50 protein-coding genes, 1 tRNA gene and 1 pseudogene (1 of these 52 running past the window's edge) are annotated in these 57671 nt (G+C 56.2%); 33 read left to right on the forward strand and 19 right to left on the reverse strand.

Annotation, left to right across the window (positions count from 1 at the left end; genetic code table 11):
• Positions 1–163 precede the first annotated feature (163 nt).
• Positions 164–1366, reverse strand: a complete 1203-nt coding sequence (gene tyrS / locus FWJ25_RS18285) for a tyrosine--tRNA ligase (protein WP_149601712.1) — start codon at positions 1364–1366, stop codon at positions 164–166.
• Between the two features lie 308 nt (positions 1367–1674).
• Here tyrS and FWJ25_RS18290 point away from each other — a divergent pair, with 308 nt between their 5' ends.
• Positions 1675–3060 carry an OapA family protein gene (locus FWJ25_RS18290; protein ID WP_149601713.1) on the forward strand — a complete coding sequence of 462 codons (1386 nt, stop codon included), beginning with the start codon at positions 1675–1677 and terminating at the stop codon, positions 3058–3060.
• 5 nt (positions 3061–3065) lie between these two features.
• Positions 3066–4160: an anhydro-N-acetylmuramic acid kinase gene (locus tag FWJ25_RS18295; protein ID WP_149601714.1), complete on the forward strand. Its 1095-nt coding sequence runs from the start codon at positions 3066–3068 to the stop codon at positions 4158–4160.
• A gap of 30 nt (positions 4161–4190) precedes the next feature.
• Here the strand turns inward: FWJ25_RS18295 and erpA are convergent, their stop codons facing one another.
• The 4 genes from erpA to argC all read right to left on the reverse strand — a co-directional run bounded on the left by erpA (position 4191) and on the right by argC (position 6880).
• Positions 4191–4523, reverse strand: a complete 333-nt coding sequence (gene erpA, locus FWJ25_RS18300; protein WP_223163274.1) for an iron-sulfur cluster insertion protein ErpA — start codon at positions 4521–4523, stop codon at positions 4191–4193.
• Positions 4524–4608: 85 nt separating this feature from the next.
• On the reverse strand, positions 4609–5091 hold the full coding sequence (locus tag FWJ25_RS18305) for a bactofilin family protein (protein WP_149601716.1): 483 nt from the start codon (positions 5089–5091) through the stop codon (positions 4609–4611).
• Position 5092: 1 nt separating this feature from the next.
• Positions 5093–5833 (reverse strand): DUF6776 family protein, encoded by a 741-nt coding sequence (locus FWJ25_RS18310; RefSeq protein ID WP_149601717.1) that lies wholly within the window; start codon positions 5831–5833, stop codon positions 5093–5095.
• A gap of 9 nt (positions 5834–5842) precedes the next feature.
• On the reverse strand, positions 5843–6880 hold the full coding sequence (gene argC, locus FWJ25_RS18315; protein ID WP_149601718.1) for an N-acetyl-gamma-glutamyl-phosphate reductase: 1038 nt from the start codon (positions 6878–6880) through the stop codon (positions 5843–5845).
• 153 nt (positions 6881–7033) lie between these two features.
• Between argC and FWJ25_RS18320 the strand changes: the two genes are divergently transcribed.
• Together FWJ25_RS18320 and hemJ are read left to right on the forward strand one after the other, a co-directional pair.
• Positions 7034–8809 (forward strand): chloride channel protein, encoded by a 1776-nt coding sequence (locus FWJ25_RS18320; RefSeq protein ID WP_149601719.1) that lies wholly within the window; start codon positions 7034–7036, stop codon positions 8807–8809.
• Positions 8810–8812: 3 nt separating this feature from the next.
• Entirely contained in the window at positions 8813–9235 is a 423-nt protein-coding gene (gene hemJ / locus FWJ25_RS18325; RefSeq protein ID WP_149601720.1) for a protoporphyrinogen oxidase HemJ, read from the forward strand.
• Here hemJ and FWJ25_RS20030 read toward each other — a convergent pair.
• Positions 9232–9354, reverse strand: coding sequence for a hypothetical protein (locus FWJ25_RS20030; protein ID WP_281292565.1), 123 nt, complete (start codon positions 9352–9354; stop codon positions 9232–9234). The two genes, hemJ and FWJ25_RS20030, sit on opposite strands and share 4 nt — an antisense overlap.
• On the opposite strand from FWJ25_RS20030, the gene thiD reads away from it, so the two are divergent.
• The 4 genes from thiD (at position 9325) to FWJ25_RS18345 (ending at position 13229) form a co-directional block, all read left to right on the forward strand.
• Positions 9325–10035: a bifunctional hydroxymethylpyrimidine kinase/phosphomethylpyrimidine kinase gene (thiD, locus tag FWJ25_RS18330; protein ID WP_246166894.1), complete on the forward strand. Its 711-nt coding sequence runs from the start codon at positions 9325–9327 to the stop codon at positions 10033–10035. The genes FWJ25_RS20030 and thiD overlap by 30 nt on opposite strands.
• The gene (thiE, locus tag FWJ25_RS18335; protein WP_149601722.1) at positions 10023–10694 is read left to right on the forward strand and encodes a thiamine phosphate synthase; all 672 of its coding nucleotides are present in this window, start codon (positions 10023–10025) and stop codon (positions 10692–10694) included. Before thiD ends, thiE begins: the two co-directional genes overlap by 13 nt.
• A gap of 12 nt (positions 10695–10706) precedes the next feature.
• Positions 10707–11990: a glutamate-1-semialdehyde 2,1-aminomutase gene (gene hemL / locus FWJ25_RS18340; protein ID WP_149601723.1), complete on the forward strand. Its 1284-nt coding sequence runs from the start codon at positions 10707–10709 to the stop codon at positions 11988–11990.
• 321 nt (positions 11991–12311) lie between these two features.
• Entirely contained in the window at positions 12312–13229 is a 918-nt protein-coding gene (locus FWJ25_RS18345; protein WP_149601724.1) for a lipase family alpha/beta hydrolase, read from the forward strand.
• A gap of 40 nt (positions 13230–13269) precedes the next feature.
• On the opposite strand, the gene FWJ25_RS18350 is transcribed toward FWJ25_RS18345, so the two are convergent.
• From FWJ25_RS18350 to FWJ25_RS18365, 4 genes are all read right to left on the reverse strand, one after another.
• Positions 13270–14556: a tetratricopeptide repeat protein gene (locus tag FWJ25_RS18350; protein ID WP_188093669.1), complete on the reverse strand. Its 1287-nt coding sequence runs from the start codon at positions 14554–14556 to the stop codon at positions 13270–13272.
• Between the two features lie 133 nt (positions 14557–14689).
• The gene (locus FWJ25_RS18355; protein WP_149601726.1) at positions 14690–15163 is read right to left on the reverse strand and encodes a hypothetical protein; all 474 of its coding nucleotides are present in this window, start codon (positions 15161–15163) and stop codon (positions 14690–14692) included.
• Positions 15160–15825: an anti-sigma factor family protein gene (locus tag FWJ25_RS18360; protein ID WP_246166889.1), complete on the reverse strand. Its 666-nt coding sequence runs from the start codon at positions 15823–15825 to the stop codon at positions 15160–15162. The genes FWJ25_RS18355 and FWJ25_RS18360 overlap by 4 nt, the downstream gene beginning before the upstream one ends.
• 4 nt (positions 15826–15829) lie before the next feature.
• Positions 15830–16354: an RNA polymerase sigma factor gene (locus FWJ25_RS18365; RefSeq protein ID WP_246166890.1), complete on the reverse strand. Its 525-nt coding sequence runs from the start codon at positions 16352–16354 to the stop codon at positions 15830–15832.
• 301 nt (positions 16355–16655) lie between these two features.
• Between FWJ25_RS18365 and FWJ25_RS18370 the strand changes: the two genes are divergently transcribed.
• Complete coding sequence (locus FWJ25_RS18370) at positions 16656–17591, forward strand: DUF4382 domain-containing protein (protein ID WP_149601728.1); 936 nt, start codon at positions 16656–16658, stop codon at positions 17589–17591.
• 34 nt (positions 17592–17625) lie between these two features.
• Here the strand turns inward: FWJ25_RS18370 and FWJ25_RS18375 are convergent, their stop codons facing one another.
• Entirely contained in the window at positions 17626–18210 is a 585-nt protein-coding gene (locus FWJ25_RS18375) for a tetratricopeptide repeat protein (protein WP_149601729.1), read from the reverse strand.
• A complete protein-coding gene (gene mrcB, locus FWJ25_RS18380; protein ID WP_149601730.1) occupies positions 18207–20537 on the reverse strand; it encodes a penicillin-binding protein 1B in 2331 nt (776 codons plus the stop codon). Before mrcB ends, FWJ25_RS18375 begins: the two co-directional genes overlap by 4 nt.
• A 122-nt stretch (positions 20538–20659) precedes the next feature.
• Between mrcB and FWJ25_RS18385 the strand changes: the two genes are divergently transcribed.
• Entirely contained in the window at positions 20660–22237 is a 1578-nt protein-coding gene (locus FWJ25_RS18385) for a bifunctional aminoglycoside phosphotransferase/ATP-binding protein (protein WP_149601731.1), read from the forward strand.
• An 11-nt stretch (positions 22238–22248) separates the two neighbouring features.
• Positions 22249–22635 (forward strand): Rieske (2Fe-2S) protein, encoded by a 387-nt coding sequence (locus FWJ25_RS18390; RefSeq protein WP_149601732.1) that lies wholly within the window; start codon positions 22249–22251, stop codon positions 22633–22635.
• On the opposite strand, the gene sfsA is transcribed toward FWJ25_RS18390, so the two are convergent.
• The gene (gene sfsA, locus FWJ25_RS18395) at positions 22604–23350 is read right to left on the reverse strand and encodes a DNA/RNA nuclease SfsA (RefSeq protein WP_149601733.1); all 747 of its coding nucleotides are present in this window, start codon (positions 23348–23350) and stop codon (positions 22604–22606) included. The genes FWJ25_RS18390 and sfsA overlap by 32 nt on opposite strands.
• A gap of 178 nt (positions 23351–23528) precedes the next feature.
• Here sfsA and dksA point away from each other — a divergent pair, with 178 nt between their 5' ends.
• From dksA to pgi, 10 genes are all read left to right on the forward strand, one after another.
• Positions 23529–23969 (forward strand): RNA polymerase-binding protein DksA, encoded by a 441-nt coding sequence (dksA, locus tag FWJ25_RS18400; protein WP_149601734.1) that lies wholly within the window; start codon positions 23529–23531, stop codon positions 23967–23969.
• Positions 23970–24028: 59 nt separating this feature from the next.
• A complete protein-coding gene (gene gluQRS, locus FWJ25_RS18405; protein WP_149601735.1) occupies positions 24029–24898 on the forward strand; it encodes a tRNA glutamyl-Q(34) synthetase GluQRS in 870 nt (289 codons plus the stop codon).
• Positions 24899–24965: 67 nt separating this feature from the next.
• Positions 24966–25142 carry a hypothetical protein gene (locus FWJ25_RS19660; protein WP_188093670.1) on the forward strand — a complete coding sequence of 59 codons (177 nt, stop codon included), beginning with the start codon at positions 24966–24968 and terminating at the stop codon, positions 25140–25142.
• The gene (locus FWJ25_RS18410) at positions 25132–28095 is read left to right on the forward strand and encodes an ATP-binding protein (RefSeq protein ID WP_149601736.1); all 2964 of its coding nucleotides are present in this window, start codon (positions 25132–25134) and stop codon (positions 28093–28095) included. The genes FWJ25_RS19660 and FWJ25_RS18410 overlap by 11 nt, the downstream gene beginning before the upstream one ends.
• A 7-nt stretch (positions 28096–28102) precedes the next feature.
• Entirely contained in the window at positions 28103–29500 is a 1398-nt protein-coding gene (locus tag FWJ25_RS18415; RefSeq protein ID WP_149601737.1) for a sigma-54-dependent transcriptional regulator, read from the forward strand.
• 717 nt (positions 29501–30217) lie between these two features.
• Positions 30218–31585, forward strand: a complete 1368-nt coding sequence (pcnB, locus tag FWJ25_RS18425; RefSeq protein WP_149601738.1) for a polynucleotide adenylyltransferase PcnB — start codon at positions 30218–30220, stop codon at positions 31583–31585.
• The gene (gene folK / locus FWJ25_RS18430) at positions 31582–32094 is read left to right on the forward strand and encodes a 2-amino-4-hydroxy-6-hydroxymethyldihydropteridine diphosphokinase (RefSeq protein WP_149601739.1); all 513 of its coding nucleotides are present in this window, start codon (positions 31582–31584) and stop codon (positions 32092–32094) included. Before pcnB ends, folK (FWJ25_RS18430) begins: the two co-directional genes overlap by 4 nt.
• Before the next feature lie 130 nt (positions 32095–32224).
• Positions 32225–33019: a 3-methyl-2-oxobutanoate hydroxymethyltransferase gene (panB, locus tag FWJ25_RS18435; RefSeq protein WP_149601740.1), complete on the forward strand. Its 795-nt coding sequence runs from the start codon at positions 32225–32227 to the stop codon at positions 33017–33019.
• Positions 33016–33864, forward strand: a complete 849-nt coding sequence (gene panC / locus FWJ25_RS18440) for a pantoate--beta-alanine ligase (RefSeq protein ID WP_149601741.1) — start codon at positions 33016–33018, stop codon at positions 33862–33864. Before panB ends, panC begins: the two co-directional genes overlap by 4 nt.
• A 31-nt stretch (positions 33865–33895) precedes the next feature.
• Entirely contained in the window at positions 33896–35563 is a 1668-nt protein-coding gene (gene pgi, locus FWJ25_RS18445) for a glucose-6-phosphate isomerase (protein WP_149601742.1), read from the forward strand.
• Here the strand turns inward: pgi and folK (FWJ25_RS18450) are convergent.
• Entirely contained in the window at positions 35546–36070 is a 525-nt protein-coding gene (gene folK, locus FWJ25_RS18450) for a 2-amino-4-hydroxy-6-hydroxymethyldihydropteridine diphosphokinase (protein ID WP_149601743.1), read from the reverse strand. The two genes, pgi and folK (FWJ25_RS18450), sit on opposite strands and share 18 nt — an antisense overlap.
• Positions 36070–36444, reverse strand: coding sequence for a dihydroneopterin aldolase (gene folB, locus FWJ25_RS18455; RefSeq protein WP_149601744.1), 375 nt, complete (start codon positions 36442–36444; stop codon positions 36070–36072). Before folB ends, folK (FWJ25_RS18450) begins: the two co-directional genes overlap by 1 nt.
• Positions 36445–36566: 122 nt before the next feature.
• Between folB and plsY the strand changes: the two genes are divergently transcribed.
• A complete protein-coding gene (gene plsY, locus FWJ25_RS18460; protein WP_149601745.1) occupies positions 36567–37160 on the forward strand; it encodes a glycerol-3-phosphate 1-O-acyltransferase PlsY in 594 nt (197 codons plus the stop codon).
• Positions 37161–37170: 10 nt separating this feature from the next.
• Here the strand turns inward: plsY and tsaD are convergent, their stop codons facing one another.
• Positions 37171–38226: a tRNA (adenosine(37)-N6)-threonylcarbamoyltransferase complex transferase subunit TsaD gene (gene tsaD, locus FWJ25_RS18465; RefSeq protein ID WP_149601764.1), complete on the reverse strand. Its 1056-nt coding sequence runs from the start codon at positions 38224–38226 to the stop codon at positions 37171–37173.
• A 246-nt stretch (positions 38227–38472) separates the two neighbouring features.
• Here tsaD and rpsU point away from each other — a divergent pair, with 246 nt between their 5' ends.
• From rpsU to FWJ25_RS18515, 10 genes and pseudogenes are all read left to right on the forward strand, one after another.
• Positions 38473–38688 (forward strand): 30S ribosomal protein S21, encoded by a 216-nt coding sequence (gene rpsU, locus FWJ25_RS18470; RefSeq protein ID WP_072794797.1) that lies wholly within the window; start codon positions 38473–38475, stop codon positions 38686–38688.
• A gap of 155 nt (positions 38689–38843) precedes the next feature.
• Positions 38844–40571 (forward strand): DNA primase, encoded by a 1728-nt coding sequence (gene dnaG, locus FWJ25_RS18475; RefSeq protein ID WP_149601746.1) that lies wholly within the window; start codon positions 38844–38846, stop codon positions 40569–40571.
• 120 nt (positions 40572–40691) lie between these two features.
• Positions 40692–42551 carry an RNA polymerase sigma factor RpoD gene (gene rpoD / locus FWJ25_RS18480; RefSeq protein WP_149601747.1) on the forward strand — a complete coding sequence of 620 codons (1860 nt, stop codon included), beginning with the start codon at positions 40692–40694 and terminating at the stop codon, positions 42549–42551.
• 97 nt (positions 42552–42648) lie between these two features.
• A tRNA-Ile gene (locus FWJ25_RS18485) sits at positions 42649–42725 on the forward strand.
• Positions 42726–43128: 403 nt separating this feature from the next.
• Entirely contained in the window at positions 43129–43734 is a 606-nt protein-coding gene (locus FWJ25_RS19940; protein WP_246166891.1) for a PEP-CTERM sorting domain-containing protein, read from the forward strand.
• Between the two features lie 772 nt (positions 43735–44506).
• Positions 44507–44599: pseudogene (locus FWJ25_RS20500) on the forward strand (PEP-CTERM sorting domain-containing protein); the annotation flags it as partial.
• Between the two features lie 316 nt (positions 44600–44915).
• On the forward strand, positions 44916–46250 hold the full coding sequence (locus FWJ25_RS18500; RefSeq protein WP_149601748.1) for an outer membrane protein transport protein: 1335 nt from the start codon (positions 44916–44918) through the stop codon (positions 46248–46250).
• A gap of 14 nt (positions 46251–46264) precedes the next feature.
• Complete coding sequence (locus FWJ25_RS18505; protein WP_149601749.1) at positions 46265–49468, forward strand: Ig-like domain-containing domain; 3204 nt, start codon at positions 46265–46267, stop codon at positions 49466–49468.
• 168 nt (positions 49469–49636) lie between these two features.
• Entirely contained in the window at positions 49637–51931 is a 2295-nt protein-coding gene (locus FWJ25_RS18510; RefSeq protein ID WP_149601750.1) for a molybdopterin-dependent oxidoreductase, read from the forward strand.
• A gap of 20 nt (positions 51932–51951) precedes the next feature.
• Positions 51952–52413 carry a DUF2489 domain-containing protein gene (locus FWJ25_RS18515; RefSeq protein WP_149601751.1) on the forward strand — a complete coding sequence of 154 codons (462 nt, stop codon included), beginning with the start codon at positions 51952–51954 and terminating at the stop codon, positions 52411–52413.
• Positions 52414–52714: 301 nt separating this feature from the next.
• On the opposite strand, the gene FWJ25_RS18520 is transcribed toward FWJ25_RS18515, so the two are convergent.
• The 3 genes from FWJ25_RS18520 to FWJ25_RS18530 form a co-directional block, all read right to left on the reverse strand.
• Positions 52715–54079: an aminoacyl-tRNA deacylase and HDOD domain-containing protein gene (locus tag FWJ25_RS18520; protein ID WP_149601752.1), complete on the reverse strand. Its 1365-nt coding sequence runs from the start codon at positions 54077–54079 to the stop codon at positions 52715–52717.
• 185 nt (positions 54080–54264) lie between these two features.
• Positions 54265–56340, reverse strand: coding sequence for an ATP-dependent DNA helicase RecG (gene recG / locus FWJ25_RS18525; protein WP_149601753.1), 2076 nt, complete (start codon positions 56338–56340; stop codon positions 54265–54267).
• 8 nt (positions 56341–56348) lie between these two features.
• Complete coding sequence (locus tag FWJ25_RS18530; RefSeq protein ID WP_149601754.1) at positions 56349–57308, reverse strand: hydrogen peroxide-inducible genes activator; 960 nt, start codon at positions 57306–57308, stop codon at positions 56349–56351.
• Between the two features lie 75 nt (positions 57309–57383).
• On the opposite strand from FWJ25_RS18530, the gene FWJ25_RS18535 reads away from it, so the two are divergent.
• On the forward strand, positions 57384–57671 hold the 5' portion of the coding sequence (locus FWJ25_RS18535) for an NAD-dependent epimerase/dehydratase family protein (protein ID WP_149601755.1). The gene runs 582 nt beyond the window's last position; only the first 288 of its 870 coding nucleotides appear in the window; it begins with the start codon at positions 57384–57386; its stop codon lies beyond the right edge, outside the window.

A 57671-nucleotide genomic window follows, 5' to 3' on the forward strand; every position in this document is an offset into this window, starting at 1 on the left:
TTGAAGAAACTGAAAAGCGTTTTCTTCAATACTTTCAATCAGTTACTACCAACAAATCGGGCCGCTTCAAGCGCCGTCCCCGTCAGAAGAGGTGCGCATTCTACAGACCTCCCCGACGGTGTCAACGACAATTTTGAAAAAACTCAAAATTGGTCGAAATTGGTCACTCCACGATCACGACACGGGCAATCTTCTTTTTACCAGCCTGGATGACGCACTCATCACCTTTAACGAACTGACGATCACCCTCAAACTTGCCACCATCAACGAACACAGCACCACGCCCAAGAACATCCCTCGCTGCCGCACCATTCTTCACCAGACCCGCAAGACGGAGAACAGCCGCCATCGGCAGTTCCGCCTGACCATCCAACGACACATTTACAACCGGCACGTTATCAGGGATCTCACCGAGCGCCACGCGGTTACCCGCCGACTTGTGCGCTGTCGAAGCAGCTTCTGCCCCATGGAAACGGGTAATAATTTCTTCTGCCAATACCTTCTTGTAGTCCTGCGGATTCGCACCACCTGCAACCGCAGACCGGAACTCTTCAACCTCCGCAAGCGAACGGAAGCTCAACAACTCGAAGTAACGCCATAACAACTCATCCGGCATTGAAAGGAGCTTGGTATACATTTCACCAGGCGCATCATTTACACCGACATAGTTCCCCAGGGATTTGGACATCTTCTGGACACCATCCAGCCCCTCCAGGATTGGCATGGTCAAAATGGCCTGAGGCTTCTGACCATAGTGTTTCTGCAAAATGCGCCCCATCAGAAGATTGAATTTCTGATCTGTACCACCCAATTCAACGTCTGCCTCCAGCGCCACGGAGTCATAACCCTGCACCAGAGGGTACAAAAATTCGTGAATAGCAATCGACTGCTCTGCCCGGTAGCGCTTGGTGAAATCATCTCGCTCAAGCATACGGGCAACCGTGTACTGGCCGGCCAGACGAATCATATCAGCAGCGGACATCTTGCCCATCCACTCTGAGTTAAAGACGACCCGGGTTTTTTCGGGATCGAGAATCTTGAACACCTGCTCTTTATAGCTGACCGCATTCTCTTTGACCTGCTCCTCGGTTAGCGGAGGGCGGGTCACGCTCTTTCCAGTCGGATCACCAATCATTCCGGTGAAGTCACCAATAAGAAAGATCACCTCATGCCCCAGATCCTGGAACTGGCGCAACTTGTTAATGAGGACGGTGTGACCAAGATGGAGGTCCGGAGCCGTGGGATCAAACCCGGCCTTTATACGAAGCGGCCGACCTTCCTTGAGCTTTTCAATCAGATCGTCTTCAGGAATCAACTCGTCAACGCCGCGCTTGATTATGGCCAGCGCCTCATCAATAGATGCCATGAACAACACATCCCCAGTTTTAATCACGAACGGTTTAATTAGTTACAGTCTTCTTACAAAAGAAATCTGCGAGTTACCCTCTCACCTGATAAAGTACAATTGCTCAGTTTTTGAACAAGCTGTAGCGAGGTGGGCTGCGCATTATAGCAACGCTGCCCGCAGAAATCCGTGGGTTGGAACATCAAACCGTAATGTTCCACGCTGTCCCGCATGCATTTTATACGGTAATCTTGTTGGTCTATACTTGATCAACAGCTTTAATTAGGTAGTTCAACCTACCGAAATACCGATTAAAACGGGTGCGATACGTGTTTAAAATGTTTCCCAAGACACACATTACTATTGCCGCCGCAGCTACAGTCGTCGTGACGGCCGCCATTTTAATGAGCCCCAGCGCAGATGTTGAAGCCAAGCGCATGTCTTATTCGCTGGATCTGGAACAGGGCGCAGTAACCGAAAAGGCCGCTACAGAATCGGCCACGTCCGACGCGACCAGATTGCCAACGGATGACGGACTCGCGAAAACAGACAACGAGTCAGGCATCAAGGCTACGGAGACACTTTCCTCTCCGGCAGAGCCAGAACTTCACTGGCAATCCTTCGACATCAAATCTGGCGACACCCTTTCTTCCCTGTTCAACAAAGCCGGATTTAATGACCGTATCATGCTGTCCGTTATCCACGGCGAGGGTGAGGCGGACACACTCCAGAATCTTTATGCAGGCGAAACCATTCGCTTTGCAGCAAATGACGACGGCAACCTTGAAGCCGTTGAACTGAAACGCAATCGCCTTGAATCCCTGAAGATCGAAAAAACGGCCGACGGATTCAAAGGCGAAACAGCGCTCCGCACTCCGGAAGCACGCCCGGCGTTCGCGACCGGAACCATTGACGGCTCCCTGTACCTGGCGGCGCGGGATGCGGGTCTGGATGACCGACTCACCATGGAGTTGGCTGGAATTTTTGGCTGGTCCATCGACTTCGTTTACGACGTTCGTAAAGGTGACCACTTTGAAGTCGTATACGAAGAGCTTTACCTTGATGGCGAGCGCTTCGATACCGGCAAAATTCTCTCCGCACGCTTTACCAATCGTGACGAAGACTACGTAGCCCTGCTCTATACCGACAGCAACGGCGACAGCGACTACTACTCACCAGACGGCAAAAGCATGAGAAAGGCTTTCCTGCGTACACCAATCAACGCACGGGTATCCTCTCCATTCAATCTGCAGCGCCGCCACCCGATTCTGAACGTAGTTCGCCCACACGAAGGTACCGACTACGGTGCCCCGACCGGCACCCCCATCAAAGCAGCCGGTGACGGACGCGTTCTGTCCGCTGGCAACAAAGGTGGGTACGGGCGAGCAGTTGTTCTGCAGCACGGTGATAACATTACGACGCTGTATGCACACATGAGCCGCTTGGGCAAAGGCATCAAGCGGGGAACCCGGGTTAAACAAGGACAGACAATCGGGTATGTCGGTTCTTCTGGCATGGCGACCGGACCGCACCTGCATTATGAGTTTCGCGTGAATGGTTCACCACGCAATTCCCGCAAGGTCCAACTGCCAGATGCCAAGCCAGTCCCAGCGTCCGAAATGGCAAGTTTCAAGGCTGCAACCAAGCAACAACTAGCTCAATTTGACGCATTCCGGGAGAACTACCAGCAACTGGCTCTCGCTACGGACGACTGAATCAGATGCACGCCTGGCTAGGACTGATGTCTGGCACCAGCATGGATGGTATTGATGCCGTGCTGGTGTCTTTTGAAGAACAGTCCATTCGGATTCACGCCACCCAGACAGTCGCTTACCCCGACGACATTCGGCACAGGCTCCTCGCGGTAACCCAGAACCACGGCACTCCGGATGAAATAGGAGAGCTGGATACCCTGATAGGTTGTCTGTTCGCAACCGCTGCCAACAAGGCCATTGAAGCCTCCGACATTCCAGCTTCAGCGATACAGGCCATTGGAAGCCACGGCCAAACCATCCGACACCAACCCTCCGGCTCCGCCCCGTTTTCAATCCAGATTGGTAACCCGGCCATCATCGCGGAGCGCACTGGCATTGCCACCGTTGCAGATTTTCGGCGAAGGGACATGGCCGCAGGTGGCCAGGGCGCGCCCCTGGTACCGGCATTCCACAAAGCGTTTTTCAGTTCCAGAACCGAAAGCCGCTGCATCCTGAATCTGGGCGGCATCGCAAACATCACGTTGATTCCTGCCGATCAGTCCCCTGTGACTGGCTTTGACACCGGGCCGGCAAATGCCCTGCTTGATGCCTGGTGCCTGGACCAGACCGGCCGCCCTTATGATGCGGATGGCCACTGGGCCGCGGAGGGCGTCGTCAATGACAAACTACTACATGACATGCTTTCAGACGCCTACTTCGCAAAGCCCGCCCCCAAGAGCACAGGCAAGGAAAGGTTCAATCTGGAGTGGGTAAAAACCCAGGTACGTCGACACCCTGAAGCGCATGCAGCTGATGTTCAACGCACACTGCTCCAGCTAACGGCCAACAGCATTCAGCAGCAACTACCCACCGAGGGCGGCCTTAAAATCTATGTTTGCGGAGGAGGCGCCCGAAACCCGTTACTGATGGACGTTTTGAGGCAAGCGGTTGAACCTGCAGAGATGGAAGTCACTGATAAGCTCGGACTGGACCCACAGTGGGTCGAGCCCGTTGCCTTTGCATGGCTTGCCCAGCAAACCCTATCAGGGATGACCGGAAACCTGCCAGATGTTACTGGAGCCATTGGGCCTCGTATTCTGGGCGCGATTTATCCGGCCTGAGAGAAAGAACGACCCGGAAGAAGGCCCGGATCAGATCGAAAATGAACTACCACAGCCGCAAGTCGAACTGGCGTTCGGGTTCTGTACGACAAACTGGGAGCCCTGAAGGCCTTCCTGATATTCAACGGTTGCACCAACGAGATATTGATAACTCATCGGATCGACCAAAAGCTTAACGCCGTCCCGCTCAATGACAGTATCTTCCTCATCCAGCTCTTCATCGAAGGAAAAGCCGTACTGGAATCCGGAGCAACCACCCCCAGTCACAAAAACACGCAGCATCAGGTCGGGATTGCCCTCGTCCTCAATCAATTCGCGTACTTTTGCGACCGCACTGTCACTAAAAAACAGCGGTGTGGCCATTTGTTGCTGAACTACAGTCAAGCTCGCCTCCGGATTACTTCAATGTCACTGGAGCGATTATGGTATTCCTGAGTAAAACAATCAACTATTCGGATTTACCACCATCCTCCGCAACCGACTCCTTCAACTCATCACTCGCATTGGTTTCGCGGCTGAATGAATCGTCTTTACGGCTGCCGTTGGCAAGAAGCCCGACCGGCTCTTTCTGGTGAACCAGATTGCCGTTAACCGACGCCCCCATCGCCATTTCGATCAGGTTGTAATAGACGCTACCGTTGATAGCCGCTTTTTCTGCCAGCTCGAGATGCGACGATGCGTATACGTCACCGTTAACAGTGCCATTGATAATGACGTGAGGCGCGATGATGTCGCCCGTGATCTCCCCGACTTCCGAGATCCGGAGAACCGCATCGCTTCCCTCTTCCGCCGCGACCTTGCCCGTCACCTTGCCATCTACGTGCAAACCACCGGAAAAATGGATTCCACCCTCAACCTTGGTTCGTGACGAGATCAGCGTGTCAAAGTGGCCGACCGGGCGGCGCGACTTCTGTTTTTTCTTACCCAGCATTTTAATTCTCCGTTAAGTCATCCCAGTCAAATGTTCTTTCTGCCTGGGAGGAATTGCGTCCTTCGGACTGAGCCACAATCTGAACTTCCAGGGGCTCAAAACCTTCAGGCAGCTCCAGTGTTCCTTCGACATCCTGGAAATAACGGAAGCGAAACTTCACACCTAGATCATCAATATCCTCGGACAGGTCACGCAGGGCGATAACTTCTTTTTCTTCGTCACGCAGGCCGATAACATTGACTGCCACCAGGCCCGACACATAGTTTTTATTATTTCCCACCTGGGTCAATACCAGCTTGAAGCCCCAGCTTTCGGGCTGCCTAGTGCTGACCAGGGACAAACTGTCCACCTGAAGCCCTTTACTGACTTCAGAAGGCGCCATGATATTTTTATAGAAAGTCAGATCCGACTTCAGTGAAACAATCTGTGTTTCGAGCTCTACAATCGAGCGGCGAGCCTGATTCAGCGCTTGTTCATCAATCGCCCGGCCCCGCTCCAGATTGATCAGTTGCTGCCGGGCTTCCGTATAGTCATCCCTCAGCGTTTCCAGCTCTTCTTCCAGAACCTCGTTGGAAGCCTCCACATTGGAAAACCGGAAGCCACCTTTCGCAAGCCCCGCTGTATAGCCGGCAACAGCGGCAACCACACTAAAAACCAGAAGGATGGACGTCCGGCGAAGCCGATACCCCGGCCGGTGCCGGATGACTACATACTCTTCTGAAGGTTTTCTTTCTTCGCTCACCGGCAAACCTTAGGGCAGCAGAGCCGGAGCTTCCAGCCCCCGGGTTTCTTTGAGACCGAACATGATATTCATGTTCTGAACCGCCTGTCCGGCAGCACCTTTCACCAGGTTGTCAATCACGGACGACACGATGATGATATTGCTCTGTTCCTGACGATGCAGCGCCATCCGGCACTGATTTCCGCCCCGCACGCTGCGGGTTTCAGGATGGCTACCATAAGGCATAACGTCTACGAAGGGCTCATCACGGTAACGGTCTTCAAACAGCCCCTGAAGGCGTTCAAAGTCTGCCGGATCTTTCATTTCCGCGTACAAAGTAGCCTCAATACCACGAATCATCGGTAACAGGTGGGGCACAAACGTTACACCGACACTCCCTTTCGCAGCACCGGAAAGGCCCTGACGGATTTCAGGCAAATGCCGGTGGCCAGATGCGCCGTATGCCTTGAAACTTTCGCCGATTTCACCATGGAGCATCCCGATCTTGCCCTGACGTCCGGCACCACTGGCACCCGATTTCGCATCAGCAATCAACCGCGCCGGATCAACCAGACCGTTTTCCAGTAAGGGCAGAAAGCCCAACTGAACCGCTGTCGGATAACAGCCGGGGTTTGCAACCAGTTGTGCGTCGCGAATCGCGTCCCGGGCCACCTCAGGCAAACCGTAGACAGCCTTGTCATTCCACTCAGGAGTTTCGTGAGCCATACCGTACCACTCGGCCCAGACATCCAGGTCCTTGAGACGAAAATCAGCGGACAAATCCACGACCCGGACACCAGCGGCCATCAGCTCTGGCACCATACGCATGGCGACTCCGTGTGGCGTCGCAAAAAATACAAGGTCACAGGCTTTGAGGACGGCCGCATCAGGCTCCGAAAACGCCAGGTCATAGTGGCCTCGCAGGTTCGGATACATATCAGCAACGGGCATTCCCGCCTCCGAACGGGACGTAATACAGCTGACCTGAACGTCCGGATGAACTGCCAGGATCCTCAACAGCTCAACACCGGTATAACCGGTGCCACCAACGATACCTACTTTTATCACCTTGCTCTCCAGCGATGTCGCATACGATTCTTGGGAATTGACCCCATAGTCTACCATGATAAACCAAGGACTTATTGCAGCCCGCAGGGCTAGAGTTACAATGTTGACAGAAATTGCCTGACGCCTTCTCACCTGACCGGAATACCGCCCCCAATGCAAAGACTCTGGCTCCGAATCACCGAACACCTGATACCGATGTTTCGGCGCAGGTTATCCGGTGTGGACGCCCTGCCCCAACTCGCCGTTCTGGGGCTGCTGTCGGGCATCATAACCGGCGTAGTGATTCTTGCTTTCCGCCTCGCTATAGAGTGGCCTCTGGAATACTTCCTGCCAGGCGCTGGTTCGGAATCATTCGAGCAGCTCGACTGGATTACCCGAGGCTTGCTGCCCCTGGCAGGAGCCCTGGGGCTCGGACTGATGCTCCACAGGCTGGCGATCCATGACCGGAAGGTGGGTATTGTCCATGTCATGGAGCGCCTGAATTACCACCAGGGCTACATATCATTCCGAAGCGCTGTTGTTCAGTTTGTATCCGGTGTTGCAACGGTTGTCACTGGCCAGTCCGCTGGCCGGGAAGGGCCAGCCGTGCACCTTGGAGCGGCGTTTTCCAGTTTGATGGGACAGTGGATGCGACTTCCCAACAACAGCATCCGCACCCTTGTCGCCTGCGGCTGTGCAGCAGCCATTTCCGCCTCCTTCAACACACCCATTTCCGGTGTCATTTTTGCCATGGAAGTGGTGATGATGGAATACACCATCGCCGGCTTTACCCCCATCATTCTCGCTGCAGTCAGCGCGGCCATCGTTACCCAGGCCGTATACGGTTCCGAACCTGCATTTACGGTTCCGGCACTGACCATGAATTCGCTGCTGGAAATCCCCTGGATTCTGGTGATCGCCTTGATCATTGGTGTTTCGGCGGCACTGTTTATCCAACTGGTCGACTCGGCCGGACGTTTCCATCACCGCCCGGTCCTGTTGCGAATCAGCGTGGCGGGGCTGCTGATGGTTCCCTTTGCCCTTCTTGTTCCGGAGACCATGGGCATTGGCTACGACACGGTCAATGCCACCATTAACGGCGAAGTGGGGTTCTGGCTTCTTTTAGGCGTTGGTATTGCCAAGCTTCTGATAACGTCGGTGACGATAGGGCTGGGTATGCCCAGCGGTGTGATCGGCCCCACCCTGTTTATGGGCGCGACACTCGGGGGCGCCATGGGCCTTGTTGGCGCCCAGATCATGCCGGAACAGGCTTCATCGGTCGGATTCTATGCCATGCTTGGCATGGGGGCGATGATGGGGGCCGTGCTTCAGGCACCGCTGGCCGCGCTGCTGGCGTTACTGGAGTTGACTCGCAACTCCCACATCATCCTGCCGGCCATGTTGATAATCACCACGTCAACGCTGATCACCAGCGAGGCTTTTGGAAAGAAATCACTGTTCCTGACCATTCTCAAGAGCCAGGGACTCAGCTACCAGAACTCTCCGGTCATTCAGGCATTGAGGCGAGTGTCCGTTGGCGCAATCATGGACCGAAGTATCATGCGCACCGAACGCCATCTGTCTGTCGAGGAAGCCCGCAAGGCCCTCACGGCAGAGCCCAAATGGCTCATTGTTGAAGGCAGCAACGGCCCCACGGCACTGTTGCCAGCGGTTGATCTGGCGCGCTTTCTGGAAGATACCGACAAACACGTTGCTGAACAGGACGTTGAGCTGCCCGAATCGATCGACCTGATGGACATTCCTGCCAACCGGCGCGATCTGGCTCCGGTACAATACCAGGCGACTCTGGAGGAAGCCCTGAATGAGTTTGACGCCAGCAACGCCGAAGCCCTGTACGTACAACGACATGTAGCACCAATGATCCAGCGGGTTTACGGTGTTGTACTCAAATCCGATATCGAAAGTTATTACCAATACCGACGGAGCTAACGAATGCTGTGGGTCAAAGCTTTCCACATTATTTCCATGGTTTGCTGGTTCGCCGGCCTGTTTTACCTGCCGAGACTGTTCGTCTATCACGCCGCCTGTGAGGATGCTGCCGGGCAGGAACGATTTAAAATCATGGAACGAAAGCTGTACCGCGGCATAACCACCCCTTCGATGGTTGCAACCGTGATTTTTGGTCTGTGGCTGATCAGTTACAATGTCTCCGGGTATTTCAGCCAGGGCTGGATACACGCCAAACTGGTATTGGTCGCCCTGTTGATTGGTTACCATTTCTATTGCGGCCATCTGGTTCGGGTATTCCGTGATAACCAGAACACCCGCAGCCATGTGTTCTACCGCTGGTTCAACGAGCTGCCGGTATTGGTGCTGTTGGCTGTTGTCATCCTGGCCGTTGTAAAACCGTTTTAAGGAGCTGCACCATCAAACTCTATACTCGCCCCCAGGTACTGGTACTGTCTGGCCTCGATCCCTCCGGCGGTGCCGGCATCCAGGCTGACATCCAGGCGATCACCTCTCTGGGCTGCCATCCTTTGCCGGTCATTACCTGCCTGACCATACAGGACACAACCAATGTGTACGGCGCCGAAGCCATTGATCCAGAGTTGATCCGCCAGCAAATCGACTGCGTTGCCAAGGATTCTCCTATCCACGCCATCAAGACAGGTGCTCTCGGCAACGCCGCCATTGTGGACGTACTGATTGAATTCATCAGGCAACACTCTGACATTCCCGTGATTACCGACCCGGTGATCAAAGCCGCAGGAGGCGGCGATCTGGCTGATGACGAGCTCATCACCGCCATGAAGGAACGCCTGTTTCCTGTTGCAGAAATGATCACGCCCAACGGCATCGAGCTGGCCATGCTGGGCGACAGCGATGACCCCGACCAGGCATCGGAAAACCTGCTAACCGGGGGCTGTGCATCCGTGCTGGCCACCGGCGGCCACGGACCCGGCCCGCACATTATCAACACCCTCTACAACCACGCGCCGGAACCGATGCGCTGGGAGATCGAACGGGTTGGTGGCGAATACCACGGCACCGGCTGCACCCTGGCTGCTGCCATTGCTGCCGGCAGGGCCAGCGGCCTGTCGCCCCGAGCGGCCATTTCTCAGGCGCAGAACTACGTCAACCACGCCATCCTCCACGCCCTTGAGGTTGGCAACGGACAGCCGGTGCCGGATCGGGGTATTCTGTGGGAACGCTAACAACCCCCTCCCTTAAGCCCGGCCTTTACGCCATTACAGACAGCGTGCTGACGCCTCCGGAAACGCTTGTAGCATCCGTCGAAGCCGCCCTGTGCGGAGGTGCCGTGCTGGTACAGTATCGAGAGAAGAAGGCGCCTGCCCCCGAACGCTTGCGCCAGGCCACAAGCCTGCAAGACGCCTGCAGAAATGCCGGGGTACCGCTGATTATCAACGATGACCCCGAACTGGCCCACAGAGTTAAGGCGGCAGGGGTTCATCTCGGCCAAAGCGATCAGGCGCTTGCCGATGCCAGGGCAGTGCTGGGACCGGACGCCATCGTTGGTATCACCTGCCACGACAGCATTAACATGGCGGCAGCGGCACACGAGGGCGGCGCGGATTATCTGGCCTTCGGCCGTTTTTTCCAGTCGGTCACTAAACCCGGCGCTCCGCCTGCAGATCCATCCGTTCTATCTGAGGCCCGCCAATTCGGCCGGCCAGTAACTGCCATCGGCGGCGTGACTACCGACAACGGCGCGCAACTGATTCTGGCCGGCGCGGACCTGCTGGCCGTGGTCGGCGGCCTGTTCGGCGGCAGCCCTGAAGACATTGAACAGAAAGCCCGGAGCTTCGCCCGGCTATTCGAGCAACATCACCCACTCTTTTCACTACCCAGATAACAGGAACGCATTATGAGTCACTCCGAAAGCCTGTTCGAAGAAGCCCAGAAATACATCCCCGGTGGCGTTAATTCCCCGGTCCGGGCGTTCCGGGGTGTCGGCGGCACACCGATTTTTTTCAAACATGCTGAAGGTGCTTACCTTTACGATGAGGATGATCGCCGATACATCGATTACATTGGCTCCTGGGGCCCGATGATCCTTGGGCACTCCGATCAACGCATCAAAGACGCACTTCATGCTCAAGTCGATCTGGGTGTCGGATACGGTGCCCCCACCGCGATTGAGACCGAAATGGCCAAAAAGGTCTGCGAACTGGTGCCGTCCATTGACCTTGTTCGCATGGTCAACTCCGGCACCGAAGCTACCATGTCAGCCATCCGTCTGGCCCGCGGCTACACAGGTCGCGACAAGATCGTAAAATTTGAGGGCTGTTACCACGGACACGTGGACTCACTGCTGGTCAAAGCCGGTTCAGGCGCCCTGACCCTGGGGGTTCCAAATTCACCGGGCATCCCCGCCAGCCTTGCCGAACACACTCTGACCCTCGACTACAACGATCTGGACAGTGTTCGCGAAACCTTCTCCAGAATGGGTGACGAGATTGCTGCTATCATTGTTGAGCCCGTCGCAGGCAACATGAACTGCATTCCTCCGGCACCAGGCTTCCTTGAGGGCCTGCGTGAAGTCTGTGATGAACACGGCACAGTGCTGATCTTCGACGAAGTCATGACCGGCTTTCGGGTTTCCCTTGGCGGAGCTCAGGGACTTTACGGCATCACCCCGGACCTGACGGCACTGGGCAAGATTATCGGCGGCGGCCTGCCTGTGGGCGCTTTTGGCGGCAAGCGGGAAATCATGGAACACATTTCTCCGCTGGGTCCGGTGTATCAGGCCGGCACCCTGAGTGGTAACCCGCTGGCAATGGCTGCCGGCCTGACGACGCTGAACGCCATTTCCGAGCCCGGATTCCACGATCGCCTGACCGAGAAAACCAGCAAGCTTCTGAATGGCCTCAAGGAAGCCGCAAAAGCCAGTGGCATTGCCTTGACCGTCCAGCAGGCAGGCGCCGCCATGTTCGGACTGTTCTTTACAGATGAGCCCTCAGTCAGCAGCTTCGGCCAGGTCATGAACTGTGACGTGGAACGATTCAAGAAGTTCTTCCAGGGTATGCTGAGCGAAGGCGTGTACCTTGCGCCTTCAGCCTTTGAAGCAGGGTTTACCAGCGCAGCACTGTCGGATGCTGATATCGACCATACCATCGAAGCCGCCCGCAAGGTGATGGCAACGCTCTGATTCAGGTACCCCCGCGCCTGTCATGACAACCCTGTCATGGCAGGCCGCCCCGAGTGACCCAGCTCACAGAATCACCAAGAACTTCCTCTCCAGGCCACGCCGCCCATTGACTCAACCCACCACCTGATCAAATGATGTACAGGTCTCATGCGAGATGCCCTGACAGCGGCAATCTAACAATTACAACGCAGTGGTCAGTGCAAGGAAGCACCTCATTTTGCCTGTGAGGCAAAAGCAGTATGAGCAGCAGTTTCTGGAGCAACCCGTTAGGTTGAGCCGCAGTTTGAACAACAAACACAACAACAAACTGTAGGAACGACAATGAAACCCTGGATCAAAGCCCTCGCTCTGGCCTGCACTGTTGCATGGGCAGCCCCTTCCGCCGCCTGGTGGTGGGACTCTACTCCTTCGAATTACACAGACACCCGTTACCCAATCGTGCTGGTCCATGGCATGTTCGGGTTCGATAACATTGTGGGCGTGGACTACTGGTATGGCGTCGCCGAAGACCTTCGGCAGTATGGCGCTGACGTGTACACCACGCAGGTCCCGGCCCTTGACAGCACCATCGCCCGTGGTGAGGCACTGTTGCCACAGGTAGAAGCCATTGCTGCCGTCTACGGCAAGGTGAACCTGATCGGCCATAGCCACGGTGGCCCCACCGCCCGCTATATTGCCAAAGTGCGCCCGGATCTTGTGGCGTCGGTCACCTCGGTAGGCTCCCCTCACAAAGGCTCCCCGGTTGCAGACCTGATCTACGGCTCACCCGCAGAGAGTGCGGCTGCCGGCCTCGGCAACGCCCTTGCGGGACTGATTGACCTGCTGTCTGGCGGTGGATACAACCAGGACATGCGTGCCAGCCTACAATCTCTGACCACCGCGGGCAGTGCCGAATTCAACAACTTTGCCCCTGCCGGCATTCCCACCACGAGCTGTGGAGAGGGAGCCTATTCTGCCGATGGAATCCGCTTCTATTCCTGGGGGGGAACCGGCGTCCTGACCAACGCACTTGACCCCTCCGATGCGCTTCTCGGTGTCACCAGTCTGGTAATCAGTGGTGCAGACGACGGGCTCGTAGGCCGCTGCAGCAACCACTTCGGAAAGGTTATTCGCGATAACTACTTCATGAATCATCTGGACGAGGTCAATCAGGCATTGGGGCTACATAGCCTGTTCGAGACTGATCCGAAAGCCGTCTTCCAGCAACACGCTAACCGGCTGAAGAACGCCGGGCTCTGATCTGGTTGAACCGCCGGATAAACAAACGGTCCCGGCGAACTCAGCCGGGACCAAAAACACCTTCAATACCGAGCATCACCGTATGGCGCCGGTAACCATAGACTTCAATAGAGCTATCAGTATCCTGATACTGCCATTCCCCGCGAATCATCCATCGATCAGTCAGCCATTGCTCGGCAAAAAGACTGGCATTGATACGACGATCAACACGCCGTTCAGAAACCAGGGTTCCATCCTGATCGTATACATGCGGGTCCTGATAGCGACTGAACCGGAAGGCTGATTCAACCCCAAGCATCAGATCCTGTTTCAGCACGTACCTTGCAGCCAGTTCAAGCCTGTGATGCTGGGGCGACAAACTGACGAACTGATCTGAATATGTCAGATCCTCCCGGTTTTCCAGCGTCCAGCGGTACTGACCACTCAACCTCCAGGGCCCGGCTCGTTTGGCAACGGACAGTCTTATGCGATACCAGTCACCATCGTATGCCCGATAACGACTTCCCCCCTGGATAAGAGCTGCTGCCACGTCGACCGAACATTCAAGATCAAACCCGCCGCCACAGGCCAGCCATTGCCTCTCGGCCTCCAGACCATATCGGGTTTCAAAGGTATCACCGCCAAACCAGGATTGGCTGAGTACGATGCCAACACCCTGTTCAGCATTCTCAAGATTCTGGCGCCAGAACATGCCTCCCTGAATCAGCGAGCTGTCATAGTCAGAATCAGACGGATAACGGCGGGTATAGAGCACGCCATCCAGGCCAAAACTGGAACCCTGCCACGTGTAGAGATCATAACTTCCCGCAGCAAACCCTTCCGTAAAAGCACCGCCTTTGCTGGACGCACCTGCATCCGGCAACCCGGCGATGTTGCTGTCGTATCCGCCAGCCAGGCTGAGAACACCCTGATACCCGCCAGCATCCTCACGTCCGGATAAACGGCCCAGCTGAGTATCGGCCATCTGCTGCAGTTTGCCTCGCCCACCCGTTTCACTCACAGATAGAAACCAGCTTCGGGCCGCCTCTTGATCGCCATTGGCCAGGGCAACCAACCCCAGATTGTATTCAGCAAGGGTTCGATCGCCGGATTCCAGCAGACTGCGGAAACGCTCTTCAGCCGCCCCGTAATCCCCCAAACGGTAGTAAACAACCGCCAGGTTATAGGTTAGCGAAGGTGAATGAAGGCCAAGGGCTTCAGCCTCCAGAAAGGAATCCCGTGCAGCAACCAGATCGCCTGACTGGAACAAAATAACGCCAGTGTTCAGGCTTTCCGCTGCCTTCTTATCCGTGGTGGCCTGTGCCGCTCCGGCCACAGCGAACCACAACAGACAAACCGCTATCCGTTTACACAACAAGCAGGACGCTCCGGGGTTGGAGAGAAAGTGAAAGGAGCTTATGGCGGGTAGTATAGCAAGGGATTGCCCGGCATTGGCGCTACCGGGCAGAAGAATTACGGGATTACCGGTTCAAACCTGGGGGACCGTTTTCCTGAATATCACCTACAGCATCCGGCAATTCTGGCTTTTCCGGCTTTTCCGGCTTTTCCGGCTTTTCCGGCATCGTAGGGCGCTCTGGTTTAACGGGTTTTTCCGGCATTTGCGGCTTTTCCGGCCGATCTTTCACCTGTTCCAATGATTCCCTGGCGTCCCGAGCATCCTCGGCAACAGACTGGCCAAAGTCACGACCTGACTGTCGCGCCTCTTCGCTCCGGGCATTGCCCTGAAGGCCGCTACGGTCATTCCTCTGCACGGAATCCGGAACCGGGAGTTCGATTTCCCGAACCACCTGTTCTGTCAGCTCATTATCGTCCAGAACCATCCTCATGGTCACGTCGAGATCGTCTGCGGCAGATACCGAGAATCCTGCCAACAATCCCGCTAAACAGACTCCGGAACGCACCAGCAAAATTCTGCCGGAATCACGAGCACTCATGATGCAGGCCTCCCCGTTTGTGAACTTTCAAAGGCAGGAATGACCGCCCGGAATGTTTTCTGCCGATCTCCCGCATCCAGATGAGCCACCAGCTCACCCGACCCCGGGAACAGCACTTTCAGAGGTAATGACAGCACGTTCTCTCCCGCATCAAGGCTCACTTGCCAGCTCACCTCATGCAGCCCAGGCATGGCCGCCAACTCCACATGCGGAGGCAGCTCCAGTGTCAGGGTGACGTTATCCAGTGGTTCCCCGGCATTGAACGCCAGCCGGACCATTCGCTCCACCGGAACCAGACTCTGCTCAGCAACTGCCGGATGATTGCTGACAGCCTCTCCGTTGAAAAGAACACCCACTGCCATCCCGAATGCCATGGCCGCTGCAACAGCTCCAGCCAGAACACCGTGGCTCCAACGCCTTTCCGAGGACCGTGACCGTCCGGTTGCCGCAGCCAGCGCTCGCTGACTGAACCCATCCGAAGGCGCCGGAATGCGTGCACGACTGTATAGAGCTTCTTTCAGTTGGTGCTCCGCCTGCAGCGCCTGTGAACACCCCGAACACGCACGCAGGTGTCTCTCCACACTCACGGCTCGTGTTTCGGGAAGCTCATCATACAGATAAGCCGCCAGGCTATTTCGGATCTCAGGACAGGACATGCTCATCACCTCACACTCCCACACGCCCGGATGGAGGAATCGGTTCCAATTCTCTTTGTAGTTTTTTTCTCAACTGATTCCGGCAACGGTGCAGTCGAGACTTCACCGTTCCCACAGGAACATCCAGAACCATCGCTATTTCGTCATGGCGCCAGCCGTCCACATCATGCAACAGTAACAAGGTTCTCTGATCGGGAGGCAAGGTTGCCAGAACACGATCTACCGCAGGCCTTAGCTGTTGCTGTTCATAGACGGCCTGCGGGCCAAACGTTTCGGATTCGAGGCTGTCGAGCCAGTCGACCTGACTATCCACATCAACCAGTTCGCTCACCGGCCGGTCGATCTGCCGTCCCCGCCGACGAAACTGATCCACAAACTGTCGGTACAGCACCCGCTTAAGCCAGGGTCTGGGCTTGTCCACCGCTTCCAGTTCGGAAAGCCGGGGAAACAGCTTCACCAAAACATCCTGAACCAGGTCTTCAGCATCGTGCTGTACCCCGGTCAGGCGATAGGCAAACCGGTACAGGGAGTCCATGTGGGGCTCTACGAGGCGTTCAAAGCGTTTGGCTTTTGAGAGTCTGAAGGGTAACAGCGTCAAACCTTTGGGACCTGCCGGAGGGTTATTATCGAGCTCATAGTCTATCCGAGTTGGTGGCAGACTGCATAATCTACCAAGGTACAGCCGGGCTACTCTAAAGACACAAACAACGCCCCAGGATGGACAAATCATGAGACAACGTTAATAAAAATGCAGGAACCTCCAGGCAACGAGCTTCGTTTGAACAATGACTGATAGCAAAAATGCTACGGCTCAAATAACAGCCCAAGGAGGTTTTATGAATCGCACCACTCGCCTGTTAAGCATTTCAGCACTGGCCGCAAGCATTGCAGCCTGCGGTGGCGGCAGCGATGGTTCCGTCTCATCATCCACAGGCCAGGTTTCTTTCGACGTCACCGACGCCCCGGCCATGGAATTTGCCGATGTCACCGTCTCATTTACCGGCATACGACTTAAGCCGGAAGACGGGGACTGGGTCGAGTTCACTTTTGATGAACCAAAGGCTTGGAACCTGCTGGAACTTCAGGGAGGCGTTAGCGAGCCACTGATTACGGACGAGGAAGTACCTGCAGGGCAGTACTCCGAGCTTCGCCTGATGATCAATACGGAGAATCTGGCATCTTACGTCACTCTCGCATCAACACCCGATGAAAAAAGCTCACTTGCCGTACCTTCCGGGGAACAAAGTGGCCTGAAGCTCAAGGGTGGCTTTGTTGTCGCTGCAGACACTACGACAGACTTCACCATCGACTTTGACGTCAGCAAGTCCATTGTTGACCCTCAGGGCGGATCGATAGGCGACTACTTGTTAAAACCATCACTGCGACTGGTGAACAATCTGGAAGTAGGGTCTATTACTGGCCAGGTCAACTATGCGCTTATCAGCTCCACCCGACTCGATGACGTTGCCAAAGCCGAGTGCGAATACGAAGGTGCCGCTTACATCTTCGCGGGTGCCGATGTTACGCCGACAGACCTGAACGTAAACAATGAGGAAAACCCTCTGCTGGTCATTCCGGTGACCTATGATGAAGAGACAAGCCTCTACAGCTACACGGCGGCCTTCCTACCCGAAGGGCCTTACACCGTCGCTTACAGCTGCCAGCTTGATGATAACGAAGCAGATGACGAGCTGGAGTTCGATGGAATCCAGACTGTCGACGTTATCGTGGGCACCCCCGTGGAAGCCCAGGACATCCCTCTCGTCGAATAAATCGACAACCCCCGGTTTTACCGGGGGAAGAAGGTTACAGGGCCGAGGCGCGAGCCTCGGCCTGATCCGCCCCGGCAACATTACCCCGGGCTCTGCGAATATCCGCCAGCAACATCCAGCCAGCCCGCTGCAGCCGGGTATCGTTCCCCGCCACTGACAGCCCCTTCAGCGTAAACTGTTCTGCCGTACCTAACTGATCATTGGCCACATAGGCTTCAGACAACTTGAAATAGACCTCCGCAGACCGCGGCGCTATGCGCTGGGCTCGTTCAAGCCGGGAGATGGCGGACGAGGTATCGCCACGCTGCAAATAACCTTCGGCCTCATTCACCAGACTCAGGGCCGCCGGAGACAGACTCTCGCCAGCGTCCCGGTAACTCGGGGTCGTCGTCTCCCTTGGTACCGGTGCAGGCGCGGACTCCTCCGGTAACTCACTCTTTCGCCAGACAGTAGTTTCGGACGAGGTCGCGGGCTCACTGGTGGTTTTTGGCGGCGGTGGAGCAGTGGCCTGATCACCACCGCCAATAGGTACATAAATCCCCCCGGGGCTGGAAGCACAACCGGCCAGAGTGAGCAACGCGGACACCGCGCCCGCTCTGAAAATAACGTTCTTCATCATCGGAACAATCCTTCAAACCAACCCTGGATTCGACGTTGCAGCGTTCCGGAACAGGACACCTCCTGCGTCGGTTCGCTACCAGAAATAAAGGGTACAAAACGGGCATTATCACAGTATTCATCGGTCAACGCCTGCCGTTCTGCATTCACCCAGTGATAGGCTACTCCGTCAGGTACTACCGGGGAAAAACCATGCTGCGGAATCTGAGCCATAAACCTGGACCAAACCGGTAGCGCGCCGCTGGCACCTGTCAGCGACGTCGCCCCGTTATCATCGCGACCAACCCAGGCTACCGCCAGCAAATCACCGCTAAAACCTGCAAACCAGGAGTCCCTGCCATCATCCGTGGTACCGGTTTTACCGGCCAGAGCCAACTCATCCGGCACCGTGTAGTAGGCCGACTTCCCGGTTCCCTCACGCATGGTTTCCTGCATCGCATACTGCACCAGATGCACTGCTGCCGGATCCGCAACCTGATCCACTTCCAGGCTGTAACGGGACAGACGTTCACCACTGGCATCGGTCACTTCCCGAATCGTCCGAAGCGGCGTATTGAAGCCAGACGTAGCCAGGCCCTGATACATCTGAGCCACGGTAACCGGATTCATGGAAACTGCGCCCAGCAGCATCGAGGGATATTCGGATATTGTCGACGTAACCCCAAATGCCTGCAGCGTCTCTTTCACCACATCAACGCCAATATCGAGCCCCACTCTCACCGTTGGCAGGTTGTAGGAATGCGACAGCGCGGTGTGCAACGGCACCTCACCACGCTCTTCACCGCTGTAATTCTTCGGCTGCCAGCGCTGGCCGTTATCGAACTCCAGTACGAAGGATTTATCCAGAATCGGAGAAATCAATGTATACCGATCCGGCCGGGACAGGGCAGAAAGGTACACGAAGGGTTTGACCAGCGAGCCAATCGGCCGACTGGCATCCAATGCCCGGTTAAAACCGGCGAACTGCGGATCGCGGCCGCCGACTAGCGCCAGCACTTCGCCACTGTCCTTGGAGGTAACGACCAGCGCAGCTTCTAATGCTTTACGGGTTTCACCGCTCGCCAGCCTTGGCAGCGTGTCGGTCACTGCGTACTCGGCGGCGTACTGGATTGCAGGATTCAGGGTGGTAAAAATCTTCAGCCCCTCGCTGCGCAGATCCTCCTCCCGATAATCCCGCGCCAGGTGGCGGCGAACCAGATCGATATAAGCCGGGTAGCGGTTCTCCGAATAGGACGGTCGTTCACTCACGCCCAGCGGCATCCCCCTGGCCTGAGCAGCTCGAACCGGCTCAATCAACCCGGCCTCTTCCATTTCAGAGATCACCAGATTACGACGTTCAACCGCCCGTTCCGGATGCCGCCGAGGGTTGTAATAGCTTGGCCCTTTCACCATTCCCACGAGCAACGCGATCTGGTGAACATCCAGATCCTTGACTGATTCTCCGAAATAGAACTGACTCGCCAGACCAAAGCCGTTAATACTGCGGTTGCCAGCCTGCCCCAGGTAAACCTCGTTGAGGTAGGTTTCCAGAATATCCCCTTTGTCGTAATGCAGCTCCAGCAGTATCGACATCAGTGCTTCATTACCCTTGCGCACCAGGGTTTGTTTCCGGGTCAGAAAGAAGTTTTTCACCAGTTGCTGGGTCAGTGTACTGCCGCCCTGAACCACCTCTCCCGCCCGGATATTGGCCAGCATGGCCCGGGCAATGGATAACGGAGCGATACCAAAGTGGTCGTAGAACTTCCGGTCTTCGACAGCCATCAGCGTTGCTGGCAACAAAGCTGGCACCTGATCCAGCTGGATCAGAATCCGGTCTTCCTTGTGAGAGGGATAGATACCCCCAATCTGGGCCGGTTCCAAACGGACAATGGCGGCAGAATCACCACTTCGAACGGAGAAATCCTGAACCCGGTCGCCATAGATATTCAGAGACAGGCGTCGCCTGGGCTCATTGCCATCGGGGAAACGGAACCCTCGGGTACTGATCAGGAAATGCCCACCGTTACGTCGATAGGTTCCGGCCTTGCTGCCATCGCCTGCACGGAAACCGGACAATTTCAGTTCTCTTTCGAGAGCTCCGGAGCTGATACCAGCACCGTTGTAGAGTTCCAGGGGCCGGGCATAGACCCGGGACGGGACCTCGAAACGTCGCCCTTCAAAGCGATCAGTAATCACAGCATCCAGGTACACCATCCAGCCGGCGAGCAGAACCAGCCCAATGATCGCAAGTCGGAAAAACAGGCGCCAGAACCATGGACGGCGACCGTTCCTGGATGATTTTCGGGGAGATTTTCTTTTTGATCCGGAAGACGTTCTGTTCTTTTTCATGACAGGGATTATACCGAAGCCCACCGCCCGTAAGGCAGGGCATGTATGTGTTATTTCTGTAATCTGCCCGTTATGATAGGGCCACACCAACGACTGGTTTCAGGGAACGCGAGGAGAATACTGTGAGTGAGGCAACACCGGGCACACTGATCAAGGCGCTGCAGAACCCCGATCTGTACGACCACCCCGTCCGTGACTTTCAGGTTATCGAGACTCACATCTCCCAGGTCATTCTCACTGGTGACTATGCATACAAGATCAAGAAAGCCGTTGATTTCGGCTTCCTGGACTTTTCGACCCTGGAGCGCCGCAAGCATTTCTGTGAAGAAGAGCTCCGTCTGAATCGTCGCCTGGCCGAAAAACTGTACCTGGAGGTGCTACCTCTGACCGGGTCGCCGGAAAGCCCCTCCATCGGCGGTACAGGAGAAGCCTTTGAATACGTTATCAAGATGCGCCAGTTCGGACAGGACCAACTGTTTGACCGACTTCAGGAAAGCGGTGATCTTGCACCCGGGTTGCTGACCAGCCTTGCCCGCCAAACGGCCGAGTTTCATGATCAACTGCCGCCCGTTGCAGAAGGCAGCGCTCTGGGCACCCCGGAATCCGTTTACGCGCCAATGCAGGAAAACTTCGACCAGATCAGGCCGCTGATTGACGATAAGACTCTGCTTGCCCAGCTGGACAATCTTGAAGGCTGGACCCAGTCTACTTTCGAGCGCCACCGCGAGCTGATTGCCAGGCGACGTGCCGAGGGCAAGGTGCGGGAATGTCACGGCGATCTTCACTTGGCCAACATCACCAGCTACGACGGCGAAGTCACCGTCTTCGACTGCATCGAATTTAACGAGCCGTTCCGCTGGATCGACGTGATCAATGATCTGGCGTTCCTGCTTATGGATCTCGAATCCAGAAATGAAGGGCCGCTGGCCAATCTCGTACTCAATACCTACCTGGAATACCGGGACGACTTCGAAGCTCTGCTTCTGCTGCCGCTGTATAAAACGTACCGCGCCCTCGTTCGCGCCAAAATTGCCCTGTTCACCATGGGTAACCCCGCACTGACCGCGGAAGAAAAGAACGGGCTGATGCAAACCTACAGGGACTATGCTCAACTGGCCGAGGATTACACCGCCATACCGAACCATTACCTGCTCGCCACCACCGGCCTTTCTGCCAGCGGCAAAACCTGCGTCAGCGCCTCTCTCGCAGGTGAACTGGGGCTGATCCGGTTGCGCTCAGATGTGGAGCGCAAGCGACTGCACGGTTTGGCACCTCTGGACAGCAGTAAATCCGGTATCGGCACAGACCTTTACAGCCCGGAGGCCAACGAGCAGACCTATCAGCGACTGGCCGATCTCGCGGACCAGCTGCTGGCCGGCGGGCTCTCGGTCATTGTGGATGCAGCCTGCCTGAAAGAGCACGAGCGCCACCTGTTCGACACCATCGCAGAAAACGAAGGGGTCCCCTTTGCGCTGATTCACTGCGAAGCGCCGGAAGAGCTGCGCAGGGAGTGGGTGCGCAAACGAAAAGGCGATGCGTCAGAAGCCACAGAGCAATTGCTGGATGCTCAGCAGTCCTGGTTTGAACCTCTGACAGCCGATGAAAGCAACCACACGATTCACCTGCACACGGATGAAGAACACGTTGCCGAGGCCGTCGCAGACAGGATCCGGCAGCACCTCGGTATGACAGGGCACTGAAGCGAGCCGCCATGCCCGATTGCAACGTTGAGTGGATAAAGGCCTGCACCGAGTCAGACGTGGAGGAAGGTCGGTTCGCCGAGTTCCGACTACCCCGGGATACGTCAGTACCCGACGCCATCCCCCGGAGCGGCTTTGTATTCCTGGAAAACGGGACGCTCCGGGCTTACCTCAATCAATGCCCTCACCTGGGCATTGAGCTGAACTGGATGCCGGGGCGGTTTATGGACTCCGACAACCTGTTCATTCAGTGCTCCACTCATGGCGCCCTGTTTAAACCAACAACCGGAGAATGCATTGCCGGCCCCTGCCAGGGCGATGCCCTGGTCGCGCTGGACCTGCGCTTGGACCACGGAGACGTACTGATCAGAGTTCCGGCCTGGAAGGCTCCAGAATAACCGGCACGGACTCCGTCAATGTGAGCGATCCGGAAGGCTGCCCACCTTGCCCGGCCAGTGCCGCCCGATAGGCCACCACTTCGACACCTGCAGAACAGGCTTCCCGAAGCAGTTCCCCGTAATCAGGGTCAATATGATCGGCAGGCCGAACAGTCTCAATACCCGTGTGGTTAACCAGGAAGAACAGTACTGCCCGTTCCCCCTTGGCCACCTGCGCCATCAGTTCACGCAAATGCTTCTGGCCGCGAGTGGTGACGGCGTCCGGAAAATAGCCCCGTCCCCCCTCAGCCAGAGTGACGTTTTTCACTTCGACCCAGGCATCTGGCTGACTATCGTGATCAGACAACAGCAGGTCAATCCGACTTTTTTCTTCTCCGTATCGAACCTCTGCCTTACATTGACGGTAGCCTGAAAGTTCCACCACCCGCCCCGACTCGATGGCTTCGCGGGCCTGATAATTAGGGCGTGCCGTGTTGATACAGGCAAACTCTCCGGGCGCGGTTTCCACCAGTTCCCAGGTATATCTGAGTTTACGTTTAGGGTTGTCGCTCTCACTCAGCCAAACCCGCGCGTCATCGGGCTTGCAGCCAAGCATGGAACCGGTATTGGGGCAATGGGCCGTCACCTCGGTACCGTCCGGAAGTCGAACATCCGCGAGGAATCGCTTGTACCGGCGAATAAGGCGACCTTCAACCAGGGGTTCAGGAAACTTCATGTGATCTCCGTACAAAAGTCGATGTCACAAGGCTGGCACCCCCGTGACTAATCTGCTATTTTCCGCAAATTCCCGTTTCAGGACGAATGCTGCATCCAGGGTTTGACCGCGCAACCATGGGGTTAACGCGGAGGGAAGCACAGCGTTCTTGTGAAGTACAGACTAGAGGCCGGGTTCAATGGCAAATACTGCAGAACAATCACGCGAACGTTTTACCAACTTCACCCCCTATGAAATGAAGAAGGGTGAAGAGTATATGAGTGCTGAGATGCTACAGCACTTTAAGGACCTGCTCCTGAAATGGAAACAGGAGCTGATGGAAGAAGTTGACCGCACCATGCACCACATGCAGGAAGATGCGGCAAACTACGCGGATCCCAGCGATCGCGCAACCCAGGAAGAAGAGTTCAGCCTGGAACTGCGTACCCGTGATCGCGAGCGCAAGCTGATCAAGAAGATCGACAAGACCATCGATCGCATTGACAAGGATGACTACGGTTTCTGCGATCAGTGCGGCGTCGAAATCGGTATCCGTCGCCTGGAAGCGCGCCCGACAGCGACGCTTTGCATCGACTGCAAAACTCTCGCCGAGATCCGCGAGCGTCAGACCGGCATCTGATCCGCTGCCGATACCTGTAGCCGGTGCAGCAATTCCGGGCGCCGGCTGCCAGCCCACTTATGTCTTATCCCTATTGCGGGCGCTTCGCCCCGTCGCCCACCGGCCCGTTACACTTTGGCTCGCTGGTAACTGCCGTCGCAAGCTATCTGGAAGCGCGCGCACACCATGGCAAATGGCTGATCCGCATTGAAGATCTGGACCCTCTGCGCGAGCCTCCCGAAGCCACAGGCCAAATCCTTCATAGCCTTGAGTGCCACGGACTGATAGCAGACGATGAAGTCCGTTTTCAGTCCCGTAGACACCAAGCGTATCAGTCCGCCATCGAACAATTGTTAGCTCGCGGCAAAGCTTACCGGTGCAGTTGCTCCCGAAAGCAGCTTCAGGCAAACGGCGGGCGACACCCAAACCATTGCCGCGATGGGAACCTGCGGGCCGATAGCAGCCCCTTCGCCATCCGTTTTGCCCTGGAGGACGAAAGCTGCCAATGGCAGGATCAACTGCTGGGCCCCCAGCACCAAGAGATTCATGGCGAACTGGATGATCCGGTGATTTTACGCAAGGAAGGATTTTACGCCTACCAACTTGCCGTCGTCGTAGACGACATTGATCAGGGCGTCACTGACGTTGTGCGAGGCTCGGATTTACTGGAAATGACCGCCCCGCAGCAGCAAATCTACCGCGCATTAGGCGCCACGGCTCCCGGCTGGCTGCACATCCCGGTGATTCTCAACGATCAGGGCCAAAAGCTCAGCAAGCAAAACCATGCCCCGGCTCTGGACGACACCAAGGCCCCGGCAAACCTGTTCGAGGCCCTCGTGGCGCTTGGCCAGAAACCTCCCCCGGAACTCGCTCAACAATCCGCAAGCCAAATCCTGGAATGGGGGCAGGCAAACTGGCGGCGAGATGCCATTCACCTGACATCCCAATAAAGCTCATGGTATAAAGCCCCACTTATACTCCCATATTCGACACACCTCGGCGCGGAAACACTGCCTGATGTATATCTACCGCCTGGTCTTCCTGCTGGTCCTGGCCATTTACATATTTTCCCCAAACATCCTCGACTGGTGGACCGCGCCGGGAAACGCCTGGTATAGCCCTTACCTGATCTGGGCCAGCATCATTGCCATAGGTTTCTGGCTTGAATGGCGACGGGACCCCAATGAGCTTTAGCGCAACCGGTCTGCTGCTTGCCAGCGTCCTTTATTTACTCCTGCTTTTCGGCATCGCGTGGATTACCGAGCGCGGTGCTCTGCCCCGCCACTGGGTCCGGCACCCTCTGGTTTATACCCTTAGTCTTGGTGTCTATGCCGGCATCTGGGCCGTCTACGCCGCTGTTGGGGTTGCCGCGGAATCCGGCTACGGTTTTCTCGCCTATTACCTGGGGATCAGCGGTGCTTTTCTCCTGGCCCCGGTTCTGCTCAGCCCGATTCTGCGCATCGGCCGCGCCTATCAGCTCACTTCACTTGCGGATCTGTTTGCCTATCGCTACCGCAGCCAATGGGCGGGCACCCTGGTTACCCTGTGTTCCGGTGGTGCCATCCTGTCACTGCTGAGTATGCAGATACAGGCGGTTACGACCTCCGCCAGTATCCTGGCACCAGACACTTCACCGAACCTGATCAGCGTCATGTTCAGTCTCACCGTGGTCCTGTTTGCCATGCTGTTCGGTGCTCGCAGAAACCAGAACTCGGAAAACCATCAGGGACTGGTACTGGCGATCGCCTTTGACTCACTCGTCAAACTGGTCGCCCTGCTGGTACTGGGAAGCGTTATCCTCTTTGGCGTATTCGACGGCATGGCAGGACTGGACCGCTGGCTCGCCAGCAACACCGGCCCCGCCACCCCCATGGCACTGAACATCGACGATGGCAGCTGGCGCGCACTGATGCTGATGTCCTTTGCTGCTGCCCTGGTACTGCCCCATATGTACCACATGATTTTCGCTGAAAACCCGTCCCCCAAGGCCCTCGCAAAGGCCAGCTGGGGACTGCCGCTCTACCTCCTGCTATTGAGCCTGCCAGTACCCTTGATCCTTTGGGGCGGACAGTCGCTTGGCGTGACAACCGGACCCAATTTCTACGCCCTGGGTACCGCTCAGGCACTTGATAGCCCAGTGCTGACATTACTGATGTACATTGCCGGCCTCTCCGCCGCCAGCGGACTGATGATTGTCAGCACCCTCGCATTGGCAGGCATGGTGCTGAACCACGTGGTGTTGCCACTTAAGACACCCAGGGAGCAGGGCGACATATACCGCTGGCTGCAGCGGGTAAAGCGTCTGCTGATTGCGGTCATCATCTTTCTTGCCCTGTTATTCCACGAAACGGTTGGCTCCACCCTGGACCTTTCGATCCTCGGCGCCATCTCCCTGTCCGGTATGCTGCACCTGCTGCCTGGGGCCCTGGGGGTTATCTACTGGCCAGAGGGGAATCGCCGTGGTTTGATTGCAGGGCTGGTTGTAGGCCTGAGTATCTGGGTAGTCACTATGGTTCTGCCCTTCTCCCATACCATCAATCTGCTACAACTCCTGGACGCACCGTTAGTTCCGGACTACAGCAACTGGCACATTTTCACCTTCGCCAGCCTGACCGCCAATGTGGTGGTATTCACACTCATTTCGATCCTCAGCGGTGCCACTAACGAAGAGGCCAGCGCAGCCCAGGCATGCTCCCTGGGCGCCCTGTCCCGGCCACAGCGCCGGGAACTGCTGGCATCCTCATCCAACGAGTTCGTAAAGCATCTGGCCGAACCATTGGGTTTCGGCGTTGCCCGCCGGGAAGTAGACCGCGCCCTGTCTCAGCTCAGACTCCCGAATGTTGAGTATCGGCCATACCAGTTACGGCGCTTGCGGGATCAGGTGGAAATCAATCTCTCCGGACTGCTCGGCCCCGCAGTTGCCCGGGACATGGTCAAACGCCATCTGGGCTTCAAACCCCTGGCCCATGGCGGAGCCGCCCAGGACATCCGCTATGTGGAACGCGCCCTGGGCGACTACCAAAACCGGCTTACAGGCCTGGCAGGTGAACTCGACAACCTGCGGCGACATTATCGTCAAACACTGCAGAACCTTCCGATTCCAGCCTGCTCCGTTGGTGAAGACGGCGAGATTCTGATGTGGAACAGCGCCATGGAGCTGCTCACAGGCATCACCGCAGACGACGTCGTGGGCGCGCGGCTCATGGCTCTTCCGGAGCATTGGCACCTGCTATTGGAGGATTTCAACCGGGGTGAGGAACTGCACCGCTACAAACACCGCCTGGATCTGCGGGGCAAACCCCACTGGCTGAACCTGCACAAAGCAGCACTCAGCGGCCCCGATCATACGGAAAGCGGAAGCATCATTCTGGTAGAAGATCAGACAGAAACACGACTGCTCGAAGATGAGCTGATGCATAGCGAGCGACTGGCTTCAGTCGGCCGCCTGGCGGCCGGGGTCGCCCATGAAATCGGCAACCCCGTGACCGGCATTTCCTCGCTGGCTCAAAACCTCAAGCTGGAAACTGACAACCCGGACATCCTCGACACCGCAGACCAGATCCAGCAACAAACTCGACGGATCTCCACCATCCTGCAATCCTTGATGAACTTTGCCCGAACCGGCAATCACGCTCAGGCCAACCGCTATGAGCCGGTCGAGATCCGTCGCTGCGTCGAGGAATCCATTAACCTTCTGTCTCTGAGTGACCGGGGAAATGGCGTTGAGTTCATCAACGAGTGCCCTCCGCAACTCCAGATACTCGGGGACGAACAACGGCTTGTTCAGGTGTTTATTAACCTGCTGGCCAATGCCCGCGATGCATCACCTGAGCACGGAACCATCCGGATCAGTGGAAACGGCGATGGCTACTCCGCTATCATCGAAGTCATTGATGAAGGCTCCGGGATTCCGGAAGACCAGCTCGACCACATTTTCGAGCCTTTCTATACCACCAAGGCCCCCAACAAGGGAACCGGGCTGGGTCTTTCGCTGGTTTACAGCATCATTGAGGAACACTACGGCAACATTCAGGTGGAAAGCCCCGCTGATGCTGAGACCGGGCGAGGAACCCGTGTGCGGCTGAGGCTACCGGCCTATCAGGCTGAATCCGGCAACAACTCCATCAGCCAGAACCAAGGGTCATGAGACTGTTATGCCTCGCATTCTGATTGTAGAAGACGAAGACATCATTCGTTCAGCGGTACGAAAGCTACTCCAACACGCCGGATACGAGGTATTCGATGCCAGTTCGGTAGAAGATGCAGAGCAGTATGAGCCCGACCAGTTCGACCTGATCATCTCGGATCTTCGACTGCCTGGCGCGGCCGGCACTGAACTGATCAGCCGGGCGCCGAATACCCCTGTGCTGATCATGACCAGCTACGCCAGCCTGCGATCCGCCGTTGATTCGATGAAAATGGGCGCGGTTGAATACATTGCCAAGCCATTCGACCACGACGAGATGCTGGCAGCAGTAGACAATATTCTCGCCCGCTCGGGAAAAACGTCCAGCCAGGCGCAGCAATCGGCCACCTCCGACTCAGACACCCCCAGCGACCCGTCTGCCATCATGTTCGGGCAATGCGAACCAATGCAGAGGGTGTTTACGCTTATCCGAAAGGTTGCCCCTACCGAGACGACGGTTCTGATAAACGGAGAGTCCGGTACCGGTAAGGAACTGGCCGCCAGAGCCTTGCATCTGCTCAGCCCACGGGCCTCAAAACCTCTGATATCCGTTAACTGTGCCGCCATTCCGGAAAGCCTGATTGAGTCCGAACTGTTTGGCCATGAAAAAGGCGCATTTACCGGCGCAGTATCCGCTCGCACCGGTTTGATCGAAGCTGCTGACGGAGGCAGCCTGTTTCTGGATGAAATCGGCGAACTGCCTCCCGAAGCCCAGGCCCGGCTGTTACGGGTGCTTCAGGAGAGCGAAATCCGCCGGGTCGGCTCGACCCAGAGCCAAAAGGTGGACGTGCGCATGATTGCGGCCACCCATCGGAACCTGAAAGCAATGACCCGTACCGGCGAATTCCGGGAAGATCTGTACTACCGACTCAACGTTATGCAGATCCGGATTCCGCCCCTCCGGGAACGCCAGGGCGACATTCTTGGCCTCGCTCGCCGCTTCCTGAAGAGGCAGAGTGAAAAGATGGGCAAGCCGAATCTGAACCTGAGCCCCGAGGCTATGCGGGCTCTGGAACGACATCGCTGGCCAGGCAATGTCCGGGAACTGGAAAACGCCATTGAACGCGCCACCATCCTCTGTGACGGCGACGTGATAACCCCCTACGTCCTCGATCTCGACAGTGAAGGCCACGACGAGCACATCCCGGAAACTCTGGTAGAAGGCAATAACGAGCAGACCCGCTCAGCGGATGCGGACTCCGCCAACGATCTGTCTCTTGAAGATTACTTCCAGCACTTTGTCCTGGAGAACCAGGACCGGATGAGCGAAACCGAATTGGCCCAGAAACTGGGCATCAGCAGAAAGTCTCTCTGGGAACGCCGGCAGCGCCTGGGCATCCCCCGCAAAAAGTCCTCCGGTAACTGATTTCCCTCCCATCGGGCTGACCTGGAACGGCCGGCCCGGCACACAAACTGTGAACGTGCGCTCATTTGTTACCCCATGTTCCCCTCGGTAACACTCCCGAAAATTTGTCCGGGGCCTCAGTAACACTTAGGTCGAATACGGGGTAACACTTACGAACTAAAAATTCTTAACTCACTGTTAATAAAGGGTTTTAAAAAACTGGCACACGGACTGCACTCTAATAAGCGCACGACAACAAAAACAAGAGTGACAACGCAGCGCCAACAACAAGAACAAAAAGCTGCAAGAAGACGTTCGGTAACAAAAACAAAAACAGAACGTGAGCGAACTGAGTGTTTTGGGTGCTTTGCTTTTTAGTGGTCCCATGGCACGTGTGAGTTGTAGATGTAGAGAAGAATCGTCTTCCAGGCGACACTACAGATACCCGTGACTCACCCGATGTCTCTGACTACTCTGTGTATTCAAAGCTTTCCGTTTGCACTACTGAGATGCCCCGATTTTGGGGATGCACAGTGGGGTACAAAAATTAAGAAAAATCCCGGCAAAAATAAAAACAATGCAGATCGTCAACGCTTTCAGGGCGGATTCGTAACAACGAATCCGCCTTTTGATTTTCTGGGCACCGGGAATTTAACGAGCGCCTCAGCCACAAACGTGTGCAAATCCCGCTCAAACCGTTAAACTCTCGGTTTTTGCTCATCGCACCCACGGATTTAAATGCCAAAACGACTCGTCGACCGACTCCGTGCCTTTATACCCGGCAACGGAAAGAAAAAGCCTCCCATGTATCAGCGCAGGGACATTCCCCGGGATCAGCACAACGTTTCCCGCTCAATGATCAGTGATGCGGCCAGGAAAGTCCTGCATCGGCTGAACAAGTCCGGCTACGAAGCTTATCTTGTAGGCGGCGGAGTGAGGGATATCCTGCTGGGCGGTAAGCCAAAAGATTTCGACATCGCCACCAACGCAACTCCCGAGGAAGTTCACGACCTGTTCCGGAACTCCCGGCTGATCGGGCGCCGATTCCGGATTGTGCACGTGGTATTCGGCCGTGAGGTCATCGAAGTTACAACGTTCAGGGGTAATGCCGGGCAGGCCGACGATTCCTCCGTTGATGACGACCGCAAGACCAGCGAGCATGGTCTCCTGCTCAGGGACAACGTCTACGGCAGCATGGAAGAAGATGCCCTGCGCCGCGATTTCACTGTCAACGCTCTGTACTACTGCATTCGCGATTTCACTGTTATCGATTTTGCCAACGGTGTTGAAGACCTTAACAATCGCCAGTTACGCCTGATCGGTGATCCGGAAACCCGCTATCGCGAAGATCCCGTCCGGATGCTTCGAGCCATCCGGTTTGCAGGAAAACTGGGTTTCGATATCGAACCGACAACCGAAGCCCCCATTAAAGAGTTGGCGCCTCTGCTGACACATATTCCCGCTGCCAGGCTGTTCGATGAGGTGCTCAAACTGTTTTCCGCAGGCCACGGCGAAGCGACATACGATCTTCTGACTCACTATAACCTGCTCGCCCCCCTGTTCCCGGAGACCGTCAAGGCGCTGGAGGCCGGTGAATCCGATCAACTGATCCGTCAGGCCCTGCAAAACACCGACGCGCGAATTGCACAAGGCAAATCCGTTACGCCTTACTTCCTGTTTGCCGCCATGCTGTGGCCGGCACTCCAGGCCGAATGGCGACGGCGCCAGGACAACGGCGATCCGGTGCAGCCAGCTCTCCACGGCGCCATCGGTAAGGTCATCGGCCGACAGGTGCAAGCAACATCGATCCCCAAACGCTTTTCCGGCCCGATGAAAGAGATCTGGGAATTGCAGATGCGCCTGCCCCGCCGCCAGGGGAAGCGGGCATTTACCACAATGACCCATCCCCGATTCCGGGCGGCCTATGACTTCCTGCTCGTGAGAGAGGCGGCCGGAGAAATTGAACCGGGCCTGGGCAAGTGGTGGACAGAGTTCCAGAAAGGTGACGAACGCCACCAGGAACGGATGCTGTCACAACTGGCCAGCGATGGTCCCAAGAAACGGCGACGCCGGCGTAAACCCGCCAGCAGGCCTGCCCAGCAATGAGCACTGACGCCTTCATCGGTCTTGGCAGCAACCTTGAAGACCCGGCAGCTCAACTGGCCAGGGCGGTGGCAGAACTGGCGGCATTACCAGGCACCGTGCTTGCAGCCCAATCCCCATTCTATGCCAGCCGCCCTGTCGGCCCACAAGACCAGCCAGACTATGTAAATGGTGCAGTTTGGCTGCAAACGGACCTTGAACCCCATGCCCTGCTGGACGAGCTTCAGCGTATTGAGCAACTCCACGGTCGACAGCGACTGAGGCACTGGGGGCCTCGCACTCTGGACCTGGATCTGCTGATTTATGGCAGTCTGACGCTCGACGATGACCGCCTGACTGTGCCCCACCGGGAACTGGCCAACAGGGACTTTGCCCTCCAGCCTTTGCTGGACCTCAATCCTGATCTAACCCTGCCGAATGGCCAGGCGATCAGGGAGCTCCGCCAACAGTGCCCTGACAATGAGCTCAGAAAACTCCCTCCTGTACCCCGGGACCCCTTCCTGCAGCGCTGAAGGACGGGGTGCCCCACGGCACCCGGCGTCATGCTACTATTGCCTCGGACATACCCCCGAATTACCCTAAGCACCAGCATGTTGGCATGTCCGGCGATCATCAAGACCATCCACCGAAGGCAAGGATTTTATGGCTGTTACCATCAATACGCTGCGGGAATTTAAAGAGAAAGGCGAAGCGTTTTCTGTTCTGACATCCTACGATGCCACGTTTGCCCAAGTGGTCAGCGAGGCCGGTGTCGACGCCATCCTTATCGGCGATTCGCTTGGCATGGTTCTCCAGGGCAACGACAGCACCCTCCCGGTCACCCTGGATGAAATGGTTTATCACACCGCCTGCGTCGCCAAAGGCAACAAAGGTTCCCTGATCATGGCAGACATGCCATTCATGACCTACGGCACAGTCGAAGCCGCCCTTGAGAATGCAGCTGAGCTGATGCGGGCCGGGGCCCACATGGTCAAGCTCGAAGGTACCGACTGGATGAAGGACACCATCGCCGCACTGAGCGAGCGAGGCGTGCCAGTATGTGCACACCTGGGACTGACACCCCAGTTCGTCAACAAGTTCGGCGGGTACAAGGTCCAGGGACGAGATGAGAAAGCCGCCGAAATGATGATCGAACACGCCTGTGAACTGGTTGCTGCGGGCGCTGACGTCATTCTTCTCGAATGCGTGCCAGCCCCATTGGCGGCCCGCATCACCCAGGCTGTCAAAGCACCGGTCATTGGTATCGGCGCCGGTGCTGATACCGACGGCCAGGTTCTCGTGGTTCACGATATGCTCGGCCTGACACCCGGACGGAAGCCGAAATTCGTTAAAAACTTCCTTGCCGAAGCTGATTCGGTACAGGGTGCCATTGAAGCCTACGTCAAAGCGGTCAAAGACCGGACATTCCCCGCCGAGGAGCATACGTTCAAAGCATGAGAACCGTACATTCCCTGAAAGAGCTCCGCACCATTCTTCGTGGCTATCGCCTGCAAGGCAAAACCATCGGGCTGGTGCCAACCATGGGCAACCTCCACGAAGGCCATATATCTCTTGTCCGCAAGGCGGCAGAAGCGTCAGACATCGTGGTCACCAGTATTTTCGTCAACCCGATGCAGTTTGGTGCAGGAGAAGATCTCGACAAGTACCCACGCACCTTGCTGGCAGACCAGGAGAAACTTGATGCTGCCGGGAACACATTGGTCTTTGCGCCTTCAGCCGAGGAAGTCTATCCGGAAGGCCTGGCAGGGCAAACTCAGGTAGTGGTACCGGACGTCAGTGACGGGCATTGCGGTGCCAGTCGCCCCGGCCACTTTGAAGGCGTCGCCACAGTGGTCACCATGCTATTCAACATGGTTCAGCCCGACCTTGCGGTGTTTGGTGAGAAGGATTTCCAGCAATTGGCCGTCATCCGGAAGCTGGCCCGGGATCTGATGATTCCCGTCGAGATCATTGGAGCCCCGACCGTCCGTGAGGATGACGGGCTCGCAAAGAGCTCCCGTAACGGCTATCTTTCTGAGAAAGAACGTCAGCTTGCGCCTGCAGTTTACAAGACACTGCAATCAGCCGCTGAAAAGCTGACCAATGGCCAGACAGACATCGAGACCATCGCCACAGAGGCGAAGGACAGCCTTGCCCAAGCAGGCCTTCGCCCCGACTACTTCAATATCGTCAACAGCGTGACCCTGAAACCGGCACAATCGGAAGACAAGGAGCTCACGTTATTGGTTGCCGCTTTCCTGGGAACCACCCGACTGATCGACAACCTGTCCATTACCCGCTAGGACAAAAGAAAGAGCAGAAAAGGAGCTTCTGATGCCACATTCGACAACCCTGACCTCCAGACCAGAGTGGCGGACACTGGAAAACATGAGGTCAAGGCTTCAGTCGATCCCGATGACCCAGCTGTTTGAACAGGATTCAGGGCGGGCCCAGCGCTATTTTATTGAAGCTGCGGGCCTGTCTCTGGACTTCTCGAAGAACCGCATCGACGATGACACCCTGACCGCCCTTCTTGATCTCGCCCGGAGTTGCGGCCTTGAACCGCGTAAAAGTGCGTTGCTAGGTGGCAAGAAGGTCAACATTACGGAAGACCGGCCCGCGCTGCATACAGCACTCCGGGCACCCTCTGGTGAACGCATCCTGGTGGACGGCATGGATGTTGTCGGGGAAGTTCAGAGCACGCTTGATCGTATGGAAGCGCTGACAGAAAGCGTTATCACTGGCACTCGCACCGGGTATAGCGGCAAGGCCTTCACCGACGTTGTCAGCATCGGCATCGGCGGTTCATACCTTGGTCCGAAGCTGGTGACAGAGGCCCTTCAGCCTTACGCAAACGGACGTATACGTTGCCACTACGTGGCCAACATTGATGGCACTGACATCAGCGAAACGTTGAAACAGGTAAACCCTGAAACCACGCTGTTTCTGATCCAGTCCAAATCCTTCCGCACACAGGAAACCCTTGAAAACAGCAAGGTCGCGCGCGAGTGGTTCCTCAGTCACGGTGCCGGCGAACAGGATATCGCAAGCCACTTCCTCGCCATCACAACCAATATCCCTGCCGCCGAAGCGTTTGGCATCAACCGGGACAACGTGTTCCCGATGTGGGACTGGGTTGGTGGTCGCTACTCCCTCTGGTCAGCCATTGGCCTGCCGATCGCACTGTATGCCGGTATGGAGAACTTCCGGTCACTGCTGGCCGGTGCCCATGCCATGGACAGCCACTTCCGGGACGCACCTCTGGAACAGAACCTGCCGGTAGTGATGGGGATGCTCAGTGTCTGGTACAACAATTTCTGGCAGGCCGACACCCATGCCATCCTGCCCTACGACCACTACCTGCGAAGCCTGCCCGACCATTTGCAGCAACTGGATATGGAAAGCAACGGCAAACGGGTTACCGAGGACGGCACGGAACTGACCTATGAATCCGGCCCGGTCATCTGGGGCGGTGTCGGCTCCAACGGCCAACACGCCTACCACCAGCTGATACACCAGGGCACCCGACTGATTCCGGCTGACTTCATTATTCCGCTGCGCACCCACAACCCGGTGGCCACGCACCATGCCGACCTGTTCGCTAACTGCCTGAGCCAGTCCCGGGCCATGATGGCTGGCAAGTCCCTGCAAGCGGCCGAAGCCGAACTCGCCTCAGAGGGCCTCAGTGACGCTGAAATAAAGCGCCTGGCGCCACACAAGGTTATCCCCGGCAACAAACCAAGTAATACCCTGATCATGGACAAGCTGACACCGGAAACAACCGGGGCCCTGATTGCGCTCTATGAGCACAGGACCTTTGTTCAGGGCGTTATATGGGATGTGGACTCTTTTGATCAATGGGGAGTAGAACTGGGCAAACAGCTAGGCAAAGGCATTTTGCCCCGCCTGCTCGGTGATGCAGGTGGTGCAGGAAACGCGGGTGACAGTGACAGCTCAACCGAGCACCTGATCGAACGCTACCGGTCAGCTAACCGCCCGTGAAATCAGCTTGCCCTGCCAGTTGAAGTCGACCGGCCAGAGACGCTGATCGCGGTCATACGCCGACCAGAGTTCAGCGTAGCTCTGACCAGAGACGGGGTGCCGCTGCGCCGGAGCGATATCGGCCAGCGGCCTCAACACAAACGCATTGTGCAGTATTTCTCCCCTGGGCAATTCCACCCCTTCCACGACACCAATCAGATCATCGTAGGTGAGAATATCGAGATCCAGAGTCCTCGCCCGGAACTTCGGATCCCCCCGACGACGACCGTTGTCAGCCTCTAACTGCTTGAAGCGACGGGAAAGTTCTCCGACCGAAAGTCCGGTGCACACACCGACAACCAGATTAAAAAAAGGCGAGCCATCAAAACCTACTGCTTCACTTTCGTAGACAGGGGAGATAACCAACTCCCCAAACCAATCGTCCAGAGCATCCAGGGCGGCAGTCACGTAACGCTCACGATCCACATTGGACCCGATACCGACATACACTCTCGCCTCACCGGACATCAGCGAACGCCTCTTTCAATGCGAACGCCCACCGAACGAGCCGCAGGCACAGCTCCGGGTTTCCTGAGTGTCAGCCGCAGCCATGAAATTCCGAAGGTACTCTGGAGATCCGAGGCGAGCGTTTCCGCACCGTATTCAAGTAGCTGAGGCTGGAGACGCTTGAGGCAGGACGATACCCGTTCACTCACTGCAGCATAATCCAGGGCATCAGCGACATCATCCGATGCTCCTGGTACCCGATTATCCCACGCCATCTCCAGATCTATGACCAGACGCTGGTTAACCTTACGCTCCCAGTCATAAACCCCGACGACTGTCTCAACCTCCAAGCCTTCAATAAGCACGCTGTCCGTCAAGGGCAAACTCCGACACATTACACTCTTTGCTGATTGAACAACCCTCAACCAGCAGATACTGTACAAAGGCTGGCCAGCGGATTCCGGGCCGGCATTTTCGCACACAACACCCGGGGACGTCTCCGCCTGCAGACCATCACATGATTCAAATCAGCGATCCGGTTATCACAGTACTGCTTTGCGCCCTGGCCTACCTGGCCGGATCAGTATTGTTTGCACTACCGGTCTGCCGGCTATGGAAACTACCCGACCCACGCGCTCTGGGCTCCGGCAACCCTGGCGCCACCAACGTTTACCGCACTGGCGGCTGGCCGCCGGCTGTCGTCACTTTAGTCCTCGACGCAGCAAAAGGCTGGCTACCAGTCTGGCTGGCCAACTCCGCAGGTCTTTCGGTAATGGTTCAGGCGATTGTTGCACTGTTTGCGGTAACCGGGCACATGATCCCGGTATTTTATCGGTTTAAAGGGGGCAAAGGGGTTGCCACAGCTCTCGGCGCAGGGCTCGCACTTGCACCGGTGACCACCCTGATCATGGCCGCCATATGGCTGGTCATCATGTGGCGCTGGAGGATTTCAGCGGTCGCCTCCCTGAGCGCCATCATCTGCGGCCCGATTATCAGCGCCTTTATCGAACCCGACACCCTGCCCCTGTTTGGCCTGCTGGCACTGCTGATTGTGGTTCGCCACCGCAACAACCTCATCCGTCTGGCACAAGGGAGAGAGGCAGGGCTCTGAAGCCGCTCCGTCAGTCTGCCAATCCGTTCTCTCGCGGCTCTCTGATCGGGGGCAGAGTATTCATCGGCCAGCGGGGCACAGCAACAATGCGATCACCATCCCGCTGCCCGGATGTCAGGCGCTGAGCCCCGGCATAGGCAATCATCGCACCGTTATCGGTACAAAACTCGGGACGCGCGTAAAACACTTCAGCGTTCAACTTTTGCGTCATCTTCTCCAACCCTGCCCGCAGACGCTTGTTAGCGCTCACTCCGCCGGCAATCACCAGGCGTTTGCATCCGGTCTGTTCCAGAGAGCGCCGGCACTTGATGGTCAAGGTATCAACCACCGCAGATTCGAATGCCAGCGCTATATCAGCGCGTACCTGATCGTCCAGCTCTCCGCTGTCTTTCGCGGCGTTGACCGTATTCAATGTGAAGGTTTTCAAACCGCTGAAACTGAAATCAAGCCCGGGCCTGTCGGTCATAGGGCGCGGAAAACGGTAACGATCTGGCCGTCCTTTTTCAGCAAGCGCCGCGACTCTGGGCCCGCCCGGATAGTCCAGGCCAAGCATTTTTGCCGTTTTGTCGAAGGCCTCACCTGCAGCATCATCAACCGACTCGCCGAGCATCAGGTATTCACCAATACCATCTACGCGAACCAACTGGGTGTGGCCACCAGATACCAACAGCGCAACGAAGGGAAACGCCGGAGGGTTATCCTCGAGCATGGGAGCGAGAAGGTGCCCTTCCATGTGATGAACACCCAACACCGGAATGCCCAGAGCGTAGCCCAGAGAATGAGCCACCGAGCCGCCGACCATCAACGCGCCAACCAGGCCCGGGCCGGCAGTATAGGCAATACCCTCTATATCCGACCTCTCCTTGCCAGCCTTCGACAGCACCTCATCGCATAGCGGTAATAATTTTCGCACATGGTCGCGAGAGGCCAGCTCCGGGACTACCCCGCCATAGTCCGCATGCATATCGATCTGGCTGAACAGAGCGTGGGACAAAAGCCCCTTTTCGCTGTCAAACAGCGCTACGCCAGTTTCATCACAGGAAGTTTCGATACCGAGAATAAGCATAATATCCGGACCATCGTGGTTAGCTTGAGGATTGACTAGAATAGGAGGGGGCATTCTAGCAGAATCCCGAAATCCACAGACAGATTCATCGAACAAACATTGACCTTGCCACAACGCAAGCGCTATCATTGCCGCCCTAAAATATGCACTGGTCGAGTTTTAGCCAATCTGACCAGGGATCGAACCGATCTGGAACGTCCAGACGGACCAAATTGAAACCGAATCTATCAGGTAGGTGATTTTCGAATGCCAGCTGTTAAAGTGAAAGAGAATGAACCGTTTGACGTAGCCCTGCGTCGCTTCAAGCGTTCCTGCGAGAAAGCAGGTGTACTTTCTGAAGTGCGTCGTCGTGAGCACTACGAGAAGCCGACTTCAGTTCGTAAGCGTAAAGCAGCTGCTGCCGTTAAGCGTCATCTCAAGAAGCTTCAGCGGGAACAGCGCAAGTTCGAGCGTCTGTACTAAGCTACACCTGACGCTGCTTGACTGCACACTGTTAATCGCCTGTCCAGCCACACAGGCTGCGCAGCGCGATTCATAAAATGCCGCCGAGGCCTGGCTTCGGCGGCATTTTTGGCTATGGCCGAACTCTGACAAGTCCCGGTTGATCTGGAGTCTCCATGAGTGGACTGATCCCTCAACGTTTCGTTGAAGACCTGCTGGACCGTATTGATCTGGCAGAACTGATCGGCTCGCGCATTACACTCAAGAAAGCCGGCGCCAACTACAAAGCGTGCTGCCCCTTCCACGACGAGAAGACACCGTCCTTCAATGTACGACCGGACAAGGGCTTCTATCACTGTTTTGGCTGCGGCGCCCATGGCGATGCCATCAGCTTTGTCAGGGAGTTTGATGGACTGGGTTTTACCGAGGCTGTAGAAGATCTGGCCAAAAGAGCCGGCCTGGAAGTCCCTTATGACCGTGTCGCAAAGCAGGAGATTCAGCAAGCGCGAACCCTGACCGATGCACTGGACTTCGCCAACCGGTTCTACCAGTCAGCCCTGACCAGCCAGCAAGGCGCCTACGCCCGCGATTATCTGGCGCAGCGCGGCCTGGATGACGCCATTATCAGCGAATACCAGATTGGCTTCGCTCCGGGAACGGGTACAGCCCTGTTTGATACGGCCAATCAGGAACTGAAGGGCCGACTGATTGAAACCGGAACCGTATCCGATAAATACGGACGTCCGCGGGACCTGTTCAGAAACCGGGTCATGTTCCCCATCCGGAACACACGGGGCCGAACCGTCGCCTTTGGCGGCCGAACACTCGGGGACGACAAGGCAAAATACATCAACTCTCCGGAGTCTGACGTATTTCATAAAAGCCGGGAGATCTATGGGCTATTTGAGGCCCGGCAGGCACTGAAGCAACTCGACAGACTTCTGGTTGTCGAGGGGTATATGGATGTCATCGCCCTTGCACAACACGGCATTCACTATGCTGTTGCAACGCTCGGGACAGCCACAAACCAGGACAACCTGACGGCGTTACTGAAGCAGGTTCGGCACATCGTGTTCTGCTTCGATGGCGATCAGGCCGGCTTCCGGGCCGCCGACAGGGCCATGGATAACGCACTGGAACTCATGACGGACGGGCTGCACCTGCAGTTCCTGATGCTACCCCAGGGCGAAGACCCGGACACACTGGTTCGGAAGGAAGGCCCGGAGGCTTTCCAGAAACGTGTAGAAGGTGCCACACCTTTATCCCGCTACCTGTTTGACAGGCAGAGCGAAGGCCTGGACCTGCAACTCCCCGAACACCGCGGGGAACTTCGGGCCAGAGCGGAGCCGCTGCTCAACAGGATGCCCAAGAGTACGCTGCGGGATGCCATGTGGCATGAAATGCTTCGGTTATGTGGCGGCCGCAGCCAATGGCAGAAGCCTCAGCGAGAGCCCTGGGGGCAGTGGAAAGGCGGACGCAGGGACCGCATCAGTGAAGAACGAATCGATGTACGGCTTAGCAAGGACAGCATTCTTTGCCTGGCTTTGCTGGAGGCCCCTGAACTGGCAACGGAAATCAGCGAGTACGCCACCAGTTCACGACAGTACGATCAGGCCCGCAACCTGGCGAACTGGATATTGCAGCGAGAAGTCGGCGACCGGAACTCACTGATCTTCGAGCTGGCCACAGACGAAAAGGCACGGGAACGTTTCTACCACCTGTTTGATGGCGTAGAGCATATTCCGTCCCGGGAAAGCACGCTGGCAGCTGCCAGAGAGATGCTCAACCCGAACGAAGAAGCATCGCGACAGCAACGACTTGCGACGCTACTGCGAAACCTTTCAAACCTCTCCAGCGAGGAACGAAAGGAGCTGAGAACCCTGAGCAGCGGAAGTCAGGAGTAACAGCACTTGAAACTTGAGGCACTGATCACCATCTAACCTATCGGTGGCGGTGCGACCGAGCGACAGCTATAATGGCTGTTTAACTTTTTTCCTTTTGAAAAGCGAGTTCACAGGGTGTCTATGTCAGGCAATTCGCAGAAATCACGTTTGAAAGACCTCATTGCACGAGGCAAGGAACAAGGTTACCTGACTTACGCCGAGGTAAACGATCACCTCCCGGAAGATATTGCAGACCCGGATCAGGTCGAAGACATCATTCGGATGATCAACGACATGGGTATCCAGGTGTGTGAAGAAACACCGGATGCAGACACCCTGTTGATGACCGAAGGCGACTCAACAGCCGACGAAGCCGCCGCCGCCGAAGCAGCTGCTGCCCTGGCTGCCGTTGAAACCGACGCAGGCCGCACAACGGATCCCGTCCGCATGTACATGCGTGAGATGGGTACCGTTGAACTGCTGACTCGCGAAGGCGAGATTGTGATCGCCAAGCGCATCGAGGAAGGCATTCGCGATGTGATGGCGGCCGTTGCCCACTTTCCCGGCACTGCTGGCACCGTTATTCAGGCATACGATCGGATCATCGAAAATGAAGGCCGCATCAGCGACATCGTAACCGGCTTCCTTGATCCCGACGATGCAGCACCTTTCATGGGTGAGGATACCTCGTCAACCGAGGAGACGTCGGAAGAAGCGGATTCCGACGCAGACGACGATGATGATGACGACTCCAGCGAAGACGATAACGACAACGGCCCGGATCCGGAAGAGACCCGCCTGCGCTTCGAACTCCTGAAGGAAAAACTCGACGCTGCAGATAAAGCCCTGTCCAAGCATGGTCGCTCCGACAAGAAAACCCAGGACGCCCTGAACGAACTGGGACAGGTTTTCGCCCCCTTCAAGCTGGCAAACAAGGCTTTTGAAGAATTGGTGAACGTTGTTCGCTCTACCAATGATCTGGTACGCGAAAATGAGCGTGCGATCATGGATATCTGCGTTCGCGAAAGCAAAATGCCACGTAAGGATTTCATCAAGTGGTTCCCGGGCAACGAAGTGGATCTTGAGTGGGCAGGCGAAATTGCTGCTACCAAGAAGCCCTACGCCGCCGCTATCGGTGAGCGCATTGATGAAATTGTCCGTCTGCAGAAGCGGATTCACAATGTGCAGGCCGAGGTTGACCTGGACGTTGCCGACATCAAGGAAATCAACCGCCGGGTATCTATTGGAGAAGCCAAGGCTCGCCGTGCCAAGAAGGAAATGGTCGAAGCCAACTTGCGTCTGGTTATCTCCATCGCCAAGAAGTACACCAACCGTGGTCTGCAGTTCCTTGACCTGATCCAGGAAGGCAACATCGGCCTGATGAAGGCGGTCGATAAGTTCGAATACCGTCGTGGCTACAAATTCTCCACCTACGCAACCTGGTGGATTCGTCAGGCGATTACCCGCTCCATTGCGGACCAGGCCCGGACAATCCGTATTCCGGTGCACATGATCGAAACCATCAACAAGCTCAACCGGATTTCCCGGCAGATGCTGCAGGAGATGGGCCGCGAACCGACTCCGGAAGAGCTGGGCGAACGGATGGACATGCCGGAGGACAAGATCCGCAAGGTCCTGAAGATCGCCAAGGAACCGATCTCCATGGAAACCCCGATTGGTGACGATGAAGACAGCCATCTGGGGGATTTCATCGAGGACATCCAGGCGCTTTCTCCGGTGGACTCTGCTACAGCAGAAGGCCTCCGCGAAGCCACTCGCTCTGTACTGGCTGGCCTCACCGCCCGGGAGTCCAAGGTTCTTCGCATGCGCTTCGGCATCGAGATGAACACCGACCACACCCTGGAAGAAGTTGGTAAGCAGTTCGACGTTACCCGTGAACGTATCCGTCAGATCGAAGCCAAGGCTCTGCGCAAACTGCGTCACCCTTCCCGCTCCGATCACCTGCGCGGATTCATCGACGATCAGGGAAACCAGGGATAATCACCTGAACAGTAGCGGGCGTCGCACCTCACCGGTATAATGGCGCCCGCTTTGTTTCCCTACCCGGAAACATCCTTCCAATCAGCACACGCTGCATGGGCCTATAGCTCAGTTGGTTAGAGCAGGGGACTCATAATCCCTTGGTCGCAGGTTCGAGTCCTGCTGGGCCCACCATTTTCTACCCCAATCTCTATCCTGAACCCGCACTACCGGCCCCATTGCCCAAATAAACATTCCGGCTCACGTCCTGCATTTCCCGAAAAATACCGAGAAAGCTGCCCCATTAAACCCGACTCAAAAGATACCTTTCTTCTGCCGCTTAGCGCTTAGAAATCAGTTCGTTGGCCGGAGCGCGGCATATGGTGCCCCCCGCCTCCGCCCACTGAATGCTTGTCATTTTCCTCTGGGAACCTGAACTCCCCCCGCTAAACTGTCGACGCAATTTACATCAGGGACCACCCCGAAAACCGATAGCAAATGCAACCGTCTAATTTACCTACAAGATTTTTTTTATGGCCCAAGGTATGCCCATCCTTCTTCAGCAAGAACCGGAAGACTAGCGCAGGAGTTTTTACCCATGAACATACAGCACAGCGTATCTGCAGTTGGAAGTGTTGCAGCAGGGCTTCTATTTAGTAGCGTTACCTTTGGCGCGATGATCAATTGCAGTGAAGACGCAACCAAAAACTATATGGGAATCGATGATTCTAAAGTAGCAGCGTGCCTTGGTAGCGGCGTAGGAAACATTGGAAACGGCAAAAATGATGATTTTCTGGCCACTTTGGCTGGAGCGGGGTACACAGACGTTACAGGTAGCTACTCTCCTAGCTTCACCCAGAATGGCGCTATCGCCAATTTATTCACGCCAGGAGACGAATCTGGCACATGGTCCTTCAACCAGACACTCTGGGACGATTTCAATATCGGCGCCATTGGTTTTAAATTCGGCACAGGAAATACGCCAGACGAATGGTTCGTATATTCTCTGCAGGATGGCGTGTTTAAAGGCGACTGGAACTTTTTCTTCGGGTCAGCCAACCGCGAAACCGGCGGCGGGCTCTCCCACCTGACCCTTTACGCAAGAGATGGTTCCGTAACCGTTACGGAGCCAGGTACTTTGGCACTGTTCGGACTGGGATTGATTGGCCTTGGTTTGGCACGCAGGAACAAGAAAGCCGCATGACAAAAACAATCTGAAGAATCCTGCCATTTAAAAGCCCGCAACTGCGGGCTTTTATCATATATGCCCCCGCGCGCGCCCTCTCCCCCGCCTCAAGCCCAACTTCACTCTACTTATAACCATCCAACGGAGTGTCGACCTTCTTTACATCAAACAGGCCTAAAATTTTATAACCCTTTGCTATAAAAGAGTTTTTATTATTGGCACGCATTTGGCTTCAGACCGATCAGTACCATGAACAGAACCGCGCCTATGGAAGGCACGGGGATTTACTTATAGTAGTTACCCGAGATATACCGGGAAGGAAGTATCCATGAAAGTCAGAAACTTAGCCCTTGGAGCAGCTCTGGCATTTAGCGCCAGCGGAACCGCCTTTGCATACACCATCGACAATGGCGCTATCGACGTAGGCGATCTTGATAACCTTGTCGGCTACGAAGCCTCGATTGGCAATGCCGGCCAGCAAACAGAGACTGCTTGGGCTTCGGACCTGTTAAACGGAACACCTCTCACCTTCTCAGACAAGACTGAAACCAATATTGTTCTGAATCAGGTGGATGGACAGCAGAGCATTTTTGCATTCGACTTTGTGAGCGATGAGCCAGGTTATTTCATCGTCAAGCAAGGCAGAGTGTGGGCCTTGTTTGAAAACCTCGCCAGCCTCGACTGGGGTGTTTTCGACCTCGGAATCAAAGACAACGGCGTGTCTATCTTCAACTTTAAAGACAATGCGGATGACTTTACCATCAGTCACCTCACCGAATTTAACGGCGGTTCCATCTCTGTCCCAGAGCCGGGCACACTGGCTCTGTTCGGTCTTGGCCTAATGGGGCTGGGACTTGCTCGCCGGAACAAAAAGGCAGCCTGAACCTAACTGTCAGATTTGTTTACACACAAAAAACTCCCCTTCCGGGAGTTTTTTGTTGCCTTAATCCTCCCTGCAATACTCCGCAACACTCCCCAACAAATCCAAACACTCCAACGCCTTTATATGCAGGCAATCTGCCTGTTTATGTTCCATGCTTACCCATATACGTGGTTTTACCGACACGACAATCTGTCAGCAGAGCCAAAGTCCCCAAAAGACAAGCCGCATACACTAAAACTCAGAATCACAGTACCAGTCACGTTCAGTCGGGCCTGGAAAGGCACATAAAAAAACAACTAGCTTTTGGAGTAAGTCCATGGTTTCAACCTCCCGATTCCGTATTCGCACTCTCTCTCGGTCTGTTGCAGCCGCAACCTTTCTGGCTTCTGCAACGGTATCGGCCAACATGGGCAACATCGGCACAACCTATGGTCTTCTGCCAACCGATATTGCATCAGCTCAGGCGTTGTCGATGTTCAACACTCAGGTGTCTGCCACATACTACAACCCGGCCTATCTGGCAAAGGACCCCCGTGGTGAGCTGACCGGTGGCTTCCTTCACGGCGCCCACGAACTCAGGGCCGAAGGCGCAGACCGAACCGGCTCAATTGTCTCCGACCGCCCAAGCCAGAACGTTCTGATTGGTATGAAAACCAACTTGTCGTCACTCACCCGGGTCAAACACCCGATCTATCTGGGGTTTGTTGCGGGCGTCGAGAAGTTGGGCAAGGAACTCCTGGCGTTTAACTCCGAAACGTCCAACTCTGGCCAGTTCCTGACTTATGAACGCCAGCCCCTGTTCCTGAACCTTGGCGGCGCGACCACACTCTGGCGGGGCATTGACGCCGGGTTCGCTACACGGATTACACTACACTCAGAGGCGTCTTTGTCTGCCACGACCGACCTGGCAGGCAACACTCAATACGAAAGCCTCTCAGTAAATGCAAAACCCTCTATCCGTACGATTCTCAGCACCAGCATCGACCTGGGCGAAACTCTATGTCCGGACTCGGATTGCTTCCTCGACGGTTTTGAAACAGCATTCGTCTATCGCAGCAGCTCAAACACCCGGACAACCGTAGAGGCCAATACGGTCATTCCCGGTCTGATCCCGGCCAGTGATCCGCTTCAGTTCGCCATTTCCACCTACGACTCCTATCAGCCAACGGTCTACGCCGTAGGTCTCCAATACAGCGCATCTGACTGGCGTGTAGGGCTAACGCTGGAGCAACAGAACTGGTCCGATCTTGAGGACGAGTTTGCCGGAGACGACATCAAAGACCAGGCCGCGGCCCAGTTCGACGACATACTGATTCCACGGATCGGCGGCGAGATGAAGCTTGGTGACACCTTTGGTGTGACAGCGGGCCTTGCCTTTCAACCGACAGCCCTGAAAAGCACATCTACCCAGGACGTGAATTACTTCGACAATGACAAATACATTGTTGGGTTGGGGTTAAGCGCAGAGTACAAGCGCACCCGAATCCTTGCCTACCCGGTCCGCCTGGATCTGGGATATCAATACCAGATGCTCCAGGAGCGTGACTTCACCATCAGCACGACAGATCCCGATGCCTCAAACAATGGCACCGTGGTGTCTACCGATGGCGACGTACATGTATTCAGTGGTTCTGTCACACTGAAATTCTGATCGGAGGCTAAGCAATGAAGAAGTACAACAAAACGATTGCCCTTGCTCCCGCTATTCTCCTGGCCGCCTGTGGCGGAGGCAGTGAGCAGGTCATTGATAATTCAGTTTCCGAAACCGGCAGCGTCATCTATTCATACCCGGCAGATGGCCAAACCATGGTGAGCCCGAGGGCCGACATCGTGTTACGGTTTTCCCATGCCATCACCGATGAAAACATTACATCGAAGATCGAGCTGACCAACGCTCAGGGTTCCCAGGTTCCCTACTCTGTTACAGCGGTCGATGGTGGGCGCAGCCTGGTCCTCAGCCCGGATACAGAGCTGGATCTGAGCACTGAATACACCATTAGCATTTCAGAACCTCTGATGGCGGGTGTGCGCCAGATCAGCAACCCCAATGCGATGGGTGACGATGGCGTGCAGTTTTCCACACGGGCCGGTTTTACCGGCAGCCAGGGTCTGGACAGCCTGAACGGGGGTACATTCAGCGTTACCGAAATGCTTCCGTCTTCCGATGGCTTTTTCAAGCCGATGGACTTCTCGTCCTTTCTGGTGACTCTCAGCGAACCCGCGCATCCAGACTGGAAAGCTATGGGCGGCACGATTCGCCTGCTCGACAGCTCCGGTGAAGAGGTTTCCAGCGATGTTTACCTGAAAGGCCGCTACCTGACCGTCGACCCCTGCACTGCAGATACCCGTGCTGGCTGTGGTATGCCTGGCGATGTGCTGACCGCTGGTGAGGAATACACGCTGGAGATTGCCGGCCTGCCATCACTTTCAGGCCAGACGCTGAATTACAGCGCAAGTTTCACCCCTAAAGACACCAGCCCTACGGTTATTCTTTATCAGGAAACCATTGATTCCGGTTTAATCGCCGGTACAGCGCCGGTGCACTCGATACTGAATGATCAGATTATTAACGGGGTCAGCCTGAATTCTGTGCTTCAGGGCGTTACCGATACATCACAACAGACCGGTGGTCTCTATGCTGAGCTGGCATACGGCCCCAGCTTCCCCGGGGATGAGCCGGTACCTCTGCGCGTCCCAAAGGGAAGTTTGCTGGAAAGTACCAGCCTGGATGTACGAATCAATGGGACCGTTCCGGTTATCGACCCAACCACCGGAAGCATCCAGAAAACCGGTACCATCAAGGTAACCATGCTTTCAGATGCCTTGGGCTATCTATACCCGAACCCCTATTCCGACTCCGCAGAAGCGCCACGCCACGTAAAACTGTTCATGGATGTGTCCATGAACACCGAAGAGGCACAACCAAATGCATCCCTGTCACAGGACCTGATGCATGTGGAGCTCAGCGGTATTGCCATTGTTAAGGGCGGCGTACTGACCATTGATGCCATCGGCATGGTTGAGCCCAACCTGCTGGGCCAGGAGTTTACAGATTCGACCATCGCGTTCCATATCGAGGCCGATACCAATGCGGCTGTTCAGCTTGATGCGCTGGACAACCGTACCGCCGATACCACCGGCCCGAGCCTTGTGAGCTGGATGCCTGGTCCAAGCGATGCGATCCCGCCCACACGGCAATTGATGCAACGCCCCGGAGATCCGATCACCCTGAACTTCGATGAACCTCTGAACCAGGCCGGACTGACAGCAGGCATCACACTATTCGCTGATGGGACAGCGATTCCAGGTGCCGACGTCCAGCGCAAACTGGACGGTACCGTGGTCGTACTCAACCCCGTGGGTGGACTCGAACATGGCGTTGAATACAGCGTCCAGATCAACAATGAGCTGACCGACCTCGCGGGTAACAGTGCAACCTCTCAGACTCTGACGTTTACTGTTCCTGAGATTACAGCACCAGGCGCCTCGCCTATTGCGCTGACCACCTATCCTGGTTTCCCATGCGTTACGACTGGCGTGGACCTCGGTGCCGGGACCCACGGACAGTGCGTTGATGCAGCACCAGGCGGTCCAGCAGGCGACATACTCCCAATCACGACCATACCTGAGGATCGCCCCCTCACGGTCGTCTTCTCCCAATCCATGGACCTCGATTCCATTCGCAACGGTGAGACATTCCTCGTCGAGCAGATCAACGCGGATGGCAGCGTTGCGGGCGAGGTATCCGGCCGTCTGGAGAAAAACAATCAGCGAATTCGCTTCTACCCGGACAGCGCCTGGGAAGTGGACAGTTTCTATCGTTACACCATCGCCTCATCCACCGCCGTTAACGACTGCGGTGCGGCGGTTTGCTCGGAGGACGGTTACCCACTGCAAACTGACCTTTTGGTCGACCCACAAGACATCGGCGGGCCGGATCTGGAGATCTACTTCAAGGGCATAGCAGCCACTGGCACCGTGTACACACCTCTGCGGAACCTGCCGATTCGGGATACCAACTCAAACTACCTGATCGACGGGTGCGCATCACTTGGCGCCACGGACTGTGTTGAGCCTTTTGCCCATGAATCCGATGGTGCGGGAGGCTACCTGCCCTCTGAAAACGCGGCCAAACTGGCCGTTGTTAACAAGGAAGCTACAGCACTTGGCCTTACCATTGGGGCGAGTGTGGGCTGTGCAGCGAGCGAGTCCTGCCCGAAGAACAAGTTCATTTATCAGACTTACGGACTGAATACTGAAATCATCGGTCCGGCCTACGATGAAGAAGGCAACAATATCGGTATACGAGTCCTGCTGTACCCGACGATGCTCGCGACCACCTCAGCCAGCGTGTTCCTTGACGGCTTTGGTGAGAACGCCACCGGCCCACAGGTTCTTCGGATGCGCTACGGCACACCCACCGAGGATAATCCACTGGGTCTCGTTGAAGGGATCATCGTCGAAGGTGAAGACGGCAACCCGACGTTCCAGACCGTTGCTAACCTGACACTGGATGCCCCCAATCTGCAGTTGCCATTGGCCTCAGCACTGAGCCATGACCTCTACAGCAAACCGTTTACGCTGGAACTCAGCGGCCCGATTCTGTTCTTCGACGACGGTCGGATGCAGATTGAGCAACGGAACCTCAACGAACCACCGATTGAGGTAAACGTTGAAGTAGAAATTCCCATTCTCGGGGGCTTTATGGACTTTTTCCAATGCGTCAGTGCCGGTAATTCCCTTGCAGATTGCCTCAGTGGTAACGGTACCGACTCGGGAGACATCAGTATTCCCCTGATCATTCCACAGGCAGGCATCTGGCTGAACTTCATCTCCAACCCCGTCAAGGAAATCCCGGCGGTACAATAACCCCGGGCAGGACCTGACAATTCAGGCCAGTCTTCGGACTGGCCTTTTTTGTGCCCGATTTGAGAAATCCAACTTGTGCCATCCAGGGAGATTCCTGTTAATCTGGTTTCAATTTGAAACCGTAAAACCTTCGTGAACCACAAAAATAACGCAGGGGGAAATGTACCCATGGAAAATGGCACCCACTACCGAACCTGTCATCTGTGTGAAGCCATGTGTGGCGTCGCCATTGATGTGAAGGATGGGAAAATCACGTCTATCCGGGGCGACGACAACGACCCTCTAAGCCGCGGACATATTTGCCCCAAGGCGATTGCCCTCCAGGATCTCCACGAGGATTCCGAGCGCCTGCGCAAACCGGTACGAAGAACTGCCAGCGGCTGGCAGGAGATGGAATGGGACGAGGCCTTTGACCTTGTCGCCAGGAAGCTTCATCAAACCCGGTCCGACTACGGCCGTAACAGTATAGGGGTCTACCTGGGCAATCCGAACGTCCACAATCACGGGTCGCTGGTCGCAACCATGCCGTTCCTTCGTGCTGTAGGCTCCCAGAACCGATTCTCTGCAACGTCGAACGACCAGCTGCCTCATATGTTGACCAGCCTGGAGATGTTCGGTCACCAGATTCTGTTCCCGATTCCGGATATCGACAACACCGACCTGTTCATCTGCATCGGCGCCAATCCTATGGCTTCCAACGGAAGCCTGATGACCGTACCGGATTTCCGGGGGCGGTTAAAAGAGCTCAGGCATCGCGGCGGCAAACTAACTGTGGTGGACCCCCGCCGTACCGAAACCGCGAAGGTCGCCGATGAGTTCCATTTCATCAGGCCCGGTTCCGATGCCCTGCTGCTGATGGCGATGGTGCACACACTTTTCCAGGAAAGTCTGGTGAATACCGGCTCTGCCGGAGACCTGGCCAAGGATGTGGACCTGCTGAGGCTCGCGTCCCTGAGTTTCTCTCCTGAAGCCGTTAGCGACCACACGGGCATTCAACCCAACACCATCCGACAACTGGCCCGGCAACTGGCCAACACCCCCAAAGCCGCGCTCTACACCCGCATGGGCACCAGCACTCAGGCATTTGGCGGAATTGCGACCTGGCTCGCCTATTGCCTCAACATCCTGACCGGTAAGCTGGACCGTCCCGGAGGCGTGCTGTTTACCCAGCCCGCCATTGATCTGGTTGCCATTGGAGCCATGTCCGGACAGAACGGTCATTTCGGTAAACGACACAGCCGGGTCCGGGGCCTTCCTGAATTCGCTGGGGAATATCCCGCCAGTACCATGGCGGATGAGATACTGACACCGGGCGAAGGACAGATCCGGGCGTTCGTGACGGTAGCCGGTAACCCTGTTCTCTCCAGCCCTAACGGGCGACGCCTTGATGAGGCACTGGAAGGGCTCGACTTCATGGTGTCGGTCGATTACTACCTGAACGAAACCACCCGGCATGCCGATGTGATCCTGCCGCCAACAGCCGCTCTGGAACGAAGCCACTACGACCTGATTTTCAGTATGTTTGCGGTGCGCAACACCGCCAAATACAGTGAACGGCTTTTTGATGCCGGCCCCGACACCAGACACGACTGGCAGATTCTTCTCGAGTTGGCCCATCGGCTGGAAAAGCTGCGCAAAAAAGGCCGGCTGCCAATCCGGGCCGAACTTGGTTGGCGGGCATTCAAGCAACTCGGGCCCGATCCCATTCTTGATCTCCTGCTGCGCTCTGGCCCCTACGGGGCCGCCGGGAAGCCCGTCAGAGGGCTGGCTCAACCTGCTATCGACCTCCTGATGGACCTGCTCCCCAAGCGTCATCCGCTACGGGGACTGGCCAACCTGAGTTCACTCAACCGCCGTTGGCAGCACCTCCCTAAAGGTTTGTCGCTTTCCTCGCTCCGGGAACAACCACATGGCGTCGACCTTGGGCCTCTGAAGCCCTCTTTGCCTGATCGGCTGTACACCCGGGACGGAAAGATCAACCTGGCGCCCAGGCGTTTCCTCGATGATCTGGAGCGCCTCCATCTGGTTCTGAGTACTCCACCGGAAGACGGGTTGTTACTGATCGGTCGTCGACACGTCCGCAGCAACAATTCATGGATGCATAACAGCCAGCGACTGGTGAAGGGCAAAAGCCGATGCACGCTGATGATCCATCCAAAGGATGCGTCGCGCCTTGGCCTGCAGTCCGGAGACTCTGCCGAAGTGCAGGCGTCTGCAGGCAGTATCGTTGTACCTGTGGAGATCACCGAAGACATCATGCCGAGTGTCGTATCCGTTCCACATGGCTGGGGGCACGATCGCGAAGGCAGCGGCCAGTCCGTCGCCACCGAGCATGCAGGCGCCAGTATCAATGACGTACTCAGTGACACCCAGATCGATCCCTTGGTGGGCACCTCGGTATTGAATGGTCAGACAGTAAATGTCAAAGTCTGGCGCCCCGCCCGACAACGTAAGCGGGCCTGATTCAAACGAAGGAGTATCGAATGCCTCTCTGGCTTCAGTGGACGCTGATCGTAGCAGGGCTGACTATTATTGCCCTGCTGCTGGTTTTTATTTTCCGGCAGTCGAAGGCCCTGTCCGAAGGGAAAAAGCGACAGGCAAAGGCAGATGAATTTATCCGCCAGCGGCGGAAGGATATGGCAGAAAGTGTTCGGGTCATAGCCCTCGCCATCGAAGCTGATCAGGTCGAATATTCCGAAGCCTGCTTGCGGCTGAAAGGCCTTCTTGATCACCTGGCACCGGAATTACTGGAGCAGTCCCCCTACCAGGTATTCCTTGAGGTGCATGACCGCCTTCAGCACATGCCTACCCATCAGGCCAGACAAGCCACCGAAACCCGGTTTCTCGAGAAATTGGACAAGGAACGGTTTGAGATCGAGAAACAGTACGCCGACGAGATACGCCGCGCCGCTACGGCCATCCGTCTGCACTCATTCGATGATTGAACGATCGCTAACCCAGCCGTTTTGTAACTTTTTGTAACCGAAAAAGCTAGCAAGGCACACGTTTAGCAAAGCAAAACAATAGGTTCCAGACTAGCGAAAACATGACGCCCCACTCATGAGCCGGCACCTCTGTGAGCCGGCTTTCCTTTTCCAGCCTTTTGGCTAAATTTAAAGACAGGGCGCAGCCCACTTCGTAGCGGTTGCCCTGCGTTGTGTTCTCCTGAAATGTTTGGACGATTTTGCAATAAGCGGGTGAGCTTGCCGGCCTTTTGGCCGGCTTTTTTGGTGGGCCAAGGTCTGTTTACTGGTTCATCATTCCGGCCATAGCCATGATGCTGTCCTTGCTTTCCACCAGCTGATCAAACTGCTCTTCGACTTTTTCGCGATCAAGGCCCAGCTCATCGTAGAACGACTGGCTGACGTCTTCTCCGGCGCCCAGAGCAATCCCCCTCGCGGTCAACAACTGACGCCCGAGCCAGAGCAACTTCGCATAGACACAGTGATCGCCATTGTAGCCCGGATTTTTCTGGTAACGGATCGCCAGGGTGACTTCATCCGGCATGCCCCAGTTTTCCATAAGCTGGCTGGCAATCTGCTCTCTCGTGATACCCAGCAGGTAGTGTTCAGTAACCGATGAATCAATCTGCGGGTTTACTTCCAGAGAGCGGCACACCAGTTTGAAATGTGGCGGAAAGACCTGGGCCAGCACCAGATGTCCAAAGTTATGCAACAGACCCGCAAGATACGCCAGGCCAAACATAGGGCGTTCGCCGCGGGGCATCATACTCGCCAGGATACCTGCAGACTGGGCCTGCCAGATTGCCTGCTGCCAGTAGTCGACGTATCCATCCGGGTGGTCCTGAGGCTTCTTCAGAGCCCGGCCTAGAGAAAGCCCCATGGCCAGGTTCATCACCAGATCAAAACCAAGCACCCGGGATACCGCATCGTGTACCGAACGCACCTGGCCCGCAGCCGCATAGAAGGACGAGGAAGCCCAACTCACAACCTGTGCGGCAAGACTGGGATCACTTTCGACAATATCAACCAGGTCGCCCATGACGGCGTTCGGGTTCACCCTCAGGTGAATGATTCGTTGGGCAGTTTCCGGTAACGGCGGAAGTTCCAGGGTATCTTCCAGTCGCTGCTGGATTCGCAGCCCGGTAAATTTCTTGATGGCCGTATTGAACTGATCCCGGTCCTTGCCATGGTCACTGAGGTTCACGGCTATCGAGGCAGGATCAACGGCGAAGGCCACTCTGTCGGCTTCAGCGGTAAGGCCTCGAAAGTCTTCTGCGGGCATCACCATGGCCAGATTCTGATCACCCAGTTCAATCGCGACCGCTGGCAGGTCATCCACCTGGCTATCGACCACGGTTGGCCAGCCCGTCAGGGACGGCAGCGCAGGCAGCTCGCTCAGACCCGCGCGTTCCCGGACACGAACCTGCTCCCGACGCTTCATAAGCTGTAGATCGCGGCCCAGATGTTTATTGAGCAATGACAGGTCAATCAGTTCGTCTTTGCGACAAATAGCCTGCAGATTACCCTCCCCGTCGTTCAGCAAAACCATACGCAACAGTTCGTTTACTGCGATCTGACGAGCATCCCGCAGCGCTACCCCCGATGCAGATTCCCCGAGGGCCTGCTGAACTGCGACAGGTAATTCCATAACTCTCTCCCGAATTAGTGCTGAAGGCCGGACTCGGCGACCGGCGTTCTATCGTTCACATTCCATCATAAGGCCCGCAATCGGTTTACAGATTGACCCATGCCTGTTTCCGGACTGTTTCTATACGCTCACGACAGCTCAACGGGCGTACTCTATGATTCTTTCTGGTTGTTTCTGACTCTCTATCAGACATCGCCGTAGCGAAGCCTTTCTCCCAGCCAGCGGCGAATCAAGCCACTGACGATTTCCGGTGATTCCATCAGGCCCGGAGCCATTTCTTTAACCGGCTCTATCCAGCCTTTGTCCCGTTCAAAGTCCGCAAGCCTGAATTGCATCATGCCAGTCTGCCGGGTTCCGAGAACCTCGCCCGGGCCGCGGATTTCGAGATCTTTCTCGGCAATATAAAATCCATCCTGGCTGTCCCGCAGGGCCTGCAGGCGCGCTTTGCCATTCTGCGACAGAGGCGGATGGTACATCAAAACACAGAAGCTGGCCTGCTCTCCGCGACCGACACGACCCCGGAGCTGATGCAGCTGGGCCAAACCCAGTCGCTCCGGGTTTTCAATCAGAATCAGCGAAGCATTGGGAACATCCACTCCCACTTCTATCACGGTTGTCGCGACCAAAAGGTCCAGTTCACCGGTCTTGAAGCTCTCCATGACCGCCGCTTTTTCAGCGGCTTTCAGGCGCCCGTGCACCAATCCGACCTTGAGTTCCGGCAATCGTTCCACCAACTCTGCCGCGGTCACCTCCGCAGCCTGGCATTGCAGAGCCTCTGATTCCTCAATCAGGGTACACACCCAATACGCCTGGCGCCCTTCCCGGCAAGCCTTTCGGACTCGCTCCACCACATCCTCCCGCCGGGTATCAGGGAGAACAATGGTTTCAATAGGTTTGCGCCCCGGCGGCAACTCATCAATGACCGACGTGTCCAGATCTGCGTATGCACTCATGGCCAGGGTCCGGGGGATCGGCGTGGCCGTCATGATGAGCTGGTGGGGGGCTAACGTCCCTCCCACGCCTTTTTCCCTGAGTGCGAGCCGCTGGTGAACACCGAACCGATGCTGCTCATCCACAATCACCAGGGCCAGTCGCTGAAATTGCACGTCATCCTGGAACAGCGCATGTGTCCCGATGACAACACCTGCCTGCCCGGACACTACTTTTTCCCGAGCCTGCTGGCGGGCCTTGCCTTTGACCTTTCCAGACAGCCAGGCCAGTTCAATACCCAGAGGTTCAAGCCAGGAACTGAAGTTCTGGAAGTGCTGTTCCGCCAGAATTTCTGTGGGGGCCATCAACGCAACCTGCGCGCCCGCACCAATCGCCTGCAACGCCGCTACAGCGGCAACAACGGTTTTACCCGAGCCCACATCCCCCTGCACCAGGCGCAGCATTGGCAAAGGCTGGCTCAGATCCTGGCGAATATCACTCAACACATGTCGTTGGGCACCGGTGAGACTAAACGGAAGGGAATCCAGAAACTGCCGGGTCAGCTCTCCTGTTGGCAGCAATGGCAGTGCCTCCCGAGCCTGAATCTGTTCCCGCACCTGGAGCAAGCTGAGCTGGTGCGCCAGCAGCTCTTCCATGACCAGGCGTTGCTGCGCAGGATGCCGACCCTCCATCAGCAGGTGAACCGGAGCATTGGCCGGCGGCAAATGAACCAACTGGACGGCATCAGTAATCGCCGGCAACTGGTAATCCGCCAGCAACTCCGGTGGTAACCAGTCCTTTATGGGGTAGCGCCGGAGATAGGCCAGAGCCTGCTGACACAATCCTCTGACCCGGGGCTGCTGAATCCCTTCAGTGAGGGGGTAAACCGGGGTCAGTGTCGCCTGACCTTCATCAGGCATTGGAGGAGGGCTGACCTGATATTCGGGATGATAGAACTCATAGCCTGCCCGGCCAGGCCGGACCTCACCAAAACACCGGACTCTGGCGCCTTCAGACAACTGGTTTTTCTGGGCCGCGTTAAAGTGGAAAAAGCGCATCACCAGGAAACCGGTCTCGTCCTTCAGGGTTACCTGCAAGCTACGGCGGCGCCCCATCACGAGATCGGTTTTCATGACGTCGCCCTCCACCACGGCGACATCGCCGATACGAAGACTGCCCATCGGGATTACCCGGGTGCGGTCTTCGTACCGATGGGGCAAGTGGAAAAGCAGGTCCTGCAGAGAATAAATCCCCAGCTTGGCCAACTTTTCCGCCAGGGCGTTGCCTACGCCCTTCAGCTGGGTGACGGAGAGGTCATCCAGTGACGTCATAGTGTTTCTCAGGCACTTTCCGCGACAGCAGGTGTATCTGTTCTGGCCTTTTCAATAACCCGGCACTGGCTCGCTGCCAGGGACAGGACATCGATGGCTTTCGGACGCGGGAAGGTCACCCTCCATGCCAGAGCTACCGTGCGGTAAGGCACCGGAGAGGCAAAGGGACGGACCGCTAGAATATCCTCATGGTATTGCATGGCAGTCGCCGCAGACAGTGGCAGCACTGTGATACCCAACCCCGAGGCGACCATGTGCCGAATGGTTTCAAGGGAGCTACCCTCGGTAACCAGAGACGGCGAGCCAACATCCGAACGCTTGGTAATGGCTTCCACCAGAGGAGGACAAGACTCCAGAACCTGATCCCGGAAGCAGTGGCCCGGGCCGAGAAGCAACAGCTGTTCTTTTGCCAGTTCGTCGGCCGTCAGTTGCTCTTTTTCTGCAAGTGGATGACCAGCGGGTAACAGCACCACAAACGGCTCGTCGTACAATGGCATGGTCACCACTTCCGGCTCTTCAAACGGCAGCGCGATGATGATGGCATCCAGCTCCGACTGGCGCAGCTTCTGGCGCAGGCTAGCCGTATAGTTCTCCTCTATGTAGAGGGGCATTTCCGGCGCAGCCCGACGCAGCTCGGGCAAAAGATGCGGAAACAGGTAGGGACCAATGGTGTAGATGGCTCCGACCTTCAAGGGTGAGTTCAGCTGGTTTTTGCCATCCTGAGCAAGATCCTTTATCAGCCCGACCTGATCCAGCACCCGCTGCGCCTGTTCGACAATGCGCAGCCCGGTTTCCGTAACCCGTATACTGCTTTTGCTGCGCTCAAACAGGGGAATGCCCAGCTCATCCTCAAGCTTTTTGACAGCGACACTCAAAGTCGGCTGACTGACGTGACAGCGCTCAGCTGCACGGCCAAAATGCCTTTCACGGGCAAGCGTAACGACGTATCGTAACTCGGTAAGCGTCATGGTGAGCTCCGGTCGGTAGGTGCTGGTCGAAGTATCACTAATTTATGAGGTTAAGGATAAGGATTGATATTGTCTATGGCAATGACTGATAGCAAAGACCGGCCCCGAATTCTTGTTGCCGGCTGCGGCAAGCTCGGCGGAGCAATTGCAAGCCAGTTGAAGGAAGCTGCGGAGGTCTTCGGGCTTCGGCGTCAGGCTGATAAGGTGCCTGCAGGCGTACAGGGAGTTTCAGCCGACCTGACCCGCCCCGACACACTGGCCGGCACACTGCCATCAAACCTCGACATCATCATTTACTGCCTCACCCCCTCAAGCTATGACGAGCAGGGCTACCGGGATGCCTATGTAAACGGGCTCAGGAAT

Origin of the sequence: Marinobacter salinexigens, assembly GCF_008370345.1 — a bacterium.
In the GTDB taxonomy this organism is placed as follows: Bacteria; Pseudomonadota; Gammaproteobacteria; order Pseudomonadales; family Oleiphilaceae; genus Marinobacter; species Marinobacter salinexigens.

Excerpts from the sequence above, each read along its gene's own strand:
- tsaD (WP_149601764.1), bottom strand. The coding sequence starts at position 38,226 with ATGCTTATTCTCGGTATCGAAACTTCCTGTGATGAAACTGGCGTAGCG.
- dksA (WP_149601734.1), top strand. The coding sequence starts at position 23,529 with ATGGCAAATACTGCAGAACAATCACGCGAACGTTTTACCAACTTCACC.
- FWJ25_RS18375 (WP_149601729.1), bottom strand. The coding sequence starts at position 18,210 with ATGATGAAGAACGTTATTTTCAGAGCGGGCGCGGTGTCCGCGTTGCTC.
- pcnB (WP_149601738.1), top strand. The coding sequence starts at position 30,218 with ATGCCAAAACGACTCGTCGACCGACTCCGTGCCTTTATACCCGGCAAC.
- FWJ25_RS18305 (WP_149601716.1), bottom strand. The coding sequence starts at position 5,091 with ATGCTGGGTAAGAAAAAACAGAAGTCGCGCCGCCCGGTCGGCCACTTT.
- pgi (WP_149601742.1), top strand. The coding sequence starts at position 33,896 with ATGCCACATTCGACAACCCTGACCTCCAGACCAGAGTGGCGGACACTG.
- hemL (WP_149601723.1), top strand. The coding sequence starts at position 10,707 with ATGAGTCACTCCGAAAGCCTGTTCGAAGAAGCCCAGAAATACATCCCC.
- folB (WP_149601744.1), bottom strand. The coding sequence starts at position 36,444 with ATGTGTCGGAGTTTGCCCTTGACGGACAGCGTGCTTATTGAAGGCTTG.
- sfsA (WP_149601733.1), bottom strand. The coding sequence starts at position 23,350 with ATGAAGTTTCCTGAACCCCTGGTTGAAGGTCGCCTTATTCGCCGGTAC.
- FWJ25_RS18370 (WP_149601728.1), top strand. The coding sequence starts at position 16,656 with ATGAATCGCACCACTCGCCTGTTAAGCATTTCAGCACTGGCCGCAAGC.
- FWJ25_RS18530 (WP_149601754.1), bottom strand. The coding sequence starts at position 57,308 with ATGACGCTTACCGAGTTACGATACGTCGTTACGCTTGCCCGTGAAAGG.
- FWJ25_RS18515 (WP_149601751.1), top strand. The coding sequence starts at position 51,952 with ATGCCTCTCTGGCTTCAGTGGACGCTGATCGTAGCAGGGCTGACTATT.
- FWJ25_RS18505 (WP_149601749.1), top strand. The coding sequence starts at position 46,265 with ATGAAGAAGTACAACAAAACGATTGCCCTTGCTCCCGCTATTCTCCTG.
- FWJ25_RS18295 (WP_149601714.1), top strand. The coding sequence starts at position 3,066 with ATGCACGCCTGGCTAGGACTGATGTCTGGCACCAGCATGGATGGTATT.
- FWJ25_RS20030 (WP_281292565.1), bottom strand. The coding sequence starts at position 9,354 with ATGGCAGCCCAGAGAGGTGATCGCCTGGATGTCAGCCTGGATGCCGGC.
- FWJ25_RS18520 (WP_149601752.1), bottom strand. The coding sequence starts at position 54,079 with ATGGAATTACCTGTCGCAGTTCAGCAGGCCCTCGGGGAATCTGCATCG.
- rpoD (WP_149601747.1), top strand. The coding sequence starts at position 40,692 with ATGTCAGGCAATTCGCAGAAATCACGTTTGAAAGACCTCATTGCACGA.
- FWJ25_RS19660 (WP_188093670.1), top strand. The coding sequence starts at position 24,966 with ATGTATATCTACCGCCTGGTCTTCCTGCTGGTCCTGGCCATTTACATA.
- FWJ25_RS18320 (WP_149601719.1), top strand. The coding sequence starts at position 7,034 with ATGCAAAGACTCTGGCTCCGAATCACCGAACACCTGATACCGATGTTT.
- dnaG (WP_149601746.1), top strand. The coding sequence starts at position 38,844 with ATGAGTGGACTGATCCCTCAACGTTTCGTTGAAGACCTGCTGGACCGT.
- FWJ25_RS18355 (WP_149601726.1), bottom strand. The coding sequence starts at position 15,163 with ATGAGTGCTCGTGATTCCGGCAGAATTTTGCTGGTGCGTTCCGGAGTC.
- gluQRS (WP_149601735.1), top strand. The coding sequence starts at position 24,029 with ATGTCTTATCCCTATTGCGGGCGCTTCGCCCCGTCGCCCACCGGCCCG.
- folK (WP_149601739.1), top strand. The coding sequence starts at position 31,582 with ATGAGCACTGACGCCTTCATCGGTCTTGGCAGCAACCTTGAAGACCCG.
- FWJ25_RS18510 (WP_149601750.1), top strand. The coding sequence starts at position 49,637 with ATGGAAAATGGCACCCACTACCGAACCTGTCATCTGTGTGAAGCCATG.
- recG (WP_149601753.1), bottom strand. The coding sequence starts at position 56,340 with ATGACGTCACTGGATGACCTCTCCGTCACCCAGCTGAAGGGCGTAGGC.
- FWJ25_RS19940 (WP_246166891.1), top strand. The coding sequence starts at position 43,129 with ATGAACATACAGCACAGCGTATCTGCAGTTGGAAGTGTTGCAGCAGGG.
- erpA (WP_223163274.1), bottom strand. The coding sequence starts at position 4,523 with ATGGCCACACCGCTGTTTTTTAGTGACAGTGCGGTCGCAAAAGTACGC.
- FWJ25_RS18415 (WP_149601737.1), top strand. The coding sequence starts at position 28,103 with ATGCCTCGCATTCTGATTGTAGAAGACGAAGACATCATTCGTTCAGCG.
- mrcB (WP_149601730.1), bottom strand. The coding sequence starts at position 20,537 with ATGAAAAAGAACAGAACGTCTTCCGGATCAAAAAGAAAATCTCCCCGA.
- tyrS (WP_149601712.1), bottom strand. The coding sequence starts at position 1,366 with ATGGCATCTATTGATGAGGCGCTGGCCATAATCAAGCGCGGCGTTGAC.
- panC (WP_149601741.1), top strand. The coding sequence starts at position 33,016 with ATGAGAACCGTACATTCCCTGAAAGAGCTCCGCACCATTCTTCGTGGC.
- rpsU (WP_072794797.1), top strand. The coding sequence starts at position 38,473 with ATGCCAGCTGTTAAAGTGAAAGAGAATGAACCGTTTGACGTAGCCCTG.
- folK (WP_149601743.1), bottom strand. The coding sequence starts at position 36,070 with ATGTCCGGTGAGGCGAGAGTGTATGTCGGTATCGGGTCCAATGTGGAT.
- FWJ25_RS18365 (WP_246166890.1), bottom strand. The coding sequence starts at position 16,354 with ATGGACTCCCTGTACCGGTTTGCCTATCGCCTGACCGGGGTACAGCAC.
- hemJ (WP_149601720.1), top strand. The coding sequence starts at position 8,813 with ATGCTGTGGGTCAAAGCTTTCCACATTATTTCCATGGTTTGCTGGTTC.
- FWJ25_RS18345 (WP_149601724.1), top strand. The coding sequence starts at position 12,312 with ATGAAACCCTGGATCAAAGCCCTCGCTCTGGCCTGCACTGTTGCATGG.
- FWJ25_RS18500 (WP_149601748.1), top strand. The coding sequence starts at position 44,916 with ATGGTTTCAACCTCCCGATTCCGTATTCGCACTCTCTCTCGGTCTGTT.
- FWJ25_RS18410 (WP_149601736.1), top strand. The coding sequence starts at position 25,132 with ATGAGCTTTAGCGCAACCGGTCTGCTGCTTGCCAGCGTCCTTTATTTA.
- panB (WP_149601740.1), top strand. The coding sequence starts at position 32,225 with ATGGCTGTTACCATCAATACGCTGCGGGAATTTAAAGAGAAAGGCGAA.
- FWJ25_RS18390 (WP_149601732.1), top strand. The coding sequence starts at position 22,249 with ATGCCCGATTGCAACGTTGAGTGGATAAAGGCCTGCACCGAGTCAGAC.
- FWJ25_RS18360 (WP_246166889.1), bottom strand. The coding sequence starts at position 15,825 with ATGAGCATGTCCTGTCCTGAGATCCGAAATAGCCTGGCGGCTTATCTG.
- plsY (WP_149601745.1), top strand. The coding sequence starts at position 36,567 with ATGATTCAAATCAGCGATCCGGTTATCACAGTACTGCTTTGCGCCCTG.